This is a genomic window from Aestuariivivens marinum, assembly GCF_022662175.1.
Classification (GTDB): Bacteria; Bacteroidota; Bacteroidia; order Flavobacteriales; family Flavobacteriaceae; genus Aestuariivivens; species Aestuariivivens marinum.
The window spans coordinates 1-57,671 of the sequence record NZ_JAKMCR010000003.1; the positions used below are offsets into that span (position 1 = coordinate 1).

General features: G+C 33.8%; 52 protein-coding genes (1 of these 52 running past the window's edge). 29 read left to right on the forward strand and 23 right to left on the reverse strand.

Annotated features, from left to right (window positions below; genetic code table 11):
• On the forward strand, nt 1–1,662 hold a 1,662-nt coding region (locus tag MR053_RS09325; protein ID WP_242132178.1), incomplete at its 5' end, for a T9SS type A sorting domain-containing protein.
• A gap of 70 nt (nt 1,663–1,732) precedes the next feature.
• On the opposite strand, the gene MR053_RS09330 is transcribed toward MR053_RS09325, so the two are convergent.
• Complete coding sequence (locus tag MR053_RS09330; RefSeq protein ID WP_242132179.1) at nt 1,733–2,557, reverse strand: T9SS-dependent choice-of-anchor J family protein; 825 nt, start codon at nt 2,555–2,557, stop codon at nt 1,733–1,735.
• A 904-nt stretch (nt 2,558–3,461) separates the two neighbouring features.
• On the opposite strand from MR053_RS09330, the gene MR053_RS09335 reads away from it, so the two are divergent.
• The 3 genes from MR053_RS09335 (at nt 3,462) to MR053_RS09345 (ending at nt 7,522) form a co-directional block, all read left to right on the forward strand.
• The gene (locus MR053_RS09335; RefSeq protein ID WP_242132180.1) at nt 3,462–5,015 is read left to right on the forward strand and encodes a DEAD/DEAH box helicase; all 1,554 of its coding nucleotides are present in this window, start codon (nt 3,462–3,464) and stop codon (nt 5,013–5,015) included.
• 422 nt (nt 5,016–5,437) lie between these two features.
• Nucleotides 5,438–6,355: an EamA family transporter gene (locus MR053_RS09340; RefSeq protein WP_242132181.1), complete on the forward strand. Its 918-nt coding sequence runs from the start codon at nt 5,438–5,440 to the stop codon at nt 6,353–6,355.
• Nucleotides 6,356–6,472: 117 nt separating this feature from the next.
• Nucleotides 6,473–7,522 carry a glycosyltransferase family 9 protein gene (locus MR053_RS09345; protein WP_242132182.1) on the forward strand — a complete coding sequence of 350 codons (1,050 nt, stop codon included), beginning with the start codon at nt 6,473–6,475 and terminating at the stop codon, nt 7,520–7,522.
• On the opposite strand, the gene MR053_RS09350 is transcribed toward MR053_RS09345, so the two are convergent.
• Nucleotides 7,519–7,791: a hypothetical protein gene (locus tag MR053_RS09350; protein ID WP_242132183.1), complete on the reverse strand. Its 273-nt coding sequence runs from the start codon at nt 7,789–7,791 to the stop codon at nt 7,519–7,521. The genes MR053_RS09345 and MR053_RS09350 overlap by 4 nt on opposite strands.
• Nucleotides 7,792–8,033: 242 nt before the next feature.
• Here MR053_RS09350 and MR053_RS09355 point away from each other — a divergent pair, with 242 nt between their 5' ends.
• The 7 genes from MR053_RS09355 to MR053_RS09385 all read left to right on the forward strand — a co-directional run bounded on the left by MR053_RS09355 (nt 8,034) and on the right by MR053_RS09385 (nt 15,058).
• Nucleotides 8,034–8,579: a DUF4251 domain-containing protein gene (locus MR053_RS09355; RefSeq protein WP_242132184.1), complete on the forward strand. Its 546-nt coding sequence runs from the start codon at nt 8,034–8,036 to the stop codon at nt 8,577–8,579.
• Between the two features lie 191 nt (nt 8,580–8,770).
• The gene (locus tag MR053_RS09360) at nt 8,771–9,400 is read left to right on the forward strand and encodes a peptidase associated/transthyretin-like domain-containing protein (protein ID WP_242132185.1); all 630 of its coding nucleotides are present in this window, start codon (nt 8,771–8,773) and stop codon (nt 9,398–9,400) included.
• A gap of 63 nt (nt 9,401–9,463) precedes the next feature.
• Nucleotides 9,464–9,994, forward strand: a complete 531-nt coding sequence (locus MR053_RS09365) for a Crp/Fnr family transcriptional regulator (RefSeq protein ID WP_242132186.1) — start codon at nt 9,464–9,466, stop codon at nt 9,992–9,994.
• A 65-nt stretch (nt 9,995–10,059) separates the two neighbouring features.
• Nucleotides 10,060–10,719: a head GIN domain-containing protein gene (locus MR053_RS09370; RefSeq protein WP_242132187.1), complete on the forward strand. Its 660-nt coding sequence runs from the start codon at nt 10,060–10,062 to the stop codon at nt 10,717–10,719.
• Nucleotides 10,720–10,805: 86 nt separating this feature from the next.
• A complete protein-coding gene (ygiD, locus tag MR053_RS09375; protein WP_242132188.1) occupies nt 10,806–11,621 on the forward strand; it encodes a 4,5-DOPA-extradiol-dioxygenase in 816 nt (271 codons plus the stop codon).
• Nucleotides 11,622–11,789: 168 nt separating this feature from the next.
• Nucleotides 11,790–12,878, forward strand: a complete 1,089-nt coding sequence (locus MR053_RS09380; RefSeq protein WP_242132189.1) for an AMP-binding protein — start codon at nt 11,790–11,792, stop codon at nt 12,876–12,878.
• A gap of 95 nt (nt 12,879–12,973) precedes the next feature.
• Nucleotides 12,974–15,058: a vWA domain-containing protein gene (locus tag MR053_RS09385; RefSeq protein WP_242132190.1), complete on the forward strand. Its 2,085-nt coding sequence runs from the start codon at nt 12,974–12,976 to the stop codon at nt 15,056–15,058.
• A gap of 104 nt (nt 15,059–15,162) precedes the next feature.
• On the opposite strand, the gene MR053_RS09390 is transcribed toward MR053_RS09385, so the two are convergent.
• Nucleotides 15,163–15,585 (reverse strand): DoxX family protein, encoded by a 423-nt coding sequence (locus MR053_RS09390; protein ID WP_242132191.1) that lies wholly within the window; start codon nt 15,583–15,585, stop codon nt 15,163–15,165.
• Between the two features lie 57 nt (nt 15,586–15,642).
• Nucleotides 15,643–17,271 (reverse strand): acyl-CoA carboxylase subunit beta, encoded by a 1,629-nt coding sequence (locus MR053_RS09395; protein WP_242132192.1) that lies wholly within the window; start codon nt 17,269–17,271, stop codon nt 15,643–15,645.
• 146 nt (nt 17,272–17,417) lie between these two features.
• Between MR053_RS09395 and MR053_RS09400 the strand changes: the two genes are divergently transcribed.
• The 5 genes from MR053_RS09400 to ettA all read left to right on the forward strand — a co-directional run bounded on the left by MR053_RS09400 (nt 17,418) and on the right by ettA (nt 21,156).
• On the forward strand, nt 17,418–17,972 hold the full coding sequence (locus MR053_RS09400) for an NADPH-dependent FMN reductase (RefSeq protein WP_242132193.1): 555 nt from the start codon (nt 17,418–17,420) through the stop codon (nt 17,970–17,972).
• Between the two features lie 24 nt (nt 17,973–17,996).
• On the forward strand, nt 17,997–18,434 hold the full coding sequence (locus MR053_RS09405; RefSeq protein ID WP_242132194.1) for a MarR family winged helix-turn-helix transcriptional regulator: 438 nt from the start codon (nt 17,997–17,999) through the stop codon (nt 18,432–18,434).
• Nucleotides 18,435–18,457: 23 nt separating this feature from the next.
• Nucleotides 18,458–19,180, forward strand: coding sequence for a pirin family protein (locus MR053_RS09410; protein WP_242132195.1), 723 nt, complete (start codon nt 18,458–18,460; stop codon nt 19,178–19,180).
• Between the two features lie 102 nt (nt 19,181–19,282).
• On the forward strand, nt 19,283–19,465 hold the full coding sequence (locus MR053_RS09415; RefSeq protein WP_223548118.1) for a CAL67264 family membrane protein: 183 nt from the start codon (nt 19,283–19,285) through the stop codon (nt 19,463–19,465).
• Nucleotides 19,465–21,156, forward strand: a complete 1,692-nt coding sequence (ettA, locus tag MR053_RS09420; RefSeq protein WP_242132196.1) for an energy-dependent translational throttle protein EttA — start codon at nt 19,465–19,467, stop codon at nt 21,154–21,156. Before MR053_RS09415 ends, ettA begins: the two co-directional genes overlap by 1 nt.
• 62 nt (nt 21,157–21,218) lie before the next feature.
• Here the strand turns inward: ettA and MR053_RS09425 are convergent, their stop codons facing one another.
• Nucleotides 21,219–21,443 carry a hypothetical protein gene (locus MR053_RS09425; RefSeq protein WP_242132197.1) on the reverse strand — a complete coding sequence of 75 codons (225 nt, stop codon included), beginning with the start codon at nt 21,441–21,443 and terminating at the stop codon, nt 21,219–21,221.
• Between the two features lie 300 nt (nt 21,444–21,743).
• Here MR053_RS09425 and MR053_RS09430 point away from each other — a divergent pair, with 300 nt between their 5' ends.
• The 8 genes from MR053_RS09430 (at nt 21,744) to MR053_RS09465 (ending at nt 32,779) form a co-directional block, all read left to right on the forward strand.
• Nucleotides 21,744–23,087: a coiled-coil domain-containing protein gene (locus tag MR053_RS09430; RefSeq protein WP_242132198.1), complete on the forward strand. Its 1,344-nt coding sequence runs from the start codon at nt 21,744–21,746 to the stop codon at nt 23,085–23,087.
• Between the two features lie 84 nt (nt 23,088–23,171).
• The gene (locus MR053_RS09435) at nt 23,172–24,230 is read left to right on the forward strand and encodes a hypothetical protein (protein WP_242132199.1); all 1,059 of its coding nucleotides are present in this window, start codon (nt 23,172–23,174) and stop codon (nt 24,228–24,230) included.
• A 61-nt stretch (nt 24,231–24,291) separates the two neighbouring features.
• Nucleotides 24,292–26,256, forward strand: a complete 1,965-nt coding sequence (locus tag MR053_RS09440) for an AAA family ATPase (protein WP_242132200.1) — start codon at nt 24,292–24,294, stop codon at nt 26,254–26,256.
• Nucleotides 26,246–26,839 (forward strand): NUDIX domain-containing protein, encoded by a 594-nt coding sequence (locus MR053_RS09445; protein WP_242132201.1) that lies wholly within the window; start codon nt 26,246–26,248, stop codon nt 26,837–26,839. The genes MR053_RS09440 and MR053_RS09445 overlap by 11 nt, the downstream gene beginning before the upstream one ends.
• A gap of 100 nt (nt 26,840–26,939) precedes the next feature.
• Complete coding sequence (locus tag MR053_RS09450; RefSeq protein WP_242132202.1) at nt 26,940–28,175, forward strand: DUF6638 family protein; 1,236 nt, start codon at nt 26,940–26,942, stop codon at nt 28,173–28,175.
• A 58-nt stretch (nt 28,176–28,233) separates the two neighbouring features.
• A complete protein-coding gene (locus MR053_RS09455; protein ID WP_242132203.1) occupies nt 28,234–28,749 on the forward strand; it encodes a hypothetical protein in 516 nt (171 codons plus the stop codon).
• 90 nt (nt 28,750–28,839) lie between these two features.
• Entirely contained in the window at nt 28,840–30,531 is a 1,692-nt protein-coding gene (locus tag MR053_RS09460) for a hypothetical protein (RefSeq protein WP_242132204.1), read from the forward strand.
• Between the two features lie 82 nt (nt 30,532–30,613).
• The gene (locus MR053_RS09465) at nt 30,614–32,779 is read left to right on the forward strand and encodes a S9 family peptidase (protein ID WP_242132205.1); all 2,166 of its coding nucleotides are present in this window, start codon (nt 30,614–30,616) and stop codon (nt 32,777–32,779) included.
• An 81-nt stretch (nt 32,780–32,860) separates the two neighbouring features.
• On the opposite strand, the gene MR053_RS09470 is transcribed toward MR053_RS09465, so the two are convergent.
• Both MR053_RS09470 and MR053_RS09475 read right to left on the reverse strand, forming a co-directional pair.
• Nucleotides 32,861–34,093: an ATP-binding cassette domain-containing protein gene (locus MR053_RS09470; protein ID WP_242132206.1), complete on the reverse strand. Its 1,233-nt coding sequence runs from the start codon at nt 34,091–34,093 to the stop codon at nt 32,861–32,863.
• Between the two features lie 26 nt (nt 34,094–34,119).
• Complete coding sequence (locus tag MR053_RS09475) at nt 34,120–35,139, reverse strand: formimidoylglutamase (RefSeq protein ID WP_242132207.1); 1,020 nt, start codon at nt 35,137–35,139, stop codon at nt 34,120–34,122.
• Nucleotides 35,140–35,244: 105 nt separating this feature from the next.
• On the opposite strand from MR053_RS09475, the gene MR053_RS09480 reads away from it, so the two are divergent.
• Nucleotides 35,245–36,126 (forward strand): chromosome partitioning protein ParA, encoded by an 882-nt coding sequence (locus MR053_RS09480; RefSeq protein ID WP_242132208.1) that lies wholly within the window; start codon nt 35,245–35,247, stop codon nt 36,124–36,126.
• A 118-nt stretch (nt 36,127–36,244) separates the two neighbouring features.
• Nucleotides 36,245–36,916, forward strand: a complete 672-nt coding sequence (locus MR053_RS09485) for a Crp/Fnr family transcriptional regulator (protein WP_242132209.1) — start codon at nt 36,245–36,247, stop codon at nt 36,914–36,916.
• 40 nt (nt 36,917–36,956) lie between these two features.
• Here MR053_RS09485 and MR053_RS09490 read toward each other — a convergent pair whose 3' ends face one another.
• Nucleotides 36,957–37,541, reverse strand: coding sequence for a superoxide dismutase family protein (locus MR053_RS09490; protein WP_242132210.1), 585 nt, complete (start codon nt 37,539–37,541; stop codon nt 36,957–36,959).
• Between the two features lie 200 nt (nt 37,542–37,741).
• On the opposite strand from MR053_RS09490, the gene hemN reads away from it, so the two are divergent.
• A complete protein-coding gene (hemN, locus tag MR053_RS09495; RefSeq protein WP_242132211.1) occupies nt 37,742–39,106 on the forward strand; it encodes an oxygen-independent coproporphyrinogen III oxidase in 1,365 nt (454 codons plus the stop codon).
• Between the two features lie 87 nt (nt 39,107–39,193).
• A complete protein-coding gene (locus MR053_RS09500; protein ID WP_242132212.1) occupies nt 39,194–40,024 on the forward strand; it encodes a universal stress protein in 831 nt (276 codons plus the stop codon).
• 10 nt (nt 40,025–40,034) lie between these two features.
• Here MR053_RS09500 and MR053_RS09505 read toward each other — a convergent pair whose 3' ends face one another.
• The 12 genes from MR053_RS09505 to MR053_RS09560 form a co-directional block, all read right to left on the reverse strand.
• Nucleotides 40,035–41,453 carry a TolC family protein gene (locus tag MR053_RS09505; protein WP_242132213.1) on the reverse strand — a complete coding sequence of 473 codons (1,419 nt, stop codon included), beginning with the start codon at nt 41,451–41,453 and terminating at the stop codon, nt 40,035–40,037.
• Nucleotides 41,454–41,459: 6 nt separating this feature from the next.
• A complete protein-coding gene (locus MR053_RS09510) occupies nt 41,460–42,818 on the reverse strand; it encodes an HlyD family secretion protein (RefSeq protein WP_242132214.1) in 1,359 nt (452 codons plus the stop codon).
• Nucleotides 42,819–42,821: 3 nt separating this feature from the next.
• On the reverse strand, nt 42,822–44,483 hold the full coding sequence (locus MR053_RS09515; protein ID WP_223548145.1) for a peptidase domain-containing ABC transporter: 1,662 nt from the start codon (nt 44,481–44,483) through the stop codon (nt 42,822–42,824).
• Between the two features lie 2 nt (nt 44,484–44,485).
• Nucleotides 44,486–45,157: a TetR/AcrR family transcriptional regulator gene (locus MR053_RS09520; protein WP_242132215.1), complete on the reverse strand. Its 672-nt coding sequence runs from the start codon at nt 45,155–45,157 to the stop codon at nt 44,486–44,488.
• Between the two features lie 110 nt (nt 45,158–45,267).
• Complete coding sequence (locus tag MR053_RS09525) at nt 45,268–45,969, reverse strand: sulfite exporter TauE/SafE family protein (protein ID WP_242132216.1); 702 nt, start codon at nt 45,967–45,969, stop codon at nt 45,268–45,270.
• Between the two features lies 1 nt (nt 45,970).
• Nucleotides 45,971–46,417, reverse strand: a complete 447-nt coding sequence (locus tag MR053_RS09530) for a FixH family protein (RefSeq protein ID WP_242132217.1) — start codon at nt 46,415–46,417, stop codon at nt 45,971–45,973.
• Nucleotides 46,418–46,449: 32 nt separating this feature from the next.
• Nucleotides 46,450–47,874, reverse strand: a complete 1,425-nt coding sequence (ccoG, locus tag MR053_RS09535) for a cytochrome c oxidase accessory protein CcoG (RefSeq protein WP_242132218.1) — start codon at nt 47,872–47,874, stop codon at nt 46,450–46,452.
• 73 nt (nt 47,875–47,947) lie between these two features.
• Nucleotides 47,948–48,856: a cbb3-type cytochrome c oxidase N-terminal domain-containing protein gene (locus MR053_RS09540; RefSeq protein WP_242132219.1), complete on the reverse strand. Its 909-nt coding sequence runs from the start codon at nt 48,854–48,856 to the stop codon at nt 47,948–47,950.
• Nucleotides 48,853–49,038: a CcoQ/FixQ family Cbb3-type cytochrome c oxidase assembly chaperone gene (locus tag MR053_RS09545; protein WP_223548154.1), complete on the reverse strand. Its 186-nt coding sequence runs from the start codon at nt 49,036–49,038 to the stop codon at nt 48,853–48,855. Before MR053_RS09545 ends, MR053_RS09540 begins: the two co-directional genes overlap by 4 nt.
• A gap of 18 nt (nt 49,039–49,056) precedes the next feature.
• Complete coding sequence (gene ccoN, locus MR053_RS09550; protein ID WP_242132220.1) at nt 49,057–51,261, reverse strand: cytochrome-c oxidase, cbb3-type subunit I; 2,205 nt, start codon at nt 51,259–51,261, stop codon at nt 49,057–49,059.
• 14 nt (nt 51,262–51,275) lie between these two features.
• Entirely contained in the window at nt 51,276–51,461 is a 186-nt protein-coding gene (ccoS, locus tag MR053_RS09555; protein WP_242132221.1) for a cbb3-type cytochrome oxidase assembly protein CcoS, read from the reverse strand.
• A gap of 128 nt (nt 51,462–51,589) precedes the next feature.
• Nucleotides 51,590–53,965, reverse strand: a complete 2,376-nt coding sequence (locus MR053_RS09560) for a heavy metal translocating P-type ATPase (RefSeq protein WP_242132222.1) — start codon at nt 53,963–53,965, stop codon at nt 51,590–51,592.
• 107 nt (nt 53,966–54,072) lie between these two features.
• Between MR053_RS09560 and MR053_RS09565 the strand changes: the two genes are divergently transcribed.
• The gene (locus MR053_RS09565) at nt 54,073–54,750 is read left to right on the forward strand and encodes a Crp/Fnr family transcriptional regulator (RefSeq protein WP_223548162.1); all 678 of its coding nucleotides are present in this window, start codon (nt 54,073–54,075) and stop codon (nt 54,748–54,750) included.
• A 208-nt stretch (nt 54,751–54,958) separates the two neighbouring features.
• Here MR053_RS09565 and MR053_RS09570 read toward each other — a convergent pair whose 3' ends face one another.
• From MR053_RS09570 to MR053_RS09580, 3 genes are all read right to left on the reverse strand, one after another.
• Nucleotides 54,959–55,534, reverse strand: coding sequence for a YdeI/OmpD-associated family protein (locus MR053_RS09570; protein ID WP_242132223.1), 576 nt, complete (start codon nt 55,532–55,534; stop codon nt 54,959–54,961).
• Between the two features lie 3 nt (nt 55,535–55,537).
• A complete protein-coding gene (locus tag MR053_RS09575) occupies nt 55,538–57,202 on the reverse strand; it encodes a M1 family metallopeptidase (protein ID WP_394800337.1) in 1,665 nt (554 codons plus the stop codon).
• A 93-nt stretch (nt 57,203–57,295) separates the two neighbouring features.
• A protein-coding gene (locus tag MR053_RS09580; RefSeq protein ID WP_242132224.1) for an acyl-CoA dehydrogenase family protein crosses the window boundary here: on the reverse strand, nt 57,296–57,671 show its end. It continues 1,427 nt past the right edge of the window; the window shows 376 of its 1,803 coding nt (coding positions 1,428–1,803); the start codon falls outside the window, past its right edge — the gene reads right to left on this strand; its stop codon occupies nt 57,296–57,298.

Genomic DNA, 57,671 nt, shown 5'->3' on the forward strand with positions numbered 1-57,671 from the left:
GGTTCAGTAGTAGGCGTAATCACAGGATCACATAACGAGTGTGGCGGTAGCTATACCGAGACTTGGACTTATGTAGATGATTGTGAGCGTGAGATCAGCCATAGCAGAACAATAACCGTAGACCCAGCGCCACAAGCAGCGTTTGTGGAGATGCCAGGAGACACGAGCATGGCTTGCGACGATGCACCACCAAGTGGCACAAGCTTAGGCTACAGCAATGGAGCTACAACAGGAGCTTGCGAAATCAGTGGTTCAGTAGTAGGCGTAATCACAGGATCACATAACGAGTGTGGCGGTAGCTATACCGAGACTTGGACTTATGTAGATGATTGTGAGCGTGAGATCAGCCATAGCAGAACAATAACCGTAGACCCAGTGCCAGCGGCCAGTTTTGATAGTATAGATGATATTAATATCTACTGTGAGGATTTAGGTTCTTTCACACCTGGAAGTTTATCTTATAGCAATGGAGCTGGAACGAACGCTTGTGACATCAGCGGTTCGGTAATGGGCATAGCAGATCCATTTGACGGAAACTGTGGACAGTTTGATGTTCATTTCAGTTATACTGATGAATGTGGTAGAACGATAACAGCAACTCAAGTAGTTACAGTTATAGATGAAACTGCACCAGTAATTACTTGTCCAGAACCGATGACTATTTGTAATGATGGCTTCCCAGCCGAGTTAACCGCAAGTTGGACAGATAATTGTTTAGACGGAGGAACATTAACAGCTGGACCAACAAACATTAGGTATCGTGAAGATATGTGTGCTGAGTTAGCAGATTATGTGTTTACAGTATCAGATGGTTGCGGTAATGAAACTACTGAAACCTGTACTGTAACTAGAGAGTTTGATAAGTACGACAATTGTGAAACAGCCTTTGCTATGGATATGGAAACAGCGAGCTGTTTTATTCCTGACTTTAAACGTTGGGGATGGACTAATGCTTATGACGAAGGTGATTCTTCTGAATTGCCATTATATGCAGGAGCAGCACATTGTGACTATGAGAACAAAGGAACACTCGTTGGTAGTGTTACTGTAGATTATTCTATAGAAGGAGAAATCACGGTTACCTATAACATCAATGAAGGCTATGGTATGAAGGAGGCTCATGTGTATGTAGGTTGTGATATGTATCCAGAAAAGAATGGAACACCAACGGTGGCACCAGGTCAATATACCTTTAACTCAGGGTCATTAGATAACTCTAATGGTATATCTGTTACCTTCAATGATGTCTATGGTTCAGTTTATGTAATTGCTCACGCTGTGACTTGTGAAGAGCTATGTAAGTGTAGCGACAGACCATGGACTGATGATGGAAATACTTATAATGTTGACTTAGGAATCAATTGTGGAGGCGAAGCAAAAATGGCTTCTACTAAAGATGTTGACTTTACAGCCTATCCAGTACCATTCGATCAGGAAGTGAATATTAAGTATTCATTTGATTACGATACCGATGTTAATATTGAAGTATTCGATATGAAAGGTGCGTTAATCAGAAAAGCTGAGAATACGCAATATATTAAAGGCACTGTGGAAACGGCTAAGTTGGATCTTTCAAGGACAGATAACCAAATGTTCTTTGTAAGACTATCAACTAATAAAGGTACTGCTGTTAAGAAAATAGTATCTTATAGTCCACAATAACAATAGAATAATAAACATTCATTTTAAATTAAAAAGAGAGCCGCTTATAGCGGCTCTTTTTGATATTCGATTAGTGCTTAATGAATTTTATTGAACGACTTCCATCTTCAAAACCAACGCGTGCAATGTATACACCATCTTTAAATGTTGAAAGATTCAATGTTTCTTCATAACCTATTAACTTTTTAGAGAATACTTTTTTACCTAAAATATTGAATATTTCAACATTGTTTATAGCTTTAGTTGACGATTTAAGAGTTAACACGTCATTATCCCTATTATAATAATGTTTAAATGAATTGTTATCAAGATCTTCCATTCCTAGTGACCCAGCAGTTGTAATTGATAATTCATCAATATTAATGGCGGATTGATCAGTAGTATTATGATGTCTAAATGCGACATAGACCATGTTACCTGCTAAGCTAGAAATATCAATATCTCGATTTACAAAAACTCCAGCTCCACCAACTTCGTCAGTATACTCACTTCGTTGAACTGGACTGGACATAAAATCATTAATTTGGTTACCAGTGGCCGCAAAAACAGTATAATATTCATGTGCTGCATAGGACAATTCACCTCTCACTTTCCAAGTAAGTGTAATATTATCACCAGGAGCAAACGATGTTAGATCTATGGCATGAGACTTCACCCAGTTATCTGGTGTTAAATTAGAAAAGGAATAAGAAGCAATTACTTTATGTCCACCATAATATGAAGAAAACTCCCACCAAGACCAACTATTACTATCCCCATCTTGGTCTTCTATATCCCAGCATACATTAATTACATCTGTATCAAAGGTTTCTAATACAGGAAGAGTGTCGTCACATTGAGCATTTAAATAAAAATTTACACCTGTAATGCAAATTAATAGTAATAATCTTTTCATAATCAAGTAGGTTATATTCTAGGTAAAGTTATAAAATATTAACATTTAAACGAATAAAAGTGATTTTAATCGATAAAATGTTTTAATTTGTAGGATTAAGAATATAAATATATGCATTTTATCGAGAAATAAACCTACATATACGTAAAAGTTAACAAGTTAGATGTTAGCTAATTAAGCTTTTTTGAACAAAATTGCAGTCATTTTAGAATAGAGACATTGGAAATAATTCCTATATAGCTAGTGTATGGCTTAAGTATGGATAGTGTATGGATAGTGCATGACATTAGTGCAAGTTATTTTTATAAGACTGAGATAAACCCCGTTCTATTACAAGTAATATCCTCGTAAGCCTAGATTTTTTAGCTTGGTTTACCCTGAGCGCAGTCGAAGGGTTTTTATCAATGGAAAAGTAGGGAACAAATAACTAAGTACTCAATAGTTCCTTAAATCTTATCACTATCAAATAGGAGTCTAATTAATTGGAAAATTGAGCTTAATATAGAATCTAAATACTTCCCGTTTTACATTTTGACAATATATCAGTAATGTAATTGCATGATCTTAATCTTCATAATAAAATTGAATATTGCTTATTAGTAATAAGTTGCGTTCTGTCATTCAGAACGAAGCAAAGCGTAGTGAAGAATCTTTTGATTTTCAAAGAGATTCCTCCTTTTGTCGGAATGACAAAATCTAATTTTACTGCATTATAGCATATTCAGTATATTCCATATTAGAATGATTTGACTTAAAATATTACTGATTCACAACAAAAAGTGGTATAAAAAGGAGTATTATTTGGCTAAAGATGAAATTTAATTAGGCTCTTAAATAATTTTACTTCCATTCATTCTTTAAAAACCTTTTAAAGGTGTTATTTTTGCACATTACAATTTTATTTATGGGTGTTTCAACATTTGAACTAGAAGAACGCAAAACAGGTAAGGATTTATACAGTTACCAGAAGGGAGCAATAAATAAAATTTTTAAGGCTTTTGAAGAGTCTCCAGAAGACTATCACTTGTTATACCAATTACCCACTGGAGGCGGAAAGACGGTAATTTTTTCTGAGATTGTTAGGCAATACCTAAAGCACCATAATAAAAAGGTTTTGGTGATGACCCACCGTATTGAGCTTTGCAAGCAAACCTCTAAAATGCTCACGGAGTTTGGAGTGGTTAATAAAGTGGTAGACAGTAAGGCCGATCTTAGTGATCAAGGTGAGTATAGTTGTTTTGTTGCCATGGTAGAAACCCTTAACAACCGTTTGAATGACGATAAACTGGATATCTCCGATATTGGATTAGTGATTATTGATGAGGCGCATTATAACTCGTTTACCAAATTATTTAAGTTTTTTAGCCAGTCTTTTATTCTAGGTGTTACAGCAACACCCTTAAGCTCTAGTATTGAACTCCCTATGACCGATAATTATGACGAGCTTATAGTTGGGGAAAGTATAGAATCTTTAATACAAAATGGCTTTTTATCCCGTGCAGAAATGTATTCCTATAATGTGGGGTTAACCTCTTTGGTTGTTGGAGCCAATGGGGATTATACCGTTAAATCATCGGAAGATTTATATACAGCCGATGATATGTTGTCTAAACTTATACAGGCTTACGAAGAGCGTTCAAAAGGCAAGAAGACCTTAATTTTCAACAATGGTATCAACACCTCATTGTACGTTTACGAAACCTTTAGAAGGGCAGGATACAAAATTGCACACCTCGATAACACCAATACCAAAAAGGAACGGGCCACGATCTTAAAATGGTTTAAAAACACCCCGGACGCCATTTTAACGTCAGTAAGTATTTTAACAACAGGGTTTGATGAACCAACTGTTGAAAGTATTATTTTAAACAGGGCAACAAAGTCTTTAACGCTTTACTACCAGATGATTGGTAGAGGGTCGAGGGTATTAAAGAACAAAAACACGTTTACGGTGGTAGATTTAGGAAATAATTTCCATCGTTTCGGCCCTTGGGGAGATAATCTGGATTGGCAACGCATCTTTAAGTCACCAAATTACTATTTAGATTCCCTTTTAAGTGACGAAGAGCTTGAAAGTAACTTCAGATATGAAATGCCAGATGAGTTGCGCGCTGAGTTTTCAAATTCTGAAGAGGTGTATTTCGATGTCCAAAAAACCTATGTAGATTGTATTAGAAAGGGTAAATCATCAAAAGCAGTATTAGAGCTATCCATAGAACAGCATGCTAAAATTTGTGTAGAAAACAGTGAAGATGTATACGACGCGATTGCTTTGGCTAAAAAATTAGGGGATGATATTGACTTTAGAATAGGTAGGTATACAAAATGTATTAGTAAGAGTACCTTTAATTTTGTGGAATGGCTTAAAGGGGATTACCGAAAAAAATTGAATGCCTATTTGCGGTTAAATTTCGATGATGTTTTTGAAATGGTTCATGGTTATGCACCAAAAGACTAATTAAATCAAAAATGAAAGTTTAGACGAAATACTTTCTTAATATACTTCAACCAAAAAGGGTTTCTATAAATAATAGATTTTACAATTACCACTTATATTTTTGGGTATAAATAATATCTAAAGAATAGAATTCAACCTTAAAAAATAAGCGTACTTTTACCAAGTAAAATTTTATGTGTTAATTATATTGTTTTTCAATGGTTACACGTAAACTTTGATGATTAAAATTTGAATATCCGTTATTAGTAATAATTTACATTCTGTCATTCAGAACGAGCAAAGCGTAGTGAAGAATCTTTAGATTATCACATAGATTCTTCCTTTTGTTGGAATGACAAAACCCAATATTATTGCATTATGACACATTACAGATATTCAAAGCATTTTGGTTTCATTATAATTTTTTTATTTGATTTTTTTATATGGAAGTATCTCGTAAAACAGTTAGCATAGTATTAGCATTTTTTGCTATTTATGTTATTTGGGGTTCAACGTATCTTTTGAATAAAATAGCAGTTGCTGAATTGCCTCCATTTAAATTGGCTGCTATAAGGTTTCTTGTAGCTGGTATTTTTATTTTTATAATAGCTAAAATGCTCAAGGTTAATATATCCATCACCAGAGCTCAGCTTAAAAATACCATTATAGCAGGGTTTTTATTTTTAACTTTTGGTAATGGGGTGGTAGTATGGGCACTTAAATTTGTTGACAGTGGTTTTACGGCTTTGGAAATATCGGCACAACCTTTAGTGGTTCTTATTTTAATGTGGTTGCTACAGGGTAAAAAAATATCGGCTATGTCTTTTATAGGTGTGGTTTTAGGTTGTGTTGGAATATACCTTCTGGTTAGCCAGAAAGAACTAATAAGTCAAGAAAACCAAATTATAGGGATGCTCATGATTTTTGTTTGTATGATTAGTTGGGCATATGGAAGTTTATTTGTGGGTAAAGCCGATTTGCCCTCAAATTACTTTGTTAATACTGGTTATCAAATGCTAACAGGAGGTATTATGTTGGTAATAGCCAGTTTGTGTTTTGGAGAAACTTGGACGTGGCCATCAGTATGGAGTACAAATGTACAATGGTCCATGCTTGGGCTTATAGTATTTGGTAGTATCATTGCTTTTACAGCCTTCAATTATTTGCTTAAAGTGGTTTCACCAGAAAAAGTATCAACCAATACCTATGTCAATCCAATAATTGCGATGATTCTGGGCTGGTGGATTTTAGATGAACAAATTACTCTTCAGTCCATTATTGCGGCAGTTATTTTACTTACAGGAGTATATTTCATCAATTCTAAACGTGTACTTACTAAACCAAGGGGTATAGGTAGGTAAAGAAAACATGTACTTTATAGAGCGTATTTATCAATATGTTGGGACTGTAAATGTTTGCTGCCTAGTGACATCTTTGTACTTTTGCAAGCTAAAACAACCCTCTTTTTAATAACTAAAATGACCTTTAAAAGACAAATTAACAGCATAAGAAGGCGCATGATGCAGAGCATAACTAAAAATGTTGGAAGCTCATATAAAGCGCCTCAACCAGGATCTTTAAAAATTGAAGATATAAAAAAAGTGCTTATTGTAAGGCCTAATCACCGTTTGGGAAATCAATTATTGTTAACGCCGCTAGTACAAGAGGTTGTGAATACATTTCCTAATTGTAAAATAGATTTATTTGTAAAAGGTGGAGTAGCCTATCCAGTATTTCAAAATTATAATCAAATTGAACATATTATTCAGTTACCAAAGAAGCCTTTTAGCAATCTTTTAAAATATATTGCTAAATGGTTTGGTTTAAGGCGTAGACGTTACGATTTAGTAATTAATGCAGATAAAAACTCGTCTTCTGGCCGGTTGCTTACTCAATTTAGTAATGCTAGGTTTAAGGTTTTTGGTGAGGTCCATGAAGATATTCAAAAAGAATATCCTGATTATCAGCATATATCTAAATATCCAGTCTATAATTTGAGGCGTTATTTAAATTTGTCTGGTTTTGAAAAAACCACTAGTAATGTGCCTTTTTTAGATATTAAATTAAATGATGAAGAAATTGCTAATGGCAAAAAGATACTTAATGAACTAATTAAGAACGATAAAAAAACCATTTGTATTTATACCAATGCCACAGGGGCAAAATGTTATTCTGAAATGTGGTGGGAAGCATTTTACAATAGGCTGTTAAAGGAATATCCAAATTATAATATTGTTGAAATGTTGCCAATAGAAAATATTTCAAAGATTAATTTTAGGGCACCACATTTTTATAGTAAGGATATTAGGGAAATGGGAGCTATTATAAAAAACACCTCTATTTTTATCGCTGCCGATAATGGGGTTATGCATTTGGCAAGTGCTTCGTTAACTCCAACCATTGGATTCTTTTCAGTAACCAATCCACTAGTATATGCACCTTACGGAAATAGGAGTAAGGCCTTTAATACCAATGAAACTAATATAGACGATTGGATTAATGCAGTAAGCGATATGCTAATTAATTAAGCACTTTTGTTACGGTTAAAGGTTACACTGTCTTTAATATGTAATAAGTGATTAACAATAGCAGCCAATTCAAATTGAAGATATTGCTTGTTTTTCTTACTAAAGTTAGCAATCTCATGGGCATATAAAATTTCATGACCTTTTTTAACAGAGATAAAATAGCAATCGTCATCTGCATTTAGCTTTACAGAACTTTTGTAGTTGCTTTCAAGTAATAACCAATAAGACAAACTGTTGATTTGATTGAATAAAGAAAAATTGGTATCCATAATGATAGGTTTTTATGATTTGGTATTTTAAAGCTATTTCAAGATGTTTTTGAAAACAAAATTTATTGATAGACGACTTTAAATTTCGTTAAATAGTTGACTTTATGTTTTTTATCCCGTTGTTTACGTATTTTATCGATATCTGTAATATAATTTTTTAAAAGTCAATCGCTCTGTTGTTTATGGGGCACTAAAATCTTCTATATTTTGTAAATTAGATTTCTTTTAAAGATTTTAAATAAATGAAACTTCCGTTAACATATATATTCATTGTTGTTATTATAATGTTTTCATGTTCGGCATCAAAACACGTAACAGATGAACAAAAAAGAGCTATGGAGATGCTATTGGAAAGCAGACAATTTAAAATTGAATCAAATTGGGCCTATCCTCAAGTTACCAATGCAGTACAACAAGTTATGAATTCTGGTCTATTACAACCAGGGAGCAACTCAAGCGGCATTAACTTAATTGGTAATATTAATTTTTTAAAACTTTCAAATGATAGTATTAGCTCTTATTTGCCTTTTTTTGGTGAACGTACAATGCTGGCTGGGTATGGCTCAAATGATGATGGGGTAATTAAACTTGAGGGGGTTATTAAAAATTATAAGTCTACACATAACAAGGATGGCAGTTACAGCATCAACTTTGATGCAAAAGATGGGATAGAAGGATACAATGTGTTTTTAAGGGTATTCCCTAACCAAAAAACAGATTTATTACTTAACGGATCATTTAGATTACCAATTAGGTATTCTGGAATTATTAAGACAGTTACAGAATAGTCATTTATATTGTATTTGAATACAAATAAATTAGGTTAAAAAACCATTTTATCCGACGAACGAAAACCACTATTTTGACCATAATTAGGGATTTGTTCATTTCATCGTGTATTTTTAAAGTTCATGTGATTTTTTAGGTGTTAACGCATTGAAATATATAGTTTTAATGAACAATTGTAAATGTGTTTACCATGAAAAAACAGATAGCCCTAATATGTTTTATAGTTGTATTAAGTTTTACAAATAAGCTTTTTGCCCAGGAAACTTCAGGGGATAAAAAAGAGAGTCCGCTTTATGATTATTACGAAAAGCAATTGAACAATACAGATACTATTCCAAGTTTTAAAGATCAAGAAAACAAACTAAAAATCACGGGGACTATTTACTACAACGATGGTATTACTCCTGCCAAGGATGTTATTTTATACATTTATCAGCCTAGTGAAGAAGGACACTTTAAAACCAATAAGGAGAATGGAAAAAAGTATGTTGAGCATAGGGGTTGGGTAAAAACGGATGAAGACGGTCGTTATACATTTTATACCTTTATACCAGGAGCACCTTATGTACCACTTACATATCCCCGTACTTTGGGTATGAAGCAAATACTTCCTGTAATAAAAGAGCCTGGTAAGCCAGAATATGATTTCGATGCATTTATTTTTGATGATGATCCAGCAATTTCTAGTCGTTGTAGAAAAAAATTGGATCGTATTGGATATAAAGGAATACTTAAACTAGAAAAACAGGGGAATATGTACGTAGCTACAAAGGATATTGTTTTAAAAACTGGTTCTGCAATGATTATAGCTTCTTTATAAATTACTTTTTTAATATAAAGGCTTAATTCAAAAAATTAAAGTGCATTTTCCTTAAATTTGGATATGCTGGAAGAACTCGATCTACTCTTAAGCCAAGGCAACACAATACGTTATAAAAAGCGAGATTTTATAATTAGGCAAGGTGAAACATCTAATAAAGTTTTTTTTGTTAAAAAAGGAGTAACTAGGCATTATGTGATTACTCCAGAGGGTAAGGAAAAGACCATAAGAATCTCTAAAGAAAACGATTTTTTTTATAGTTCCATAGTAAGCTATTTTAAAAATATGCCTAGCTATATTTATTGTCAATGTTTAACCAATTGTGATTTAATTTATTGGGAATCTTTAAAGCTTGAAGCTCTTTTTAAAACAAATTCTAAACTAGCCGATTTTAGAAACACACAATTTGTTAAATTTATACTAGAAAAGCACAATAAAGAAATAGCATTACTCACCAAAAGTGCAGCTGAACGTTTTGAAGAGTTTTGTAAAAACAATTTAGAGCTTTTCAATAGAATACCTCACCATATTATTGCATCTTACATAGACATTACTCCAGAAACGCTTTCTCGATTGCGATCAAATAAATCTTGATTTATATCAATGTAATTCTATTTTAGTTCAAATAGTTTTGAACTCAAATTTAAAATAGAATTAGAATGAAAATAGAAAAAGTTATTTATGTATTAATGACTATCAATTATGTATTGTTTTCTTGTGAAGCAGATGATGTTGTTTCAGGGTCCGGAAATTTAATTACAGAAACAAGAACAGTTTCGGCATTTAATAAGGTAAGTTCTAGAGGGGTTTTTGATATAAATATTACACAAGGCAATTTTCAGTCTGTTGAAATTATTGCAGATGATAATATTATTGATTATGTGACCACCAAAGTGGTTAATAATGAGTTGCAATTATACTTAGACGATAGCCATAATTATAGTTACCTTAATTTAAAGGCCAATATTGTAGTAGAGCATTTAAATGCTATTAAAAATGAAGGTATAGGGAAAATTAATATTATAAATGTTAATGAGAGTGGAAGTTTTAGGGTCTATAATTCTGGTACGGGGGATATCACTATGAGTGGGACTGCTGATAATTTAATTTTAGAGAATGAAGGCACAGGAATATTTAAAGGCTTTCAATTTATGGTTACAAATTGCAATGTTGATATTATTGGTAGTGGAGATTGCGAAATAAATGCATTAAATAGTTTAGATGTTGTTATTGAAGGAAGTGGTGATGTTTATTATAAAGGAATTCCATCAATCCAAAGTAATATATCGGGATCTGGTATGGTAATAAATGCTAATTAAGGGTGTTATAATAAATTTTATTGAAATGTTTATAGGTCGCTAGTTTATTTATAGCTATTATATAATTCTTATATTGTGTTATAATTATGGACTTAAATGATTTATACAAATATTCGAAGGACTGGAAGACCACTTTAAAAATGCCAGTATTATTTTTAGGACATGGTAGTCCAATGAATGCTATTTCCGATAATCGATTTGTTCAGGGATTTAAAGGTATTGCCAAGAATATTCCTGAACCCAAAGCCATATTATGTATCTCTGCACATTGGGAAACCAAAGGCACCAAAGTAACAGCAATGGATATGCCAAGAACCATACATGACTTTAGTGGATTTCCTCAAGAGTTATATAATGTGCAATATCCAGTGCAAGGAAGTCCGGAATTGGCTAAGGAAACAGTACAGTTATTGGCTCCTGTTTCAGTTGATATGGATTACGATTGGGGTTTGGACCATGGGGCTTGGAGTGTTATTAAACACTTATACCCAAAGGCAAACATACCCGTTATCCAATTGAGTTTGGATTATAACCGAACACCAAAATCCCATTATGAACTGGCAAAGCAACTAGAAACTTTGAGGTATAAGGGTGTTTTAATTGTGGGAAGTGGCAATACAGTTCATAATCTAGGTCTATTAAGTTTTGAAAAGGATACCGTTTACGATTGGGCTATTGAAGCTAGGCATACTATAAACGAATATATAAATAACAGAGATTTCAATCTTTTGTTTAATTATCATAGTAATAAAGCTTTGCGATTAGCAATACCAACACCAGAACATTTTTTACCTTTATTATATAGTTTAGCTATATATGATTCAAAAAGTGACCATATAAGTTTATTTAATGATGAAGTAGTTATGGGAAGTGTAAGTATGAGCTCTGTATTTATTGAATAGGACAGAGATAGAGTTTCTTCAATTATGATTTTTCATTAAGAAATATTTTGCAATAAGGTTTGACATGCTCTCCTTTTGAGTAATAAATTTTATTCTCGTTATATAATTCATTAATTTTGAGGTTAAAGTAGTACAAAATATTGCATCCTAGTTCATTGTTGAGTAATTATGACTCCTAATTTTAAAAATGTACACCTAAAATTTGAACTTAACGGTATATATTATTCTTATAAAGATCTTAATGAAGTGGCGTACAGTTTTGTTAAGGAAGGGGAGCCTTACCAACAATACTTAGGCGTTTTTTTATTAGACTGGCTTGATCATAAGGATTATGTTTTGGTCCTCACTTCTGGGTCTACAGGGTTCCCTAAGTCTATAAAGATTAAAAAACAGGCCATGGTACATTCTGCATTAGCTACGGGAGATTTTTTTAATTTAAAACCAGGAAATACGGCTTTACATTGCTTGCCTTCTAATTTTATTGCAGGACGAATGATGCTAATTCGGGCTATTATTTTAGGGCTTAAATTAGATGTAGTGAAACCCAGTTCTTCACCTTTGCTGGGAATAAACAAAACCTACCAATTTTCAGCAATGACACCATTTCAAGTTGAGAAATCATTAGTAGATGTTAATAAAATAGATACTTTGATTATTGGAGGGGGAAAGGTTAGTCATGCATTAAGGAGAAAGCTCGAAAACAAACAGGTTTATGCTTATGAGACTTATGGCATGACGGAAACGGTTACCCATATAGCTGTGAAGAAACTAAACCATTTTGCCCAATCAAAGCAGGTTTCCAACACATATTTTGAAACCTTGCCAAATGTTACTGTTTCTCAGGATGAAAGGGAATGTTTGGTTATTGATGCGCTTAAAATTACTGATAAGCCGATTGTTACCAATGATATTGTAAAGTTACACTCCAAAACTTCGTTTGAATTGTTGGGTCGGTATGATAATGTTATTAATTCAGGGGGTATTAAATTTATACCAGAACAAATAGAACAAAAGCTTTCCAATATAATTAATCAGCGTTTTTTTATTGCTTCCATGCCAAATGAACAATTAGGAGATCAAGTTGTACTTTTAGTAGAGGATAAAGCATTGGATGTAGCTAAACTATTTAGTGCAATTCAAAACCTAAAGTCACTTCATAAATATGAAATGCCTAAACAAATTTTTAGACTTCCAAAATTTGTTGAAACTACAACAGGTAAAATACAGCGTATTAAAACCTTGAATTTATTAAAATAATAGGTTGACTCATTCATAGGGACGCTTCACTCATTGTTATTTTTTTTTCATAATTGTAGGGATTAGTTTTAAACTAAACTTTAAAATCTGTAGTTATGAAGACACTATTTAATATGTTTCTGATATTGGTAATTTCAATTCAAGTTCAAGCCCAAGAGCGAAAAATAGTAGGCACGGTCACTGACGAATCTGGACTTCCTTTGCCAGGAGCCTCAATTATGATTAAGGGAACGAATAAAGGGACTCAAACAGACTTTGATGGTCTTTATGAAATAAAAGCAAAAGACACAGATGTTTTAGTGTTTTCTTTTGTTGGATATGTTACCGAGGAGCGTAAAGTGGGAAAGCTTTATACTATTTTGGTAACTTTGAAAGCGGATGTTTCAAAATTAGAGGAAGTAGTTGTTGTGGGATATGGTATAAAAAATAGAAGGAGTTTAACAAATTCTGTAACGACTGTAACAGCTTCCCAACTCAAACGACAAAAGCGAAAGGCTTATCACAATCAATTAGCTTATCAAATTCAATCTGTTCCAGTGCAAGGCGGGCTAACTGGTGTTCAAATGGTAAATTCAAATACAAACCTTAATAAAACACCTTTATATATAGTTGATGGAATACCTATAAAAAAAGAACATAATCATATTATTGAAAACTTACCTATTAATGATATAGATAGTGAAGTAAAATATGATAATGCAGAAGCTAAGAAAAAATTTGGAAAGATTGCCAAAGGGGGCTGTATTGTTATCACAACTCACCAAGGTAATTACAGGATTGAAAATTCAGAAAGTTATGCTGCAATTATCGAGAATGCATTTGAGAGAACATTACTTGCTCCATTATCTACATTTTCAATAGATGTTGATAAATCATCCTACAGCAATATACGTCGTATGATTAATAACGGAATGACTATAAACCCAGATGCCGTTAAGATAGAAGAAATGATTAATTATTTTAATTATAACTACCCACAACCAACAGGGGAACATCCATTTTCAATAACTACAGAAGTAGTTAAGACACCTTGGCATAACAAAACCAAACTGGTGAGAATAGGACTTCAAGGCAAAACATTTTTAAATGAAGAACTGCCAGCATCTAGTCTTACTTTTTTAATAGATGTTTCAGGTTCTATGGCAGACCAAAATAAATTGCCCTTGTTGAAACAAGCATTTAAACTTTTAGTCAATCAACTTAGGGAAAAGGACAAGGTATCTATAGTTGTATATGCTGGAGCTGCAGGTGTTGTATTAGAACCTACTTCGGGCAAGTATAAAGAAAAAATCGTTGAAGCATTAGATCATCTGCAATCTGGAGGATCTACAGCTGGTGGTGCTGCTATTGAGCTGGCTTATAAGTTGGCTGAAAAGAATTTTAATAAAAATGGTAATAACCGAGTTATTTTAGCAACAGATGGTGATTTTAATGTGGGAACTTCAAGTGACAATGCCATGAAACGATTAATTGAAGAGAAAAGAAAATCAGGAGTATTTTTATCGGTTTTAGGATTTGGTTACGGTAATTATAAAGATTCAAAATTAGAAATTTTAGCTGATAAAGGCAATGGTAATCATGCCTATATTGATAATATGCAAGAAGCCCAAAAGGTGTTTGGGAAAGAATTTGGGGGTACGTTATTTACCATTGCTAAAGATGTTAAAATTCAAATTGAATTTAATCCCAATAAAGTTCAGGCATACCGATTAATTGGTTATGAAAACCGGTTGTTGAATGATGAGGATTTTATTGATGACACAAAAGATGCTGGAGAGTTGGGTAGTGGCCATACAGTAACAGCTCTTTATGAAGTAATTCCAGTTGGTGTTAAAAGTGATTATTTAAAAGATGTATCCGATTTAAAATATACCAAATCACAAATCGATTCTAATTTTTCAAATGAACTGTTTACCGTTAAATTTAGATATAAAAAACCAAGTGAAGATAAAAGTATAGAAATGTTTCACATACAGAAGGATGAAATAACTCTTTCACATTCAGACTTGAATTTCGCATCTGCTGTAGCACTATTTGGTATGCAATTACGCCAGTCTAAATACTGTAATGATACTACAATAGATGATGTAATTGCTTTGGCTAATATGGGAAGAGGGGAAGATAAAGATGGATACCGTGCAGAATTTATACGATTAGTGCAATCGTATCAAAATCTTTAATAGATTATTCATTTGGAACAACTAGAACGAAGTGACTAATTTCAATCACGAAATAATTATTTATTCAATCTCCCGAGTTGCTCGGGAGATTTCAAATGACAAATCTACTGCTGCATTTTCAAATAATAATCGGCAGAATGTTTTCCAGAACCGTAGAAAACAAAAAATATTGCTACGAAAAGGGTTATAATAGCCAAGATTAAATTGTTAACTATCATTTCTCCAGCAAAATTAATAACAATGGCGCCAATTAAAATAGGAATTTGAGCTAGAATAGCCCATCTGGTCAATAAGCCAAAAGCAATTAAAATTCCACCTATAAAATGTGCAGGTGCTACGTAGTGTATGACTAACATACCACCAGCCAGACTTTCTAGGGGCTTGAAAAGGGTCATGAGTATTGTGTAGTCCGACATAAAATTTATGCCTTTAATAAATAAAAATACGCCTAGGGCAATGCGCAACAAATCTAAAGGTAAATACGTGTGTGCATTGGCCCACTTGTTTAAAGTTTTTATTGTTCCCATGATTGAAAGTGTTGGTTTTCAATCAAAAAGATACAAAAAAGAGACGAGATTTTAAAATTATACTTGCAATAATCCCATATTAAAAGGTTTCTCAATAGGTGAGTGGTTAGCGGCTTCAATACCCATGCTAACCCATTCTCGGGTGTTTAACGGGTCTATTACTGCATCGGTCCAAATACGGGCTGCAGCATAATAAGGGGAGACTTGATTATCGTAACGTGCTTTTATTTTGTTATACAAGTCTTTTTCCTTTTCAGAAGTAATATTTTGACCTTGTTTTTCTAAAGATGCTTTTTCAATTTGCAATAATACCTTTGCGGCACTATTACCCCCCATAACAGCTAATTCTGCACTTGGCCAAGATACTATTAAACGAGGATCGTATGCTTTGCCACACATGGCATAATTACCAGCACCGTAACTATTGCCAACAATAACAGTAAATTTTGGAACCACAGAATTACTTACCGCATTAACCATTTTGGCACCATCTTTTATAATGCCGTTATGTTCACTTTTGCTGCCCACCATAAACCCAGTAACATCTTGTAGAAATACTAGTGGTATCTTTTTTTGGTTACAATTGGCTATAAATCGGGTCGCCTTATCGGCGCTGTCGTTATAAATAACCCCGCCAAATTGCATTTCACCTTGTCTAGTTTTTACCAATTTTCTCTGGTTAGCCACAATACCTACCGCCCAGCCATCAATTCTAGCATAACAGGTAATTATGGTTTGGCCATAGCCAGCCTTGTATTCTTCATATTCAGAATTATCCACTAAGCGTTTTATAACCTCGTGCATATCGTATTGGTCAGCTCTAGATTTAGGGATAAGACCATAAATATCTTTGGGATTGTCTTTGGGTTTTTGTGGTTCAATTCTATTAAAACCCGCCTTGTTGTAATCTCCAATTTTATCAACGATATTTTTAATAGTATCTAAAGCGTGCTTATCGTTTTTAGCCTTATAATCGGTCACACCGGAAATTTCACAATGAGTAGTAGCACCTCCTAGGGTCTCGTTATCAATAGTTTCACCAATAGCTGCTTTTACCAAATAACTGCCTGCTAAAAAAATGCTTCCGGTTTTATCTACAATTAAAGCTTCGTCACTCATAATAGGTAAATAAGCTCCACCAGCAACACAGCTGCCCATAACGGCAGCAATTTGTGTAATACCCAAGCTACTCATAACGGCATTGTTTCTAAAAATACGACCAAAATGTTCTTTATCGGGAAAAATTTCATCTTGCATGGGCAAATACACCCCGGCTGAGTCCACAAGATAAATAATAGGTAATTTATTTTCTATGGCAATTTCCTGAGCTCTTAAGTTCTTTTTACCAGTAATAGGAAACCAAGCACCTGCTTTTACTGTAGCATCATTTGCAACTACCACACACAGTTTGCCTTTAACATAACCAATCTTTACAACAACACCGCCAGATGGACAACCCCCGTGATCTATATACATGTTCTCCCCAGCAAAGGCAGCTATTTCTAATGATGGTCTTTTGTCATCTAATAAATAATCAACACGCTCTCTAGCGGTCATTTTGCCTTGGGCATGTTGTTTTTCAATACGGGATTTCCCACCTCCTAATTTTACCTTAAGAAGTTTAGATTTTAGTTCTGATAGAAGCAGTTTGTTATAATCTTCGTTTTTATTGAAGTTAATGTCCATAGGTGTTTTGTTTGTTGCTAAAGTACGAAAGTTTCAAAATTTCACATTCACTATGTTAATTAAATCATAAATTATATATCATGGAAATATATTCCTTGGAATATAAATTTATTTCTACTATATTTGCATTATAAATTAAGTGAGATATGAATAAAATAATAGCTTTTGCAGGAAGTAATAGCAGGCAATCCATAAATAAGCAATTGGTAACTTATGCTGCTAGGTTGGTAGAAAATTCCAAGATGGATATTTTAGATTTGAACGATTACGAGCTTCCATTATTTAGTGTAGATAAGGAAAAAGAGTTTGGTCATCCAAATAATGCGTATAGATTTTTGGAGCAAATAAAATCTGCTGATGGTATTATCGTTTCACTTGCAGAACATAATGGTGCTTATACAGCTGCGTTTAAGAACTTATTGGATTGGATATCTAGAATTGAAGGTAAAACCTTTTTTGGTAAACCTATGCTATTAATGGGAGCATCAGATGGTAAGCGAGGGGCTAAATCAGTTTTGGATATTGCTCAAGATAGATTTCCTAGGCATGACGCAGATATAGTGGATGTGTTTTCTTTTCCCTTGTTTTACAAAAATTTTTCTGAAGGTAAGATTGTAAATAGTGAATTGGATATGGAGTTAAAATCAAAAGTAAAAAAATTCCAAGAAACATTTAAATTAGTTTCTAAAACTAATTGCTAATCATTTAAATTTAAAACAGGAAGTATGGGAGATATATCGAAAGATATTAATTCTACATTTGTGAACAATAGGGTAAAAGCATTAATTAATATAATTTATACCGCCAATTGGATAAACAGCCACCAAAATGAATTTTTCAAACCCTTTGGTATATCTCCTCAGCAATTCAATATTCTTAGGATTTTAAAAGGAGCAGGAAAACCTATCAAAGTTCAAACTATAAAAGAACGTATGGTGGAGCGAGCTCCTAATGCCACACGATTAATGGACAAGCTTTGTGCAAAACAATTGATAAATAGGTTGGCATGTGCAGACGACAGGCGGGTTGTACACATTGAAATTACGTCTCAAGGATTGAATTTATTAGACATTATAGCCAAGGATTTTAATGAAAATCTTTTAGAAAACCTTACCGAAGAAGAAGCCTCAACCCTAAGTGACTTGCTAGATAAAATTAGATAAATTAAAGAATAAAGGAAATTAACATGAAAACTATAGTTCATAAAGCCAATAGCAGAGGTTATGCAAATCATGGGTGGTTACAGGCAAACCATTCGTTTAGTTTTGCAAATTTTTATAATCCAGAGAAAATTCATTTTGGAGCTTTACGTGTTTTAAATGATGATGTTATTGCACCAAAAATGGGTTTTGGAACGCACCCACATGATAATATGGAAATTATTACTATTCCACTAAAAGGTGTTTTAAAGCACCGCGACAATATGCATAATGCATGGCAGCCAATATTACCAGGTGAAGTTCAGGTTATGAGTGCAGGTACTGGTATTCAACATTCTGAAATAAATGGTTCCGATACAGAGCATTTGAGCCTTTTTCAAATTTGGATTATTCCCAATAAATCAAATGTAAAACCTCGATATGACCAAAAAGCTTTTAGTGAAGATAACAGAAAAAATAAGTTGCAAACTTTGGTGACTTCAATGGAAGACAATCATATTGGCAGTTTAAAAATCCATCAGGATGCTGTGATTTCAAGAATTGATATGGATAAAGATAACTCTTTTGAATACCAATTAAAATATTCGAATTCGGGAGTTTATGTCATGAATGTTTACGGAAATATTACTATAGGCAACAATACTTTAGGGACAAGAGATGCCATCGGGATTTCTGAAACAGAGACCTTTCAAGTTGTTGCTAATGATAATTCAGGTTTACTGCTTATTGAAGTACCTATGAATTTCTAAGTCAAGTAAGTCTTAATAGAATAATTAAACATCCACTAAGTTGGATGTTTTTTATTTAAAAATGCGATATTTGTCATTACGGTAAAACAAAATAAAAAGATTATGGCAATGAATAAAAATACTGTATTGGCTTGGGCCACATGGATAATGATTTTTGTAGGATTGGCTTTAATAGCCTTAGGAGCTTTTAGATATGATGAAATAGCAGGCTGGGGATTTGCTTCGGTTGGTATTGGTTTTTTAGCTAATGCTTGGGTGTTTAATGCTTTAAAGGGAAGAGTATAATGAGCGATGACAAAAAAGTGATTTTTTCAATGTCTGGAGTTACCAAGACATTTCAAAGTGCCAATACGCCTGTGCTTAAAAATATTTATCTCAGTTTTTTCTATGGTGCCAAAATAGGTATTTTAGGACTTAACGGTTCAGGTAAATCTACACTTTTAAAAATTATTGCAGGGGTAGACAAAAACCACCAAGGAAATGTGGTTTTCTCACCAGGTTATTCCGTTGGTTATTTGGAGCAAGAGCCCCAATTAGCTGATGAAAAAACGGTACTTGAGGTGGTTAAGGAAGGTGCTGCAGAAACAGTGGCTATTTTGGACGAGTATAACAAAATCAATGATATGTTTGGGTTGGAAGAAGTGTATTCCAATCCAGATAAAATGGAAAAATTAATGAATAGGCAGGCCGAGCTTCAAGATCAAATTGATGCCTCTAATGCCTGGGAATTGGATACCAAGCTTGAAATTGCTATGGATGCGCTTCGTACACCCGAAGGAGATAAAAAAATTGGAGTTCTTTCAGGAGGCGAGCGTAGACGTGTAGCATTGTGTCGCCTATTACTCCAGGAGCCCGATGTATTATTATTGGATGAGCCTACCAACCATTTGGATGCTGAATCAGTTCATTGGTTGGAGCATCATTTGGCTCAATACAAAGGTACCGTAATTGCAGTTACACACGACAGGTACTTTTTGGATAATGTAGCAGGTTGGATTTTGGAATTGGATAGAGGAGAAGGTATTCCTTGGAAGGGGAATTACTCTTCTTGGCTAGACCAAAAATCAAAACGCCTAGCGCAGGAACAAAAGCAAGCCAGTAAACGACAAAAGACTCTCGAGCGAGAGTTGGAATGGGTTCGTATGGCGCCTAAAGGCCGTCAGGCAAAGCAAAAGGCCCGTTTAAGCAATTATGATAAATTATTAAGTCAGGATCAAAAGCAATTGGACGAAAAATTGGAAATATATATCCCCAATGGGCCACGATTGGGAACCAATGTTATAGAAGCCAGTGGTGTTAGTAAGGGGTATGAAGACAAATTATTATATGAAGATCTAAACTTTAAATTGCCGCAAGCAGGTATTGTGGGTGTTATTGGTCCCAATGGTGCTGGTAAAACTACTATTTTTAGAATGATTATGGGTGAGGAGACTCCAGATAAAGGAGAGTTTGTTGTTGGTGATACAGCTAAAATTGCTTATGTAGATCAAAGCCATTCCAATATCGATCCCGAAAAAACCATTTGGCAAAACTTTAGTGATGAACAAGAGTTGGTTATGATGGGTGGTCGACAAGTTAATTCCAGAGCATATTTGAGTCGTTTTAATTTTTCTGGAAGTGAGCAAAACAAAAAGGTGAAATTGCTTTCTGGTGGTGAACGTAACCGTTTGCATTTGGCTATGACACTTAAGGAAGAGGGCAACGTTTTGCTTTTAGATGAGCCTACCAATGATTTAGATGTCAATACATTAAGAGCATTAGAAGAAGGGTTAGAAAACTTTGCGGGTTGTGCGGTTGTTATTAGTCACGACCGTTGGTTTTTAGATCGAATTTGTACTCATATTTTAGCGTTTGAAGGTGATAGTCAAGTGTATTTCTTTGAAGGTAGTTTTAGTGATTATGAAGAGAATAAAAAGAAACGTTTGGGTGGTGATTTATTACCAAAACGTATTAAATATAAAAAGTTGGTGAGATAGTACATAAAAAAACCGCAACTCTTATTGAATGCGGTTTTTTTTATGTTCAAATTTTCAATTTGCTAAGTTTTATCATTTCTGCTTTGATACATATGCCCTTCAGTAAAGTCTTGATAAGGTTTATCGTCTTCTATTTCTAAATCCTTCAAATTATTAAGACGCTCGTTTTCCTTTTTTAGTTTATAGGATTTTCTAATACCCAGCAGCAATAGAATTCCAAAAAACACTAATACTATGATGAGGATAGTAACAATATCAGATTGGTCAATTTCTAGTATTAAGGACAAATTATACAAAATAATTAATTTATTAATGTAAATATATTCTAACAAATATATACTATTAATACTCGCAAAGCAACAATAAAAAAACACTTTATGAAGTGATTTCTACACCTATTGTCCAACAAATTACCCAAAATTGACAAGGAAGTGTAACGTTTACTTAACTAAGTATACGTATAGTATAGAGCAACATATTTTTAAAATAAAAATCTAAAACTTACTATCCTTTTACTTTTAGAAATGGTTTTTTTTATAGAAATTGCTTGTTAATAAATTTGTTCAACCTAAAACACAAACCACACTATGTCTGATGATTTTGATTTATTAGAAACCTCTTCCAATGATAAAACAGAGAAAGTAGATGTTAACTGGGGTAAGGCTATTGATACCATGAAATCCAAGTTATCTCAAGAAGATGATCCCGAAGTACGTCAAAAAATACTAAATGCTACACTTGATGATGTGGTGCATATGGCAGAAAAGGATAGAACAACACTATTGGACGCTATAAAGGATCTAACCGATTATCAAGACGAAGTAGGTATTATTTTTGAAAAATTCTCATCACTAAATGCCACAGAGCAAAAAGTAATCGACGATGCCCAAAAAGCGTTGGAGCGTGCACGGATTGAATTGGAAGATGCCGAAGCTAAACCAGATACATGGTGGAACAATTTATGGGGCCGTAAGGGTAAAATAAAAAAGGCTCAGGAATCTCTTAAAGAAGCCGAAAAAATACGTGCAGCAGCAGATAACAAAGCTAAAGCCATGTTTCAAGAACGAATAGAAAAAGCCGATGTTCAAACTCTTTTGAGCGAGCTGTCCTATAAATCACAGGCAGCAGTAACACGTTTAAAAGATCGTGAGGTAGAGATTAAAGAGGTAGAGGACAAGTTGCAGGATGCTATAGTTGAAGCCACAAAAAATCACACAAAGGCTCTTGAAAAGAAGAAAGAAGTAGAATCGAAGCTAGAAGAACAATACGCCTTATTGAAACAAGCACGTCAGGAATTGGAAGATATTGTAGATAAGCAGTCTGCAGAATATGCCCAAGCCATTGGTAAAGTAACTGAACTTGAGCAGAAAGTAGAAGAACTTGAAGGTTTAAAAAACGCGTATACTACGTTGGCAGCTAGTAAAGACAGTTTTGTACATAAGCATAATTTAACCATTAAAGTATTAACATCTTTACGTAGTAATTTGCAAACACATCGTGCCAAATTAAAAAGTGATACAGAAGAACGTCTAAAATATTACGATGGCTATGTTGTGGCTTTAAAAGCAAGAACAGATCAAGAGTTTGCAGCTATTTTAGAGCATTTAGGTGTTAAAACCGATGAGCATATTGGTGAAACCTTAGCAGCTATGCATACAGCCAGCGCCAAAGCCCGCCAGGATATGATGGATAACATACCAGTTCATGAAAAAGTGATGCAAGGTGTTTATAGTAGTTATGCTGAGGCATTACAGGAAATTCGTGCGAAGGATAGTGAAATTCAAAAGAATTTCGCTGAGCGTTACGGTATCGATATGAAAGAACTTTTTGAAGATTACTATAAAGCCGATGTTAATAAACCCTCAGGAGGAGAAGGTGAACCAAATGAAAATCCTAAACCAGAAATAGGAGAAGACGATTTATTGTCATAAATACTTTACTTGGATGTCTCAAAGACATTTCACATTATTTAAATCTACAATTATTAACTATTTATTTTAATTGTTAATTAATACATGTCCATAAACCACATCGTTACACCCTTAGATTCAGCTATATTGGATTCTAAACAGCAATATGTTTTTTATCATAAGATGATAGATTTTGCTCTAAAAGAATTGATTGTTGTTGTTCAAAGGCAAAACTTATGTAACCAGGATGAGGTGCTGTTGTTCAAGCAGTATTGTGATTTGTTGTTGTATTCCATCGAAGCCATGCGCATAAAGTATATGTATGATGAAGAGAGTAATATGAAGGTTGATTTAACCGATTCGGGATTTCCTAATTATTTGGAATTTAGGTATTTGTTTAACGATTTGGGTTTGCGTGAAGACCACTTGCACAAACTTAAACCAATAGAGACTTTAAAGGCTGAATTTTTAGATACTTTGATGCATTATAAAAAGCCTATAAAAAAGAACAAGTTGTTTCAAGCTGCGTCAATTGTATACTACACTTCGGTTAATAAGGATTATATTTTCAATCGTTTTGTACAGGGTAAAATCTTAAGGAATTCAAAAAACAATAAAACTAAGTTTTTAACAAGTTGGAGTTTTTATGATGTCTCACATAACCGTCCGTTTATTTGTTATATGTATTTTGATTATGATGGCGATATAAATGATTACAAAGGTAAAATTTATGAAGCATTAAGGAATATAGCAGATCGAGACATGAGTTTGGATACAATGGCTTATGCAATAGATAGGCGCTTACCTAAAGTATCGCCCAAATATATTAAGCGTATTGATTTGGGTCCTATTCATAATGTATTTGCAAAGGATGAGAACGAATTGACTCATGTCATTTTGGAAAGCATCGGAAAAAAAGAAATCCCATTAGAATCCTATGCTATTTCCATGAAAATTGAAGAAGTTAAATCTAAAAGTGAATTTGAAGAGGGGCATTTTTTTAGTAAGCAAACACTTCAAAAATGGGGTGAAGTTGAAGAACAATGCAATGTATTGGCACCACATAGGGTTATTCAGTTATTTTATAACAAAACTCCAGAAATTATAAATAGTCTTTCTAAACCACCTATTGAAATTAGTAGTATTGAACAGATTAAAAAGTAAAACAGTCTCATTCTCAGTTTGCTGTGCAGCAATTGGGACTTTGATTGAAAACTCATAAAAAATGGAACATAACTCAACATTTCCTATAAAGTTATCAGAACTCGATGTACTTCGAGACGAAGCAACTTCCTATTTAAAAAGTGTACAATGGGAGCAGGGTTCTCGTGCTAAAAACAGAGATAAGAATGCTAAGGATGAATCTATTTTGCTGTATTTATCCAGAGCCAAAAATGGATCGAACGCGTTTGAAACCACATCTGTTTCCAAGACCATATTAACCTTAAAAAAACGCTTATTACCCGATTCGGTTGCTATTCCCATTTATCTAAACCAAACACTTTTTGCAGTTCAGGAGGGAATAATATTAGGTATTTGGATTAAGGATAGTTATTATGATGCCTCTGGGCTATCTAATTTAAATGAGAATAAAGCGGCATTAGATACTAATGGTAAGCGCGAGTTTGAGAGCAAAATGCATACTGCTACAGCATTTATGCTGTTTTCAACTGCTTATAAAATTTTAAATGATTTAAAGCCTCATGCTTCAGATGATTTAAGTGTGATGAAGCAAAAATTTGCCGGTATTCCAGAAGTGTCTTTGTTATCACCCATTAAGGGAATTTCATGTGCTTTGTTTTATTATGAAAAGTATTTGGCGCATCCAGATATCATTATGTCCGATAAAGACGTGATTGATTTTACCGTGGTGTATTTTGAAGCGCTGATCGATGAAATTCAACTAAGAAAAAGTTCACTCGAATATACTGAAACCATTGAGGACCGTACTTATAAATTAGAAAGAAGTGAGTTTGCTATTTCAGGTTGGAACAATGTCTTCCAGGGCGCAGCTAAAAGTGTAGAATTCAATAAAATTAAATTTGAGCAGATTGTCGGTAACCGTGATGCCAAACATTTTGCAAGACGGCTAACCGAGCGTTTGTTGAGTTACGACTTTGTAACTAAGAAAAATCCATTTCAAGAATTGGGTGGTTTTATACCTGTGTTTATGGGGTATGGTATTCCTGGAACGGGGAAGAGTATGCTTATTGCTGCTATTGCAACACGTTTAAAAGAACACTGCGACACTTTAGATATTCCATTTTTATTCCATCCCATGCCCGATACGCTCATATCGACTTTTCAAGGAGGTTCGGCTGAGAAAATGGTAGAATGGATGAAACCTTTACAGGATCCTACGAAGCTAATCTTTGCACCCATAGACGATGCCGAAAATAATTTGCAGGAACGCACCGCACAAGGTGTATCTGCAGGCGTAAAGGAAGTGATAGGTGTATTTTTGCGATATACCGAAGGGGCGTATGCTGTTAATTATGGTAACAGTTCCATAGGGTTGTTTACTAATCTTCCGGAAATGTTGGATAAAGCAGTGATTTCTAGAGTTCAAGGACGTTTTAAAATTGATGGGGCAAAAACTAAGCACGACTTTTTGGATCAGGATTATTTATGGTGGCGAAAAATGGATGACACCATGCCTAATTTTGTAAACATGCAGGGGCCTGAAAATTATAGCTACTTGCAGGATCAAGGCTTGGCAAAAAATATGGGTGAAATTTTGAATGTAACCAATAAACCAGTCGAATCCCGTGTCCATGAGATTTATGATAAAGTAGAACAGCAATTTAAAACTAATCAGCATTTGTTCTATGCTCAGTTGTATAAAGATATGCAACAAGCCTTTCCGTTCTTTTCATCCCGTGATGTAAGGAACATTCAAAGTACTATATCCTTGCGATTAACCGATTTTGATTTGGAAGAAGACTGGTTTGAGAACCCAGAGATCTATTTTAAAAAAGATTACGACACCAAATTTAATATGCTTCAGGAATTGATGCGTGCTAACATGAAAGGATTGGATTTTTCAGAAATCCGCAGACAGGAAGTCATACGTTATTTAGACAATGTTGCCACTATCGCCGACACTGACTTTAAACGTAAGGTTGATGCTAAGGTTAATCAACTAAATATAGAAGCAGAGGCCAGAAAGCAGTTTGAACATGAAAAATAAGCGAATAAAGAACATTTCCACAAAAATTGTTTCCCAGTTTTGGGGTAAGTTGGAACGTATTGATTTCGATTACTATTTTAAAAAGGGTGGCTGGAAACGTTTATCACATGAAGCTTATGGTAAGAGTGATGGGGTAGCTATTTTGTTGTATAATCCACAAACCAATAAGGTGGTTCTGTCGAAACAATTTAGAATTCCTGTGTATGTTGCTGGCGTTAATCAAGGGTATTCCATCGAGGTTTGTGGTGGTGCGGTAGATAAAGGCGAATCACCAGAAGCTTGTGTTATGCGGGAAGCACAGGAAGAATTAGGGTATAAGGTTTCCAATGTCACACATATTAGCACGGTATTTTTATCGCCAGGTATCGTTAGGGAACGGGTGCATCTTTTTATTGGTGAATATTCAGATAGAGATAAAATGCACTATGTTGGCGGTGGACTCGAAATTGAAAATGAAGAAATTGAAGTTTTGGAGCTTTCATTTAAGGAAGCGTTAAAGATGATTGATACTAATGAAATTATTGACGCTAGAACGATTATGTTGTTGCAGTATATTAAGATTAAAGAAATGATTGAAGTTTGAAACAAGAAACTAGAGCCTAGAAGCTAGTTTTTTGTGAATCCAGGCGAAATAATTATTAAAAATAAATTATGGGATTCCTGTTTTCTCGGGAATAAAAGTAATGGACAAACTAAAAACAGCCAATTTATATAGAAGCGAATTGATTCCTGTAAGTGGAAAGTTAGTGGAGCGTTATAATAAATGCTTGCTAAAACTTGGTTTTACAGAAACAAAATTAAAATCTTTTTATATTGATGGAATTGGGTGGAGTCCTGAAATTGCAGAAGAGAAAGGCGATAACCACTATTTGAATAACGGAGAGGCCAATCCGCATGGTATTATTATTTCACCATTACAAAAGGGTAAGCCTGTCTATTCACCGTTCCATACGTTCGATAGGGATATGATAAAGTTTATTTTTAAGATTCATGAAAAAAAAATAAAAGACATTACCCGTGACTGTGCTATTTGTTTAGATTTCGACCAAGGCATTGATGCCTTTTATGAACCCCTAGATGTTTTGAAATACAACAGCGTTTCAATTAATTTTCACTTGATTAATGGTTTAGTAAGTATTCAAAAAGAACAGATGGAATTGGTTGATGCCTTTAATCATGGCAATAATTTTATTGATGAAATCCTGCACCAACAATTATTGGACTCTGCCAAAAAATATGGCGATTTAAGACATCGCGATTTAGAGATGCATGAGTTACAATACACTACAGATTCCTTTTATACAAAAGCTTTTGGAGGGGTTTATGTACTTCGTGATTTTATTACGCCTATTGTAGTTTTTGAAGATGAAAAATGGCATAGGGAAGCCATAAAGGATGTTAGTCATGACGTTCTAATATTTCACATTCAGCAACCTGAACTTATGGATAAGTTACGGGACCATCTTATTATTGAGTACGATTTGGATTTGGTTGTTAAAACCGAACGTTATAAACGAATCAAAAAGTATGAATTGGCTCAATGTTTGAATGACGCACGTCATCCAATAAAAGATATTTTAAACGATCCAATACTGTATAAAAGTTATCTCAATAAATTAGATATGGAATCTCGAAAAAAAGTGATGGGGGTAGAGCGTTACTTGGAAAAGGCCGAAGTAAACAATACTTACAAGATAGCAGATATGATTGACCAAAAGCTTTTTGAAGCTTTGCACCAACCACATTCCTCGTTAGATGCCAAACATCAGGATTTAATTTGGAAGTTGTTGGTTAATATCTCGCCAAAAGATTTACTGTTTTACTATTGGTATGATAAAGAGGGATTTTATGAAAGCTTTAAAACATGGGATGAATCCTTTAAGGATTGGGCTGTTGAAACTATAAGTAACAATATTTAAAATGTTTAGACTAATTTTATAAGAAGTTGCATAAACAACAACTTTAAAAATTTTAATTATGACACTAGAACTTATCATTTTTATTGCTTCTATTCTTTTTGGAGCATTTATATATTGGCGAGAATCACAGAGCAATAATTTATATCGATTTTTTAATAAATTGATGTATTCAAAAAATCTTCAAATGAAACCTAATGACAAAATAGGATTTGTATACAAACAAACATTCATAGTACGTTTGGTGTTTATTGGATTCCTGTTTTTAATTGGAGTTATAGTGCTTCGTTTTATTATCCCCATAGATTTGACTACTATTTCCATTTTTGCATCTATGATTGTTGGTACATTAATAGGAACGTATTTGGCTAATTTCATATTCAAATCCAGTGAAATTATTGAAGAAAAAACAGATTCTTTAGAAGATATTGTGAATGAAACTATTGAGAAAGGAAAAGATTTTATAACTGATTTAAAAACTGAAGAACCAGAGCAAGTTGAGACACCTACAGAATCACCAAAAGTTGAAGAAAAAAGTGCAAGAGATAGGTTAAAGGATAAAGGATATTTAAAGTAGTGTGAGTATACATCAATAGCATACGTTAAGAATATTAAATTTAACGAACCTGATTGTCACAAGGAGAGGGTTGTATTAATAAAACATGAAATGATAAAGTCTTATTGGAATAAAGGAAAAAAGCAAAAAAGAATAACCATTATAGCTGCTTTACTCTTACTCATTGCATTATTTGTTTTGCGCGACGATTACCAACCGGCTTTACTGTTTGTTAGAAAATATATTTTTATCATTCTTTTAAGTCTTCTAGTAGTATTTTTTGGCATTAGGAAATTTAGACGAGCTGTAAGCGTATTTAAAAGGCTTGTCACTTTAGGGACTTTGTTGCTCTTTTTTGGAGTTTTTTATGCTTTGGGATGGCATTTTAAGATGTACGACTATATGAAGACCTATAACGTATTTAATAACCTTAATAAAATTGAAATACACGAATTGCCATTAACTCAAAACGAACGTATTCAACCTTTACGGAATATTTTTTCAATGGCCAATGAAAGCGTGGGAGAAACTAAGGACGTGTCGTTACCCCATTTAGTTAGAATAGGTAATGAAAATAAATGGACCATGGCCATACAGCCCACTGAAAAATATGTTTGGCAGGGGATGACAGATAATACCGAAGAAGTCTTTGCTGTGTCCAGCACGACACCTTTTCCAAGGTTTTCAAACGAAAACAGAATACCAGTTACCTTTTCTATTGGGGAATCCTTAAAATTTAGTAGAAATACTTATAATGCTGTTGTACAACGCTTTAATTTTTTTCAGCTTTTTACACTAGAACCAAGTGATACCTTCTATATGAAGAGTGATGAGGGAAAGTGGGTAGAAGTTGTAAGTTTAATTAAATGGAAAGGTTTTTTATTTCCATATCCAACATTTGGAGGTGTTATGGTAATTGATAGTGGAGAACATGATTTTAGCGATTATATTGAACGTATATTAATAGGAAAGGGCACTTATATTCCCCCTGATGAGATGAAAAACCATTCCTATCTCACGCGTCAGAATACGTTAGCTGAAAAAGTATCTCAACTTCAAGCTGAATCTTTAAAATTTTTGGGCGGATTTAGTGATCCATTACCTTGGAATATGGAAACGGCTGTAAAAATTCCAGAAATGCCCAAAGACCAAAATCAACAGCCTTATGTTACCGATTTCGATTTTTCTTCCACAAATGCTGATGCTTATAACGGACTTTATCATTGGTTTGGATTGGAACCAGTAGGCGATGAGCGTACCAGTTTGAGTTTTAGTGTTTTTGTGCCAGCCGATGGAACAAATAAATTGTATTATTACGACCATGCAGCTAAAAAACAAGGCTATGCTGGGGTTTCGGCTATGCCGCTAAAGGTACAGGAATCACGAAAAGAATATGATTGGACGGCTAATACTCCCGTAGAATTTAGACCTTATATCAAGGACATTGCAGGCAAAAAGCGGCTCTTTTTTATGGGGACTATATCTTCCATAAGTGATAGAAATGAAAAACAATTTGATGGTTCTGCCACACCCGATTTGGTATTGATTGACAGTGAATACCGTGATGTGGTTTGGATAGATGTAAAACATCCAAGCCAATGGGATAAAACGGTTTATAATCAATTAAACGAAGCTTGGCGATCCAGTGAAGGTATTGGGTATTATTTTACCAAAATCATAAAGGAAATAGAAGTTGCCCCATCGGTTGAGGACACTATGAGTGTTCTAATAGTTGATGAAAAGACGATGGAAATAAGACGTCTTCAAAAACAGATAGATTCTTTAAAAGCGATTGATAATTAAACTGTTAATTCCTGATTTGTACCATCTTATTTTAACTAAATTTTGTTTCTTTATAGCAAAAACTAAAACAAGTCAATATCCAATGAAAACTTTTATGTATACGATTTTTGCCATAGTTTTATTACTTTCTTCTTGTAAGCAAATTGAGCCTCCAAAACCTTATCTTTCTATGGAAACTCCTGTAGCAAAAAAAAGTCCAAAGGAGCTGACCTTTCATAAAGACACCCGTATTGACAATTATTTTTGGATGCGTTTAAGCGACGAGCAAAAAAATGCCGATACTCCAGACGCACAAACCCAAGATGTGCTGGACTATTTAAATGCCGAAAACGACTATTTAAATAAGGCTATGGAACACACCGATAGCTTTCAGGATAAATTGTATAACGAAATTGTGGCGCGTATAAAAGAAGATGACCAGTCTGTACCTGTAAGCGATAATGGTTATTCTTATTATATGAAGTTTGAAAAAGGCGGTGATTATGCCCTGTATTGCCGAAAAAAATTAGAAAATGGTGCTAAGGAAGAAATCATGCTCAATGGGCCAAAAATGGCTAAAGGTCATGCATACTATGGCTTTGGAAGTCGTTCTGTGAGTACAGACAATAAATTGCTGGCTTTTGGCATCGATACGGTATCTAGGCGCCAATACACTATCTATTTTAAAAATTTAGAAACAGGGGAACTACTTTCTGATAAGCTCAGTAATACCGCAGGAAGCGCAGCATGGGCAAATGACGGTAAAACGGTATTTTACACCATTAAAGATCCACAAACACTGAGGCAAAATAAAATTGTTAGGCATGTAATAGGTACAAATCAATCAGAAGATGTTGTGGTTTACGAGGAAAAAGACGATACTTTCAGATGTTTTGTGGGTAAAACAAAATCTGATGCCTATCTAGTAATTGCTAGCTTTCAAACATTATCGACAGAATTTAGGGTTTTGGATGCTAATACTCCTAACGGAGAGTGGCGGGTAATTCAACCTAGGGAAAAAAATCTGGAATATTCAATAGACCACTATGGAGATCATTTTTATATCCGTACAAATCTTAATGCCAAAAATTTTAAATTGGTAAAAACCCCTGTAAATAAACCCGAAAAAGAACATTGGATTGACGTTTTGCCACACAGGGACGATGTGTACTTTCAAGGGATGGATTTGTTTAAAAACTTTTTGGTGGCCGAAGAACGTAAAAATGGTTTACGTACCATTAGAATTATGAAGTGGGACGGTACAGATGATTATTATATTGATTTCAATGATCCCGCATATTTTGCTTCAACGACTTCTAATTTAGATTTTGATACTGATTATTTACGTTACAGTTACAGCTCATTAACTACGCCAAACAGTACTTACGAGTACAATATGACTACTAAAAAACAAGAGATTTTAAAGCAGGAGGAAGTTGTTGATACTACTTTTGCTATAGAAAATTATACCTCAGAGCGTTTATACGCTACTGCAAAAGACGGCACAAAAATTCCAGTGTCTGTAGTTTATAAAAAAGGGATACAAAAAAATGGAAAAAACCCTTTATTGCTTTATGCCTATGGCTCTTATGGTAATAATACAGAACCAACTTTTAACTCAACACGTTTAAGTTTACTCGACAGAGGCTTTGTTTATGCTATTGCCCATATTCGTGGCGGACAGGAAATGGGAAGGGATTGGTACGAAAGTGGAAAGCTGTTAAAAAAGAAAAATACGTTTACAGATTTTATAGATGTTGGCCAGTTTTTAATCGATGAAAAATTTACAAGTAATAATCATTTATATGCTTATGGCGGATCTGCTGGTGGTTTATTAATGGGAGCTATACTAAATATGGCACCAGACATGTGGAATGGAGTTGTAGCTGCGGTTCCTTTTGTTGATGTAGTTTCAACTATGCTAGACGAAACTATTCCGTTAACTACTTTTGAGTTTGACGAGTGGGGTAACCCCAAAAACAAAATGTATTACGACTATATGATCTCGTATTCGCCTTACGATAATGTAGAAGCTAAAGATTACCCGAATATTTTGGTAATTACGGGCTACTGGGATAGCCAAGTGCAGTACTGGGAGCCGGCTAAATGGGTTGCTAAGTTACGGGAGTTAAAGACCGATAATAATTTGCTGATTATGGATTGTAATATGGAAACCGGTCATGGTGGAGCTTCCGGACGTTTTGAGCGTTACAAAAGCTTGGCGTTAACCTATGCCTTCTTGTTTGATTTGGAAGGTATTATCGAATAGTTATTGTAAGCTTACTTAAGTTAGAACTGTTTAAGTTTCTAAAACTTCCGTAAACATATTGTTTTTGTAAGATGAATGCAGTCAACCTTGAACTCTTTTTCCTGTAGACCCCATTTTATCTGGTGTCAACTGGAACATAAAGTCAGGGTTTAGTCCCAATTCCTTTCTATGGGATACGTACAAAATAGCCGAATCACTTTCACTTGAAATTTTATTGACCAACTCTGAAAACAAAGCCACATCATTATCGTCCAAACCTATTGAGGGCTCATCCAAAATGAGTAATGGTGGATGCTTTACCATGGCTCTTGCAATTAAGACTAAACGTTTATGGCCTGAGGATAACGATAAAAAAGGACGTTTTCTTATCTCGTACATATTTAATACATGAAGCCATTGTCGAACTATTTCTATTTGTTCAAATGTAGGGGTTTGGTATAAACCTATAGTATCAAAAAATCCAGATGCAATCATATTGCCTATGGAATCCAATCTGGAAAAGCCCCTTACCAATTCGGTAGATAAATAGCCAATCTTTTTTTTAATGTCCCAGACGCTTTCACCACTTCCTTTTTTTACTCCAAAAAGCGTAATATCTTGATGATATGCCTTAATATTATCACCTGTTATAAGTGACAGCAAGGTGCTTTTACCAGAACCGTTGGGACCTAAAAGTTGCCAAAACTCTCCTTTGTTTATTTCCCATGTAATATCCTTAACAATGGTTCTATTGCCATAAGCAACAGTTACATTTTTAAATTTTACTAATGGATTGAAATCGGGTAAAATTTGATGACTAGGCTTTGGAATGGAAATAGTAAAATTCTTTTTACCAACATTCTTAAAGTCATCTAAATCGTTAACCAAAACTAGGCTTTTGTCCTGTAAACAGTAGATGTTTTTTATAAAAGAAAGAATATCACATTTCCTATTGGCTATTTGTACAATCAATGTTTGTTCACTTAATTGTTCAAGTGTATTTACTATATCTCTTTGTGATTTGGCGTCTAGGTTGTCAAAGATATTGTCAACAATAATATAATTAGGTTTATTAGAAATAATGTGAGTCAACAAGGCTTTTTTTCTTTCACCTGCAGAAGAATGCTCAAGACTGTTATTGGAAATGGTCTTAATATCAAAATGGCCATGACGCCGCTCTTCTTCTATATACTTGTTTACTGTAATTTCTGAAAACAAGCCACCTTTTAGACCCTTTACTTCAACTATACTATTACCCGAAATAATGGTATCAATAAGATCATATTTATCACTGTTATTGGAAATAAAAACTGCTACATGTAGATTTAAATTCATTGCATTTTATTTTTCAACACAAACCATTAACAGCTATTGGCCCTAATAAAATCGGTTATCAAATAAGAAATAAGTTTGCCAATTTGCGTTACTGTTTTCTTCGTTGGTGCAGCTTCACATATATGTAAGTAACATACGTTTTCATGTTGTCCAAAAGTATTTAGAAATTGTCGTGTTTTATTAACGCTAAAACCACTAGGAGTCATGGCACTGCTAGGAATATCCTGAATCGCATCACAGTCAATTTCAATCCCAAAAGGTTTGTCCTTAACATGATTTAGAGCTCTTTGTACTTCAGTTTTAAAACTTTGTTCCTTTCTAACCTCAATAGCTTCAAACGTGTTAAATTTTATAAACTTGAACTTATTTAAAGATTTAAACAAATTTTCCGAAGTATAATTTTCATGAAGTCCAAACACAAAATATTTTTCTAAAAAACCTTCAGCATAGGCATAGCTAAATCCATTTCCGCTATGCCTACCTTCTTCTGGTCTAAAATCGGAATGAGCATCAAAATTTACCACATTTAATTTGTTGTTTAAAGCTAGAGATGTTCCTTTTATGTTCCCATAAGCATTATTATGACCTCCACCAATAATTATAGGTGTTTTCCCTGCCAAAACAATTTGATAGACTAAATTGGTAACATAGGCATCTATAGTTTGCACCAAAGAGCGTGCTATTTTAATATGCTTACTTTTATTTGGGTTTAACCTAGCTAATTCTTCTAACTCTTCACTAAAATCCAGATGGCCCAAGATTAAAGCTTTTTTTGGATTGGTATACGGGTTGCTCTGAATGTTTATAAGGGTTTTAAGTGTGGCTTCCCATGCCTTTGAGGCGCCTGGTTTTCCATAATTGGCAAATACGCCAACATCCTCTGGAATACCAAAAATTATATACCTAACATCCAAATCTTTAAGTTGTTCGTATATATTGGAAATGTGAGGTAGTATTTGAACATGTTCACCAAATTTGGATTCACCAGAACGTTTATTAAGTAGTTCGGCTTTTTGTTGATTATTAAATAAAATGAGTTTATCCACAAATAACGGTTAATTAAATTTTTTACTAAATAAAAATACATCAATTATTACTTATACATTCAAGGAATAAGAATTAATATTAATAAATTTAAAAACAAAGCAATTATGGAAAGTAACAAAAGCAGTATGGGGTTAAAAGTAGCTTTAGGTATAGCTTTAGTGTTATTTTTAGGTACAGCATTTTATACAATGAATTTGTATCAAGAAAGTAATGATGCCAAAAAGCAATTAACCGAAGAAAAACAATTGGTTATGAATGATTTAAATGCTATGGCCAAGCAGTATGACGAAGCTATTAGTGAAAATGAAATCGCCAATGCCGATTTGGTTGAGGCTAGGGCGCGTATTCAAGGGTTGATAGACTCATTAAAAATCTCTGAAACTAATGTGAAAAGTTTATGGCGATACAAAAGCAAGTATTTATCCCTACAAAAGGAAATGGATGTACTATTGGCCCAAAACGATTCATTAAGAGTGGAAAACTCATATTTAGCCACATCTCTAGACAGTACAAGAGTTAGGCTTGAAGAACGTACTATTTTTACCGATTCCCTTTTAGTCCAAAACACTGCTTTAGCTGAAGTTGTTGAAAACGCTGCAGTACTATCTACCGTAGGTTTAAAAGGGTTCGGAGTTATTGAAAGAACATCAGGAAAATTAATTCCAACTGAAAGGGCAAGTCGTACAGACAAAATTAGAGTTTGCTTTACTGTTGCAAAAAATGCTTTGGTACAAGCAGGAGATCAAGAATTGTATATTCAGGTTATCGACCCAAAAAACAATACCCTTGGTTTGAACGAACAGGTACAATTTGATGAAAAAACATTAAACTATAGTATTGTTAGTAAGTTTAATTATGAAAATGCCAATCTTAATATCTGTGAATTTGTTACTACCAATAATAAGGATTTTGAAAAAGGACGTTACGTGGTTAATGTCTTTAATGAAAAAGATTTAGTATCCTCATCTGAATTTACATTGAAATAACAAATCAATATAATATAGCTATATAGAACCTCCTTAATGGAGGTTTTTTAGTTTTATCTGTTAGGTTGGATTACTTTTACCGACTTAAAACTTTATTAATCTTTATAAGTTAAATTTAATGAAATCACTTTGGTTTTTTGATGATGTAAATCTTTTTAAAATCTTATGCCCTCATAAGTTTAAAGCTTATAAAGCATCTCACGATTTTGATGCTTATAAAAAGAAGGATTATATTTATTTTGAAGCAGATTCTGCCAATAAGGTTTATCTTATCGAAAAAGGAAAAGTTAAGATTGGTTATTATAATGAAGATGGAACAGAGGTAGTAAAAGCTATATTAACACGAGGAGATTTGTTTGGAGAAACAGCTATTTTGGGTGAGTCCAAACGAGAAGAATTTGCTCAATCGATAGACAATTTAACCAGTATTTGTCCTGTAGGAGTTGATACAATACTAGACCTAATGCGCAGCAGTCAAAGCTTTAGTTTTAAAATATATAAAATTATCGGTTTTAAACTAAAGAGATTAGAAAGGCGTTTACAGTTATTGTTGTTTAAAGATGCCAAGACCAGACTATTGGAGTTTTTAGATGAACTTTGCGCAGATTATGGATATGATTGTGAAAAAACAGGGGATAAGGTTATACATCATCCCTATACCCAAAAAGATATTGCTTGCTTAATTGGTACGTCCAGACCTACACTTAATGTTTTACTTAATGAACTCAAAGAAGAAAATATTATTGAATTTAATAGAAAGGAAATACGGATTCATAAAAAAACAGCCTAATATTTATGATTAATTAGGCTGCTATTTATTTAAAGTATAACTATTCTATAATGCCAGCACAACTAATGCGGGCACCTGCTGCACCTGATGGTTGTGAGATTAAATCGTCCTCACCTGCATGAACAATTACTGCTTTACCTAAAATATTTTTGGTGTCGTCATCACATCCAATACACCATTCATCGGTTGAAAATTGGATAAGTCCGTTTCCTTTGTCGTCTGCTGTAAAATTTCCTATATCACCTTTGTGATAACCAGCACTATCCCCCCATTTACCATGAGGTTGTGACGTTGGGTTCCAATGTCCACCAGATGATTTTCCGTCAGTTGAGGAGCAATCAGCTGTTTCGTGTAAGTGAATAGCATGTTTGCCGGGTTCTAAACCACTCATCATGGCAGTCATGGTTACAGTACCGTTTTCCTCTTTAAAAGTAACTTGCCCACTAACATTACTCTCACTTTTTGCTTCAAGTGCTATTATTAGCTTTTTTTCTTTTTTATCAGTTATTTCTTTTTCAACAATTGTCTCACTTTCTACAGTTTTTTTATCTTCTTTTTTTTCATTTTTACAACTAAAAGCAAAAATTAGAGATAAAGTAACAATTAAAATCATTGATTTTTTCATATTAATCACGTTTTTTAAATCGAATGTTAATAATAATTTGTAATTTTTTGTGTTTAAACTAAAAATTTATTAGGATAGCTTTTTTATTAAAATTTTGATGAAAGTTAAGGCAATAATATCCCAATTGCAAATTTTAGATATGACATAAATCATGTTTTTAAAATTTGGTAAGGCTTAATTTTGTTTTATAATTGTTAGGTATGTTAAGTTCATTAGTAAATAAATACAATGTAGCGGGACCTCGCTATACCAGTTACCCAACGGTACCTTACTGGAATGATAATACATTTTCGGTAGGGAAATGGCAGGAATCCCTAGTTAAATCGTTTCAAGAAAGTAATTTAAAAGAAGGGATAAGCCTTTATATTCATTTGCCATATTGTGAAAGCTTATGCACTTTTTGTGGCTGCAACAAGCGTATTACAAAACAGCATAATGTTGAATTTCCTTATATTGATGCCGTTTTAAAAGAATGGAAGTTATACAGGAGCTTTTTTAATGAAAAGCCCCTAATAAAGGAACTTCACCTGGGCGGTGGTACCCCCACTTTTTTTAGCCCAGAGAACTTAAAGCGCTTAATATATGGTATTTTAGAAGATGCTGAACTTAAGACGGAATATGAGTTTAGTTTTGAAGGCCACCCCAACAGCACAACAAAAGAACATTTACAGGCGCTATATAATGTGGGTTTCAGAAGAGTAAGTTATGGGGTGCAAGATTATAATCCAAAAGTACAAAAAGCAATACATAGGATTCAGCCTTTTGAACATGTGAAAAGGGTTACGGAATTAGCTAGAGAGATAGGTTATACATCGGTTGGGCACGATATTATTTTTGGTTTGCCTTTTCAAACTTTGGAGCATGTCAAGGAAACCATTTTAAAAACAAAGGCCTTGCTTCCAGATCGTTTGGCGTTTTATAGTTATGCACATGTCCCTTGGATTAAAGGTAATGGACAACGTGGGTTTAAAGATTCTGATTTACCATCACCAGAATTAAAACGGCAACAATACGAAATTGGCAAACAGTTATTGGCTGAGGTTGGATATGAAGAAATTGGTATGGATCATTTTGCACTTAAAACAGATACCTTATACCAATCAATGGCTTTGGAAAAGCTACATAGAAACTTTATGGGGTATACTGCTTCTAAAACACAGGCTATGATTGGGTTGGGCGTGTCTTCCATTAGCGATAGTTGGTACGGTTTTGCACAAAACGTTAAAGACATTGAAAGCTATTATGATTTGTTGAGCGAAAATAAAATTCCTGTATATCGAGGACATATTTTAAATAAGGAAGATTTGATTATTCGTAAACATATTCTTAACTTGATGTGCCAATTTAAAACGTCTTGGACTATAGATGAATTGTATTTTAATGAACTTCCCGATGTTATTATTGAGCTTAAGGAAATGGAAAAAGATAAGCTCATCATTATTGGTGAAAACTATGTTGAAGTAACTGAAAAGGGGAGACCGTTTGTTCGTAATATTTGTATGGCTTTCGACGTTTTGTTAAAGAGGAAACAACCAGAAACCAAACTGTTTTCAATGACTGTTTGATTAGACAAAGAAATTGTCAAAGTTAACTCCTAGCAAACCTTTAAAATTGAAATTCCCATGTAATTGGGAATCTAAAACAAAGAAATTATGAAAAAAATTATTGTACCTATAGACTTTTCAGAACACTCGGAATACGCTTTGAAAGCAGCAGCTAAATTAGCACAAAAAAACAATGCAGAATTGTTGGTCTTACACATGTTAGAAATGTCAGAAGTATTGTTGACCGCTAGTGGTGAAAACCCTCAAAAAGTGATTTATTTTTTAAAATTGGCAGAGCAACGCTTTGATGATTTTCTTAAAAAGGACTATTTAAAGGATGTTAAAATCAAGCCTATAGTAAAGCACTTTAAAGTATTTAGTGAAGTAAATGAAGTGGCTAAGAAGCATAATGCCGATATTATTGTGATGGGATCACATGGTGCTAGTGGAGTTAAAGAATTTTTTGTAGGTTCTAATACCGAACGGGTAGTTCGTCATTCTGAAATTCCGGTTTTAGTGATAAAAAAGGAATTACCAGAAGTTAACTTTGAGGTAGTGGTCTATGCTTGTGATTTTTCGAATGAAAGCATAGAGTCCTTTATTAAAGCCACAAAGTTATTTGACAAAATGAAAACAAAATTGTACTTGGTACATGTAAACTTACCAAATGACCGATTTAGAAGTTCTGTTGAAATAGAACGTAATGTGACTAACTTTTTAACAAAAGCTGATGGTAACTTGGAAAGATTAGACAATGTAAGTTATGTTAGTGATTACACTGTAGAAGAAGGTATTTTAACATTTGCCAATAAAGTTGGGGCAGATTTAATAGCCATGTCTACCCATGGCAAAAAAGGTATTGCCCACTTTTTTGAAGGGAGTATAAGTGAGGATGTGGCTAACCATGCTACTTTGCCAGTTATGACCTTTAAAATTTAAAAGGCCTTAATTAGTCCTTTTTTTCATTAACAATTGGATCATCTGAAAGTGCTAAAATATTGAAAAAGCTTGCTGTTGTGTTTAACAGGTTATTTTCAAGTGTAATTGCCTTTAATTTAGAATCAATAAGTTTTGATTCCCTTGAATTTATCAAAAACAAGGAGCTTTCTCCTAAAAACAATTTGCGTTCCTCTGCACGTAACATAGTTTTATAATCTTCAACTATTTCACTCGTAAGTTTGTTTTGTTGCTGGAGGGATAATATCTCTTGTTTTATAGCTTCAATTTTATTTTTTAAAGTTATTTCAGTGGTTTTTAGTTCGAATTGAACATCTTGCACTTTAAGTTTGGTTAATTTTAAATCACCGCGTTCCTTTCTTAAAAACAATGGAAAACTAATATTTACACCACTTTTGTATGCTGAAGTACTAAATGATCTTAAAAGCTCAGGTGTTTGTGATAAAAAATTGTATTGCAAATCTATTTTTGGCAATAGGTTATTATACTTTAATCGTTTCTCAATATTTAAGCCTTTTAGCTTATAGTTAAGGGATTTTAGTTTTGGATGATTATTTAAATCACCATAATCAATGATAACATCAGAAACATTTAGAGTATTGCCAATTGTTTCCAATGTATTAGTGTCCGGTATGATGTTGTCTTTAATTTCTATAGGGGTATCTTCATTAAGCCATAAATAATTTGAAAGCTCCAGAGCCGATTTAATAAGCTTAATTCTTGCTTTTTCTAAATTTAATTTTCTGTTGTTCAATGCTATTTTAGCCTCTAGAGTATCAATAGCAGGAGCCTCACCAGCTTCAAAACTTTTTTTTATGCCATTAAAACGTATGTCTGCATTTGTTAAAAATTCTTTATATGCTTGCTTTTCATTATAGGATTGAAGCCATTTAAAATAAGTTAATGTAGCTTCATATAAAATGTTGTTTATCAAAAGTTGCCTGTCTGCTTTTGCCTGTTTCAAAAATAATTTAGACTGCTTAAGTACAGCCATTCGGCTATTTATTAAGAGCCCACGAGCAACAGGTATTGATACTCCAGCACTGTACAACCCTTCGTTTGGGACATTTGCTTCAGGGTTTAAGAACAGCCCTTCGTTTTCCTCAAAACTGGCTTTAAATTCAATGCCATACCAGGTTGGAATTTTAAACGTAGCATTTAACTTATCAAAGTATTCCTTACTTTTAAAGGTCTTTCTATTGTAATCAACTTCTAATTTGGGATCGAAGGCACCACGAGATTTTAATAGTTTAGCCTCACTTTCGTTTAATACCAAATTGGCCTGTTTTACAATAGGGTGGTATTTTTTAACATAGCTCAAATACTCTGAAAGTGTTATTACAGATGAACTTTCTTGAGCGACCAAACTTCCACTAATAAAAACTAAAATATAGAAAATTAATGATTTCATTTGCTATTACTTCAAGTCTTTAGTACTAAACTCTGATTTGTCAACTGGTTGGTAATAATTTTTAGGAAAACTGTTTATCTGTCTCCATAGTTCGAACCATATAGGAACATCTTCCAATAAGGCAATGGTTCTGGTACCAGAACCCACTCTAATGGCTTGGGGCCATTCTTTGTCATCTTTATCCGGGGCTAATAGAATTCGATATTTGCCATTGTCACTAATAAAGTTTTCTATAGCCACTATTGTAGCCCCATAGGTACCATAGCTTACATTTGGCCAACCACTAAACACAATAGCAGGCCATCCGTCAAATTGAACTCGTACTTTTTCACCAATATGTAGAAGGGGAAGGTCTATGGGTTCTACATAAGTTTCTACGGCAAAATCAAATTGTTTTGGCATGATACCAACCAACTCTTCACCTTCCTTAAAAGTAACTCCAACACCACCTTTTAGTGCTTTGTTGATAAATCCGTTAATGGGCGCCGTAACATATAGTAAACTATTTCTAACCTTATAGTTAGTATAGTTATTTTCTAACTTTGTGACTTGGGCTTCGGTATCAAAGCTATTAGATTGAGCTGTGAACATATCGCTTTGTGCTTTAGATATTTTGTCTACATATTCTTGGTTAACCCTAGTAAGCTCTAACTGTGCATTTATAACATTATTTTTACTGGTTAAAAGCTTATTTTCTTGGGCTATTAGTTTTGCTTGAGTTTCCTGAAGTTTCATTCGTTTTTCTTCAACATCCTTTACAGCTTTTAATCCTTCTTCCTGAAGGGTTAAAACCCTGTTATATTGTCTTTCGGCTATTGCCATATTTGTTTTTGAAGCCTCTAAGTCTATACTGTCACTTTTAACCTTGAGATTGGCTTGCAACAATTTATTTTTAGTTTGTTGAAATTTTAACTTTTGTTCAGTTTTTAAAGCTGAAATCTGCGTATTTAAAGCTTCAACTTTATTATGATAGGCATTTAATGATAAGGTCTTTGCTTCAATTTGTTTGTTGGTTCGTTCAACCAATTGGTTATCAAAATAATCGCTTTTAACTTCAGAAATCCTTAATATGGTATCACCTTGCTTTACAAAATCACCTTCTTGTACAAACCATTCTTCAATACGGCCTGGTATTTGTGATTGGATCGTTTGTGGTCGCTGATTTGGTTTTAAGGTGGTTACTTGCCCTCTACCCGTTATGTTTTGTGTCCATGGTAAAAACAAAACAATGAGTACAATACATGCAGCAACAATTAAAAACCTATTAAAGTATTTGTAATAAGATTTGTCTAATATATTTTTTCCAGATTTAAAGATGCTTAAATCTACCTTTTTATTTAACTGATTGTGTGAAATATTCAACATAGATTAAACAGTTTTAATTTCTCCCTTTTCTAAGGTTATTACTTCTTTACATTTGCCGTTCCAAAGAGTATTGCTACTAACTACAATTAGCCCCCAAGGTCTATCTTTATTTGATAGATAATCAATAATGGCATTGGTTTCTTTACTATTGAATCTATCTAATGCATCTTCCAAAATCAATACTTGTGGTTGTTTTAAAATGGCCCTAGCCAAAACAATTTTTTTAGACACTGTATGGGACATATGTTTCCCGTCTGGATATAAAACAGTTTGCAGGCCATTGGGTTGTTCTTTTAAAAAATCTAAAAGCCCAACATCTGTTAAGGTTTGAAAAATGGCTTTATCTGTAATTTTTGGGTCTCCAAAAGTTAGATTTTCCCTAATAGTACCTTCAAAAGGGGTTTCTTCGGTTAGTGATAATCCTAATTGAGATCTATAATGATTAAGGTTTAAGCTATTTATGGACAAATTGTTTATGTGTATATTGCCAGATGTAGGTTGAATGATTCCTGATATTAATTGTAATAAAGTAGATTTTCCTGAGCCACTTTCTCCCCTTATAATGATTCTACTTTTTGTGTCTATTTTAAGGGATATGTTATTTATAATAGGGTTATCCTTATTGGAAACTTTGTAAGATACGTTGTCAAATTCAATACTAATTCCATTTTTATAGTCAGGTGTATCACCGTTTAAATTTTCTAAGTCTTTGTCAACAATTTGCCCTAACTTTTCTATAGATGTTAGGACATCATAAAATGATTCCAGACCTAAGATTAATTTTTCAACTGAAGCAATGACAAGTATTATGATAATTTCGGCAGCAACAAACTGTCCTATATTCATTTCTTGGTTAAGTACCAAAGCACCACCTATTAACAACAAGCTTGCAGTTACTATAACTTTAAAACCGATCATTTGAGTAAACTGACTTATTAATACCTTAAAATGCTTTTCTCGGGCATTTAAATAATCGTTAACCAAAATATCATTTTTATTTATGGCTAAAGTTGTATTTCCAGATAGTTTAAAACTAACTACTGTACGTGCAACTTCCTGAATCCAATGGGCCACACGGTATTTGTGTTTAGATTCCTGTAAACTTGTACGTAATCCTTTTTCTGCCGTGTATTTAAAAACAATAAGAATAAGGATTAACAACAATAAACCAAAAATGATAAAAAAAGGATGGTAGAAGGACAACAGAATTAAAGCAAATAAAATTTGTAAAATAGCTGTGGGTACGTCAATAAGTATTTTTGAGAGTCCTTTTTGAATCGTTAGGGTATCAAAAAAACGATTGGCCAATTCGGGAGGATAGTAGTTCCTTAGTGCATTCATTTTTATTTTTGGAAAGCGATAGCTCAACTCAAAAGATGAACGCAAAAATATACGCTGTTGAATAGTTTCAATAATGCGTAGTTGCATAATTTGTAGTGCACCGGAAAATGCAACACCTAGTGTGACCAATATTACCAAAATGAGCCAGGATGTTGATATTTCAGCTCCTTGAATAAGGTTGATAATTGTTTGAATTCCTAAAGGGAGTGAAAGGGCTACAACACCAGAAAAAATAGCATAATAAAATATTTGCTGTATATCCTTTTTTTCTAGTTGAAGTAAACCTAGAAATCGTTTCCAAGGTGAAAGTGTCATTTTTTCCATAGTTATGCATTAATGGTTTTAAAAACAAGATCCGTTAAAAATTCAGTTGGGGTAATAGTTGTATTACAATCAGTCATAGATACAAAGTGGTCTTTTAAAAAATGTTGATGCATACTGGCTTCCATAATAGTACTTGATAAGCTTGAAGGAAACTTGTAATCTGGATTTATTGTGAATATCATATCCCTAAGGCGGTGAACGATACGCTTATATATTTCAAAATACCCTTCTTTATTTTCATTGTCAACCTCTTTAGTGAGAAAGGATTTAGAGTTTTCATTGATAATGATCCTATTTAAAGCTAATTCATCAATATGGGAGTATTTAGAGTCTTCTTTAATACTTCTCGTAACAATTTCAATTGCTTTAGTAAGTTTATTAATAGAAGTAAGGCTGTATGTTTCAATGACCAGTTGATATTCGATCCAAGCCCAATACCAAGACGATAAATACAATAATAGTTTATGTTTACTTTCAAAATACCTATATATAGAGCTTTCATTGGAGTTAATTTCCTGTCCTAATTTTTTGAATGTAAAACTTTCAAAACCCATTTCATCTATTAATTTAATACTGTGTTGTATTATTCGTTTACCTAAGGAAGAAGACTCAGGATCCTTGATATAAATCTTTTCTGGTACAGCTATTTTAATATTTGATAGTAATTTATCCATTGTCAATATATTTATATTCAAATATAATAGTAATACTATTAATTATGAAATTAAATATATTGATTTTATCAATGCATTATAGAATTTAATTATTCTAAGCTAAAAAAAGGTTAGTGACAGTTAATTTGTGTTTGGATAGAACCATTAACTGGAGTAGGAGAGAGGTATGGAATTCCCAATCCTAAACCACGTAGAATAAATAAAAGCCCAAAGACAATAATAAATATAGGTATGACTTTTTGTATTTTTTGTCTTATAGAATCTTTTAAAAACTGACTGAAATAAATAGCTGTGGTCATTAAGGGAAGGGTCCCTAAACCAAAAACAGTCATATATAGACTACCGGTTAGGGCGTTCCCACTTGCAATAGCAGCAAAAACTGCCATATAGACCAATCCGCAAGGTAAAAACCCATTTAAAAAGCCTATAGTTAAAAAGGTATCAGCTGTTTTTCTTTTAAGGGCTTGCCCAAGGGCAAATTTAACCTTTGCTATAACTTTATAAATGGGTTTTGATATGGTAAATCTATTGAGAAGTTTCTGGGGAATTAAAGCCAACCCAATCATTAAAACACCAATAATTATTGATAGTTGTTGTTGGAACCCAAAGAGGTATAGGCTTTTTCCAACCAGTCCAAAAGCAAGACCAATAATACTGTAGGCTAATAACCTACCAATATGATAGACAAATATTTGTGATAATTTTGTATAGTTGTTTGTGCGATTTACAGGCAACATAAAGGCAATGGGACCACACATACCTACACAGTGAAAACTTCCCAATAACCCTAGTATAAATGCAGATAAAAGCATATTAATAATTAATAGATTTTTTATATAAATAAGAAATTCCGTTATATTGCCAATCTATTTTAATGTTCCAACGACCATCTACCAAACGATTGTTAGGTATGAGCAAATATGGATTAGACAATGAAATAATAGATTCAAAGTCTAGTTGTTTGTTAGATGGTCTGTATAGGAACACTTTTCCTGTGATTTTTTTGTATTCTAAATTTTTAGGAAATACTATTTTTAAGCCTTCAGCCGTTTTTTCATAACCTATATTTTCAGTTAATTTTTTGGAATTCTTTAATTTTTCAATATCGTTTTGGTAAACCAGCTCTTCACCATAATAATCTTCAGTTACCAAATCGTGGTCGTATTTATCATTTACGTTCATTGTGATAATGAAATACATGATAAAGCTTATAAACACTATAAAAGCTAATACAATACCTGTTCCCCAATTTAATTTCATTATCTAAATTCTATTAATAATTACCAAATAACTTATTTATAACTCCTTGGCCCCAAAAAGTTGGCCGTTGTAGTTTCAATGAGCTGATTGTTTTGATAAACACCAATTTCAATTGTATTTCTATCGCCCGATAAGTCTGAATTGTTTATTTCAACAAACAGTGTCCCTTCAGCAATATCTTGTTTTGGTACTGTAAAACGATCATTAGTACCAACCAATTTCAATTCGCCTTTATGGGTCATTAATTTTAGGCTTATATGTTCAATATCATGTGTTGTTTTATTTACCAGTTTATAAGTGAAAACATTGCTTATAATATTATTGTCCTTATGTTCATAGAGCTGGCCTGGTAATCTTAAGATTGTAGCTTCAACATCATTTCTTATGAAAAGCATACCAGTTAGTAACCCAATCAATATAGATAATACAGCAATGTAACCTTTCATTCGAGCCGTTAGCCTAAAAGGCACTTTTTTTTCTATATTCTCTTCACTTGCATATCGAATAAGGCCTTTAGGCAGATTGATGCTTTCCATGATATGATCACATTCATCTATACAAGCGGTACAGTTTACACACTCTAGTTGAGTTCCATTTCTAATATCAATTCCTGTAGGACATACATGCACACATTGTAAGCAATCTATACAATCTCCATAACCTAAGGCTTGCCGATCTTCATTTTTTCTAAATTTTTTTCGCCCGTTTTCTCCCTCACCACGTTTGTGGTCATAAGCCACAACTATAGATTTTGTGTCCAACAATACTCCTTGAAGTCTACCATAAGGACAAGCTATTATACAAACTTGTTCCCTAAACCATGCAAAAACAAAATAGAAAACTACAGTAAAAATAATTAATGGAAATAAGGTGCTTAAATGTTCTAATGGACCATCACTGATATACTTTAATAGTTTATCGCTTCCCACGAGATAAGCTAGAAAAACATTAGCAATCAAAAATGAAATGATTAAGAAAATAACCCATTTCAAGATACGTTTTCTAATTTTTTCAATATTCCAAGCTTGCCTGTCTAGCTTACGTTGTTTATTTCGGTCACCCTCAATCCAGTATTCAATGCGTCGAAATACCATTTCCATAAAAATGGTTTGCGGACAGATCCAACCACAAAAAATACGTCCGAATGCCACTGTAAACAGTGTTATGAAAACCACACCTATAATCATTGTTACCACAAATAAATGAAAGTCTTGTGGCCAAAAAGGAAAACCAAAAATGTTAAAACGTCGTTCTAAAACATTGAACATTAAGAATTGGTTCCCATTTATTTTAATGAATGGAGATAAAAGTAAGAAAGCTAATAAAATATAGCTTATAAATTTTCTTTTATCATAGTATCTGCCATTAGGCTTTTTTGGAAATACCCAAGCGCGTTTACCTTCTTCTGTAATCGTACCAATAGAGTCTCTGAATTTTTCGCTATCTGGAGTTTCCAAAGGGTTTGGGTTAAAAGATTCCCTTTATTTTTAAAACAAAGGGAATCTAGTTGAGTTGGCTATTAATCTGTTCTTATTGAACTGGGTTTACTTGGGTTTCTTTATTTTCAGCTTCCCACAAATCACCTTCGGGGTCTTTTGGGTTAGCTGGTGTGGTACCTTGGAAAGTTAGCACGTAACTTGCAACCTGTGCTATTTCTATAGGTTTTAATTGTTGTTTCCAAGCAATCATTCCTTTGCCCGAACGCCCACCTTCTGAAACGGTTTCAAAAATGCTTTTAATATCGCCACCCATAATCCAATGTTTGTCAGTAAGATTTGGTCCAATACCACCTCCACCATCGGACATATGGCAAGCTACACAGTTGGTTTCAAAAATGGTTTTACCTGCACTTAAATCGGAAGCATCAGTAAGTTGTTCAACTGTGTTCACATCAACGAGGTTCTTGGCCGTTTTTTTGTATTCTTCAAGAGCGGCTCTAGCATCGGCAAGTTCGGTTTCCAATTCATCAAATTGACCTGCTCCATCAAATACATGGTATCGTAATAGGTAAACAGTTGCAAAGATTATTGTCACATAGAATCCATATAACCACCAAGGCGGTAAGCTATTATCTAACTCCTTAATACCATCGTAATTATGGTCCAAAACAATTTCATGCTCTTCTTCAAGAGGTCTAAGAGTCCAAAGTTTTTCATTATAAAACTTTTTCAGCTTAGCAAAGCTGTATTTACTTTCTTTCTCGGCCAAAAAGCGTGCTTTACCTGCTTCATCTAATTTATGTAACATGACATTTTCCAGAGCGCTTATTATGGCTTCAATGGCAATTAGGATGAGCAATACTAAAAAAAGAAACAGCAATACGCTAGGAAATTCTACAAATGCAGGTTTTTCTCCGGAGTCTATAAAGTACTCTACAGCACCAAAAATGATGAAGAATACAATGGGTACCCTTACCCAGGATGGAATTAAGTTTCTCATAATATATTGTCGTTTTGGTTGTCTAATGGCATATTACTTACTTTATTTATATAGTCTTTTTTGGCAGTTACTACCCACCAAGCCAGTACTACAAAAAAGATAAAAAAGATGAGTAGGGAAATAATCGGATAGATTTCTATACCTGAAATGCTTTCCATATGGTTTTTTACAAATTTCAACATAGTTTTAAATTTCAAAGGTTATTCCGTACCTTCATGAATATCGGTTCCTAGGCGTTGCAAATAGGCTATAAGTGCAACGATTTCCCTGTTTTTCATCTCAACAAATTCTTGGCCGTTTTCTGCAGCATATTGCTTATTGGCTTCATAGTTTTTGGCAAAATCCGGATCGTTATAAAGATTCTGTTCTATTTGAGCACCTTGATCCAGCATGCTTTGTTGTGCATTAGTGATGTCTTCATCACTGTAAGGGACACCTAAAGATACCATGGTTCTCATTTTGGCTTCGGTTTGTGACTTGTCAAGCTTGCTCGATGGACCTGTAATTAACCATGGGTAACGAGGCATAATGGAGCCTGATGAGGTACTTTGTGGGTCGTACATGTGGTTAAAGTGCCAGTTATCGGAATACTTACCACCAAGCCTATGTAAATCTGGACCTGTACGCTTACTGCCCCACAGGAAAGGATGGTCGTAAACATATTCACCAGCCTTTGAATATTGTTTGTTGTTTGCTCTCCAATCATAACGCTCTACTTCACTTCTAAACGGACGAATCATTTGTGAATGACAGCCCACACAGCCTTCACGTATATATATATCCCGACCTTCTAGTTCAAGTGGTGTATAAGGTTTTACACTAGCAATTGTAGGTATATTAGATTTTACCATAATAGTTGGTACAATTTGTATGATGCCACCTATTAATATGGCTATGGTAGCTAATAAGGTTAATTGTACAGGTCTTCTTTCTAACCATGTATGCCAACCTTCATTAGCAGTACGTCTTTTAGTAACACGTTCCAGTGCAGGAGCCTCTGCTAATTCATCTTCTACTTTACTTCCACTTTTAATAGTGGCAATAATGTTATAAACCAAAATCAATAATCCAACAATATATAAGGTACCACCAATGGCACGCATCCAATACATAGGAATTATTTCGGTAACGGTCTCTAAAAAGTTTCCATAAACCAATGTGCCATCTGGGTTAAACTGTTTCCACATACTGGCTTGGGTAAATCCTGCAACATACATGGGTAGAGCATAGATGATAATACCCAATGTTCCTAGCCAGAAATGTAAATTGGCTAAGCCCAGAGAAAACAGTTTTGTTTTAAATAGTCGTGGAATTAGGTAATAGATAATACCAAAGGCCATAAAACCATTCCAAGCCAATGCTCCTACATGCACATGAGCAATAATCCAGTCAGTAAAGTGGGCAATAGCGTTTACGTTTTTTAATGATAGTGTTGGTCCCTCAAACGTAGCCATACCGTATCCAGTAATCGCCACTACCATGAATTTTAAAACGGGATCGGTACGTACCTTATCCCAAGCACCTCTCAATGTTAACAATCCATTAATCATACCACCCCAAGAAGGCATCAATAGCATTACAGAGAATACCACTCCCAAATTTTGTGCCCATTCCGGTAAGGCAGTGTATAATAAATGGTGTGGGCCTGCCCATATATATATAAAGATAAGTGACCAAAAGTGTACAATGGAAAGCCTATATGAGTATACAGGTCTATTGGCTGCTTTAGGCACAAAGTAATACATAATACCTAAAAACGGGGTCGTTAAGAAGAATGCCACTGCATTATGTCCATACCACCACTGTACTAAGGCATCCTGTACACCGGCATAAACCGAGTAACTTTTTAGGGCGCTAACAGGAAGCTCCAAACTATTAAAGATGTGTAATACAGCAACAGTTACAAAAGTGGCTATGTAGAACCAAATAGCAACATATAAATGACGTTGGCGACGTTTTAAAATGGTCCAGATCATGTTTACGCCAAATACAACCCATATTAGTGCAATGGCAATGTCTATAGGCCATTCCAATTCGGCATATTCTTTAGAGGTCGTAATACCTAAAGGTAATGTTATCGCAGCAGCTACAATAATGAGCTGCCAGCCCCAAAAGTTGATATTACTTAGTAGGTCACTTGCCATTCGCGCTTTTAATAAACGTTGCAGTGAATAATAAATCCCCGCAAACATGGCATTTCCAACAAAGGCAAAAATAACAGCATTGGTGTGTAATGGTCTTAAACGTCCAAAGCTTAACCACGAAATACCATCAGTAAGATTTGGAAATAGGAACATAAAGGCCAGTAAAAGCCCTACTAACATACCTACTACTCCAAAAACTATTGTGGCATAAATGAACTTGGTAACGATTTTGTTATCGTAATGAAACTGTTGCATTTCCATAAGTAAATAATTTGTTATTCTTTTTTGGTTAGTATTGATTTCTTGTTTTTTTCTTTAATGAGTTCATCTTCAAAGAGCATCCTTACAGAAGGGGTGTAGCTATCGTCATACTGTCCGCTTCTTACCGCCAAAATAAAGGCAATAAAAAAAACAACAGCTACAGAAATGCTTATAGCTAACAAAATATATATAACACTCATACCTATTTGAAGTGATGGTTCAAAAATAATTTTATACCTATTTTCAAAATATGACTTTTATCATGTTTTTAATAAAGTCTTAAAATTCTTTATTGACTTTGAAATCCTCAGTTTTATATATACTGTCTTCATCTCAACCTTCTATTAACAAAGTTTGTCGCCACCGTAGTAAAGACTACAATGCTAATGGAGCTTAAAGGCATCAAAATAGCAGCTATGATAGGTGATAATTGTCCTGTAACCGCAAATGACAAACCAATAACATTATATATAAAAGATAGAACAAAACTCCATTTGATTATTTTTATAGCTGATTTTGAAATACTTATGTACTCATACAAATGCTTAAATTTTGAAGCATCCAAAATGGCATCACAAGCTGGAGAAAATACATTAACATTTTCTGAAATGGCAATGCCTACATCACTTTGTGCTAACGCCCCAGCATCATTTAAACCATCTCCAATCATTAATACCTTAGCACCTTCACTTTGATGGTATTTAATGTATTCTAATTTATCCTCTGGTTTCTGTTTAAACAACAATTTGGTTTTTGCAGGTAACAATTTAGTTAAATTATCTTTTTCTCCTGCATTATCTCCTGAAAGAATGACTAAATCGTAGTCCTTTTTAAGTTTGTTGAACAATTTGGAAAGTCCTGTTCTATATTTGTTATAAAAGGTAAACTTTCCTTTGTAATTGTTGTTTGTGGTAATATGTACTGATGTATTTAATGTAGTAACATCTAGATTAAGGCCAACAAAAGGAGCTGAACCTATCTTTATGTTGTGGTTTTTATGTTTAGCTTCAATACCCTTACCCAAATGTTCTTCAAAATAATCCAATGAAACGATATCGTTCGCTTTTAAAATGCTATAAAGTGATCTACTGAGTGGATGGTTGGAGCCACGTAAGGTGCTTTTCAATAAAGTTTCTTCCTTATCATTAAGTTGCTGTCCTTCATAGTGTATGGCGGTTTCTTTATTGGTGGTTATGGTGCCAGTCTTGTCAAAAATAATGGTATTTATTTTAGCCAATTGTTCTATTACTGATGCATTTTTTAGGTAAAACTTTTTCTTTCCAAAAATCCGTAACACATTCCCAAAGGTAAATGGAGCGGCCAATGCTATAGCACAAGGGCATGCAATAATAAGTACAGACGTAAAGACGTTTAATGCTTTACTGGAATCAGTTAACAACCAGAAGCTGGTTGCTATAAGCGCTATTGATAAAATGCTTATAGTGAAGCTTTTACTTATGCGGTTGGTAATATCGGTAAAAGAAAGTGCCTTATCCTTTTTAAACACATCGTTGCTCCACAATTGTGTTAGGTAACTTTGCTCAACTGATTTTAGAACATCTACTTCTATACTTCCATCCAATTGTTTACCGCCAGCAAAAAGCTTGTCACCAGATTGTTTTGAAACAGTTCTTGATTCTCCGGTTACAAAACTGTAATCAACACGTGCGTTACCTTTTATAAGAATACAATCGACAGGTATGAGTTCTTCATTTCTAATTAGAAGGCGATCACCTTTTCGTATGTCATAAACCTGAATGGATTCTTCAGTATTGTCATTAGTTATCTTAGTAATGCCAATGGGAAAATATGATTTATAGTCACGTTCAAAAGATAAAAAACTATAGGTTTTTTGTTGAAAAAATTTCCCAAGCAATAAAAAGAAAATAAGTCCCGTTAAACTGTCAAAAAAACCAGAGCCCATATCAAAAATAATATCTAAGGAACTACGTACAAAAAGTACGATAACACCCAAAGCAATGGGGACATCGATATTAAGAATTTTGGAACGTAAACCTTTAAAGGCAGATACAAAATAACCTTGGGCTGCGTATACCACCACAGGTACTGAATAAGCAAACATTAGCCACCTAAAGAGGTGTTTGTATTGTTCTAACCAAAATTCCCCCACTTGAAAATATTCTGGAAAAGATAAAAACATGACGTTACCGAATGCAAAACCAGCAACTCCTAATTTGTATATCAATGAGCGGTCCACATGCTTTTTGCCCACACTATAATCTTCTAAGCTAATATAGGGTTCGTAGCCAATACTGCTCAAAAGGGTTACCAAATTTTTTAATGATAATTGCTGAGGAGTATAAGTGACCCTTACGGTTTTTTTTCCAAAGACAACCATAGAGGAACTTACGGCGGGATTTAACTTGTTTAAGTTTTCCAAAATCCAAATACAGGAGCTACAATGTATATGAGGAATGTAAAGTGTAATGATTTGTACATCATTGTCTTTAAACTCCAGTAACTGATCCACAATTTTAGCGTTATCTAAAAAGTTGTATTTCCCTTCAATATCTTTAGGTGTGGCACCTGGAGCCTGTTGTAAGTCATAGTAACATGTTAAATCGTTGATACTGAAAATCTCATAAACGGTCTTGCAGCCATTGCAACAAAACGTTTTGTCATCATAATATATACCAGAAGATGCAGCATCCAAACCGCAGTGGAAACATGTTTTATGCTCCATAATATTTGCTCAAATTATACCCGTTGCAAATGTTAAGATATAGAAAATATTTTAATATGATATATGTCATGTTTTGCTTACTTTTGAAAAATAATTAAGAATAAGGTATGGGTAAATGTGAGCAATGTATAATAAAACAGTTCAATTCACTTAAAGCGTTAACAAAAGATGAGTTAATTCGAATTTCAAGTTGTAAGACTTCAAAAATCATAAAAAAAGGTGAAATTCTTTTTGAAGAAGGTGAAAACATCAATGGTATCTATTGTGTGAAAGATGGTATTTGTAAGTTGTCAAAATTAAGTGAAAACGGTAAAGACCAAATTGTTAAAATGGTAGTTAAAGGGCAATTAATAGGGCAACGCTCTTTAGTAACTGATGAAAGTGCCAATTTGCAGGCTACTGCTTTAAATGATATGGAAGTTTGTTTTATACCTAAAAGTGAAATAATAGCTGATCTTCAAAAAAATGCAGCTTTTTCTTTCGATGTCTTAAAAGAAATGGCCAACGATTTAAAAGAAGCAGACGATGTAATCGTTAACATGGCACAAAAATCAGTTCGCCAAAGATTGGCAGAAACCTTGGTTTATATCTATGATAGTTTTGGGGTAAATCCAGATGGAACTTTAAGTGTGTTATTGTCTCGTGAAGATTTTGCCAATATTGTTGGTACGGCAACTGAATCTGCTATCAGGGTATTATCGCAATTTAAAAAAGAGGGATTAATTTCAACAGTTGGCAAACATATTAGGATTGAAGATTTAAGTGGTTTAAAACGCATAGAATAAACTTCAGTTTTTAAAACTTTTACTGTTTGTAAAAGTTAAAAAACTATGTTAAGAATATTGTCGCTTTTTTAGTTTCTATATGCCTTAAGACAGATTTTGTTATTTCCTACTTCACAGTTGTTGTTAAGAAGAACAAAGTGAGAAAAACCATTCTTCAAATAAAACTATGAATTTATAATCCATGAGGTTAGTTGAACAATAGCAGAAATCACCAATCTCCTCGGCTTTTAATATTATTTGTACAATACTTAATAATCTCTAAAATACGTTTTTGTCTAGTTATCTTTCTTTTTGCTTGGTTTAACCAGTACAGGTATCCTTTCCGGTAGGAAGGGGCTAAGTTTTTGTAATTTTTTAAAGCTATTGGGTTTTCTTTGAAAGCAGTCTCCAAATCTTTTGGTATAACTTCATTCTCTACACCATCCAATGCAGTCCAGCTTCCATTTTGTTTTGCAATTTTAATGGCCTCAAAACCACTTTCATGTATTAAGTTATTCGCAGTTAATTCTTTAATATAGCTTTTGTTTAAGGCACTCCATACACTTTTGGGGTTTCTGGGAGTAAAATATTGTCTGCGTTTACCATTACCTAAACTTTTTACAGTAGAATCTATCCAACCAAAACATAAAGCCACTTTCACGGCTTCTTCCCAACGCATGGTGGGAATATTTAATTCTAGTTTATAAAATATTAAATAAACCCCTTTATGTGAATTATGGTTTTCCTTTAACCAACTGTACCAATCGACACCACATTCAAAATAAAGTTCGGGAAATTCTTCCAATGGTTATATTTTTTTTGATGAAACATAAAAATCCCTATCGATTTCTAATGAACCAATGTTCTCGTCTAAAGTTAACGTTTCCCATTCCCCTTTTGGGTATAGCCATTGTTTATTTTTGTTAATGCTAACCTCGATAGGCATATCAAACTTATCAACAATATTTGTCCATCTGTATTTTAAGTTTTTGCCATCAATTTTATATTCCAAGGTAGGAATCATGGTAGTTCTTAAATACTGATCGAAAAATTCGGTTAAATCATATCCTGTTTGTTTGCTTATGTAATCTTCAATTTGCTTTGTGGTAACGGTTTGGTGGTAAAATGTTGTATTTAAACCAATGAGGATTTTACGCCATTTTTCGTCATCCTCTATTAATTGTCTAAGGGTGTGAAGCATATTGGCGCCTTTATAATACATATCTCCAGAGCCTTCATGGTTTACATTATAAAACCCAATTAAGGGTCTGTCGTTTAAAATGTTTTTTCGAGTCCCTATAACATAATCTGCCGAGGCTTGTTTTCCATAGTAATAATCCAAGAACAAATTTTCAGAATAAGAAGTGAAGCTCTCGTGTATCCACATATCGGCAATATCCTTATTGGTGATATTATTAGCAAACCATTCATGTCCAGCTTCGTGGATGATTATAAAATCGAATTTTAAGCCCCAACCCGTTCCTGATAGGTCGTTGCCGCGATACCCGTTTTGGTAACCATTGCCATAGGTCACCGAACTTTGGTGTTCCATACCTAAATAGGGGACTTCTACTAATTTAAAGCTATCCGCATAGAAAGGGTATTGACCAAACCAATGCTCGAATGCTTCCATCATTTTAGGAACCTCCTTAAAATGTACTTTGGCTTTTTCAAGATTATCTTTTAAAACATAATAGTCCATTAATAAATTTCCACCTTGGCCATCATAGACCTCAGAAAAATTTACGTAATCTCCAATATTTATATTAACACCATAATTATTGATGGGGCTTTTTACAAACCAATGGTAGGTTTTAGTATCTCCAATTTGTTCAACTTTACGGAGTCTACCATTAGAAACATTCATTAATTTTGAAGGTACATTAACACTTATAAGCATGCTGTCCACTTCGTCGTACATGTGGTCTTTGCAAGGCCACCAAACACTAGCGCCCAGACCTTGGCAAGAGGAAGCAACAAAGTGGTTACCGTTTATATCTTTATCCCAAGATATACCACCATCCCATGGCGCTCTAACCGCTTCTCTAGGATGACCATCATAATACACTTCAAGGCTATTTACAGTATTTGGTTCTTGTGGTGTTTCCAAAGTAATAAAATGAGCATTACCATCGTGTTTAATTTGGAGTTCCTTCCCATCCTGTAAAGCCCTAGTTAACGTTAGAGGTGGCTGTAAATCTATTTGTATTATTGAATAGGGCTCTAAAACTTTATATTGAATGGTATTTTTACCAAAAATATATTTTTTATCAGGATTTACTGTTATATCTAAATGGTAATAGGTTAAATCCCACCAAGCGCGTTCAGGTGTGATACTGCCTCTCAATGTATCTTGTCTGGTAAAATGGTTTTTCTCTTGAAGTAAACCTTGAGAATGTGCCACAAATGAGAATAAAATACTGTAAATAAATAATAAACGAAAACGAATGATCATTTGTTTTGATTTTGACATAAAGTTAAATAAAAAGTTCTTAAAGACCTGTTAATAAAAAGCGCCCCAAAATAATTTTTGGGACGCCTTTAAAATTGAGTCAGTCACTTAAAATTAAAAACAATACTTATTTTCTTGAATTACTTTTTCGGCAACAATACGCCTTAGTTCTATAATGTTGGGCATGTTAACGTATTTGATATAACGTTTTAAACCCATAAGCATCATGCGTTGTTCATCTCCAGAAGAGAATGAAATAATAGAATGTTTACCCGCAGTTTCAATAACGTCTATGGCATGGAACAGGTTTAGTTTTGCCATAGCTATTTGTTCTTTTACTTGGTCCTCTCCATTAGCCTTAGCCATTTTTTCAGCGCGTAGTATCGCAGATTCAGCTAAATAAATTTGTATTAAAATATCTGAGGCTGCTAGCATTAATTGTTGCTGTTCTTCAATTTGCTCGCCATATTTTTGTAAAGCGGCTCCTGCA

Bases quoted from the DNA above. Each gene is read 5' to 3' on its own strand.
- MR053_RS09330 (WP_242132179.1), bottom strand. From the start codon at position 2,557: ATGAAAAGATTATTACTATTAATTTGCATTACAGGTGTAAATTTTTAT.
- MR053_RS09335 (WP_242132180.1), top strand. From the start codon at position 3,462: ATGGGTGTTTCAACATTTGAACTAGAAGAACGCAAAACAGGTAAGGAT.
- MR053_RS09340 (WP_242132181.1), top strand. From the start codon at position 5,438: ATGGAAGTATCTCGTAAAACAGTTAGCATAGTATTAGCATTTTTTGCT.
- MR053_RS09345 (WP_242132182.1), top strand. From the start codon at position 6,473: ATGACCTTTAAAAGACAAATTAACAGCATAAGAAGGCGCATGATGCAG.
- MR053_RS09350 (WP_242132183.1), bottom strand. From the start codon at position 7,791: ATGGATACCAATTTTTCTTTATTCAATCAAATCAACAGTTTGTCTTAT.
- MR053_RS09355 (WP_242132184.1), top strand. From the start codon at position 8,034: ATGAAACTTCCGTTAACATATATATTCATTGTTGTTATTATAATGTTT.
- MR053_RS09360 (WP_242132185.1), top strand. From the start codon at position 8,771: ATGAAAAAACAGATAGCCCTAATATGTTTTATAGTTGTATTAAGTTTT.
- MR053_RS09365 (WP_242132186.1), top strand. From the start codon at position 9,464: ATGCTGGAAGAACTCGATCTACTCTTAAGCCAAGGCAACACAATACGT.
- MR053_RS09370 (WP_242132187.1), top strand. From the start codon at position 10,060: ATGAAAATAGAAAAAGTTATTTATGTATTAATGACTATCAATTATGTA.
- ygiD (WP_242132188.1), top strand. From the start codon at position 10,806: ATGGACTTAAATGATTTATACAAATATTCGAAGGACTGGAAGACCACT.
- MR053_RS09380 (WP_242132189.1), top strand. From the start codon at position 11,790: ATGACTCCTAATTTTAAAAATGTACACCTAAAATTTGAACTTAACGGT.
- MR053_RS09385 (WP_242132190.1), top strand. From the start codon at position 12,974: ATGAAGACACTATTTAATATGTTTCTGATATTGGTAATTTCAATTCAA.
- MR053_RS09390 (WP_242132191.1), bottom strand. From the start codon at position 15,585: ATGGGAACAATAAAAACTTTAAACAAGTGGGCCAATGCACACACGTAT.
- MR053_RS09395 (WP_242132192.1), bottom strand. From the start codon at position 17,271: ATGGACATTAACTTCAATAAAAACGAAGATTATAACAAACTGCTTCTA.
- MR053_RS09400 (WP_242132193.1), top strand. From the start codon at position 17,418: ATGAATAAAATAATAGCTTTTGCAGGAAGTAATAGCAGGCAATCCATA.
- MR053_RS09405 (WP_242132194.1), top strand. From the start codon at position 17,997: ATGGGAGATATATCGAAAGATATTAATTCTACATTTGTGAACAATAGG.
- MR053_RS09410 (WP_242132195.1), top strand. From the start codon at position 18,458: ATGAAAACTATAGTTCATAAAGCCAATAGCAGAGGTTATGCAAATCAT.
- MR053_RS09415 (WP_223548118.1), top strand. From the start codon at position 19,283: ATGGCAATGAATAAAAATACTGTATTGGCTTGGGCCACATGGATAATG.
- ettA (WP_242132196.1), top strand. From the start codon at position 19,465: ATGAGCGATGACAAAAAAGTGATTTTTTCAATGTCTGGAGTTACCAAG.
- MR053_RS09430 (WP_242132198.1), top strand. From the start codon at position 21,744: ATGTCTGATGATTTTGATTTATTAGAAACCTCTTCCAATGATAAAACA.
- MR053_RS09435 (WP_242132199.1), top strand. From the start codon at position 23,172: ATGTCCATAAACCACATCGTTACACCCTTAGATTCAGCTATATTGGAT.
- MR053_RS09440 (WP_242132200.1), top strand. From the start codon at position 24,292: ATGGAACATAACTCAACATTTCCTATAAAGTTATCAGAACTCGATGTA.
- MR053_RS09445 (WP_242132201.1), top strand. From the start codon at position 26,246: ATGAAAAATAAGCGAATAAAGAACATTTCCACAAAAATTGTTTCCCAG.
- MR053_RS09450 (WP_242132202.1), top strand. From the start codon at position 26,940: ATGGACAAACTAAAAACAGCCAATTTATATAGAAGCGAATTGATTCCT.
- MR053_RS09455 (WP_242132203.1), top strand. From the start codon at position 28,234: ATGACACTAGAACTTATCATTTTTATTGCTTCTATTCTTTTTGGAGCA.
- MR053_RS09460 (WP_242132204.1), top strand. From the start codon at position 28,840: ATGATAAAGTCTTATTGGAATAAAGGAAAAAAGCAAAAAAGAATAACC.
- MR053_RS09465 (WP_242132205.1), top strand. From the start codon at position 30,614: ATGAAAACTTTTATGTATACGATTTTTGCCATAGTTTTATTACTTTCT.
- MR053_RS09470 (WP_242132206.1), bottom strand. From the start codon at position 34,093: ATGAATTTAAATCTACATGTAGCAGTTTTTATTTCCAATAACAGTGAT.
- MR053_RS09480 (WP_242132208.1), top strand. From the start codon at position 35,245: ATGGAAAGTAACAAAAGCAGTATGGGGTTAAAAGTAGCTTTAGGTATA.
- MR053_RS09485 (WP_242132209.1), top strand. From the start codon at position 36,245: ATGAAATCACTTTGGTTTTTTGATGATGTAAATCTTTTTAAAATCTTA.
- MR053_RS09490 (WP_242132210.1), bottom strand. From the start codon at position 37,541: ATGAAAAAATCAATGATTTTAATTGTTACTTTATCTCTAATTTTTGCT.
- hemN (WP_242132211.1), top strand. From the start codon at position 37,742: ATGTTAAGTTCATTAGTAAATAAATACAATGTAGCGGGACCTCGCTAT.
- MR053_RS09500 (WP_242132212.1), top strand. From the start codon at position 39,194: ATGAAAAAAATTATTGTACCTATAGACTTTTCAGAACACTCGGAATAC.
- MR053_RS09505 (WP_242132213.1), bottom strand. From the start codon at position 41,453: ATGAAATCATTAATTTTCTATATTTTAGTTTTTATTAGTGGAAGTTTG.
- MR053_RS09510 (WP_242132214.1), bottom strand. From the start codon at position 42,818: ATGTTGAATATTTCACACAATCAGTTAAATAAAAAGGTAGATTTAAGC.
- MR053_RS09515 (WP_223548145.1), bottom strand. From the start codon at position 44,483: ATGGAAAAAATGACACTTTCACCTTGGAAACGATTTCTAGGTTTACTT.
- MR053_RS09520 (WP_242132215.1), bottom strand. From the start codon at position 45,157: ATGGATAAATTACTATCAAATATTAAAATAGCTGTACCAGAAAAGATT.
- MR053_RS09525 (WP_242132216.1), bottom strand. From the start codon at position 45,969: ATGCTTTTATCTGCATTTATACTAGGGTTATTGGGAAGTTTTCACTGT.
- MR053_RS09530 (WP_242132217.1), bottom strand. From the start codon at position 46,417: ATGAAATTAAATTGGGGAACAGGTATTGTATTAGCTTTTATAGTGTTT.
- MR053_RS09540 (WP_242132219.1), bottom strand. From the start codon at position 48,856: ATGAGAAACTTAATTCCATCCTGGGTAAGGGTACCCATTGTATTCTTC.
- MR053_RS09545 (WP_223548154.1), bottom strand. From the start codon at position 49,038: ATGTTGAAATTTGTAAAAAACCATATGGAAAGCATTTCAGGTATAGAA.
- ccoN (WP_242132220.1), bottom strand. From the start codon at position 51,261: ATGGAAATGCAACAGTTTCATTACGATAACAAAATCGTTACCAAGTTC.
- ccoS (WP_242132221.1), bottom strand. From the start codon at position 51,461: ATGAGTGTTATATATATTTTGTTAGCTATAAGCATTTCTGTAGCTGTT.
- MR053_RS09560 (WP_242132222.1), bottom strand. From the start codon at position 53,965: ATGGAGCATAAAACATGTTTCCACTGCGGTTTGGATGCTGCATCTTCT.
- MR053_RS09565 (WP_223548162.1), top strand. From the start codon at position 54,073: ATGGGTAAATGTGAGCAATGTATAATAAAACAGTTCAATTCACTTAAA.
- MR053_RS09575 (WP_394800337.1), bottom strand. From the start codon at position 57,202: ATGTCAAAATCAAAACAAATGATCATTCGTTTTCGTTTATTATTTATT.